We start from the raw sequence: 54,663 nt of genomic DNA on the forward strand, positions 1-54,663 counted from the left end.
AGGTGCTGAAGACGCGCGGCTGGGGGCTGGCGGTGGCGGGCAACACCACGCGCTATCGCAAGCGCGTGAAGATGTTCCACCGGCTGGAGATGCGGACGCGGATCATCGGCTGGGATGCGCGGTTTTTGTATATCGAGCAGTCGATGTGGCGCGGCGGCGAATGCACGTCGCACATTCTGATCCGGTCCGCCGTCACCGGGGCGGGCGAGCGCGGAAAGGCTGGCATCGTGCCGCCTGCCGAAATGGCGCAGGCCTTTGGTCTGCCGGTTGAAAGCCCGGCGCTGCCCGATTGGGTGACCGCCTGGATCGCGGCTGATGCCGCGCGGCCCTGGCCCCCGATGCAATAGGGCCGTCTTGCGCCCGTCATCCTTTTGGGGCTTGATCGCCCGAACGGCCAGCATGGGCCAAAAGGGGACAGGGATGACGGCAGCACAAAAGCGGATCTGGGGCTGGTATTTCTTTGATTGGGCCAGTCAGCCCTATAACACCCTGCTGCTGACCTTCATTTTCGGGCCCTATGTGGTCTCTGTCATCGGCGATGGCAGTGCCGCGCAGGCGATCTGGGGCTATGGCATCGGCACGGCGGGGCTGATCATTGCGGTTCTGTCTCCACTGCTGGGCGCTGTGGCCGACAAGTCGGGCGGGCGGATGGTGTTCATCTGGCTGTTTTCAGCGCTGTACGTCCTCGGGGCGTGGATGCTGTGGTATTCGGCACCCAGTGATTTCAACGTCTGGTTCGTGATGCTGTTTTTCTGCATCGGCCTGATCGGGATGGAATTTGCTACCACCTTCACCAATGCGATGTTGCCCGATCTGTGCCCGCGTGCCGATCTGGGCCGGATCTCGGGCAATGGCTGGGCCTTTGGCTATCTGGGCGGGATTGTCGCGCTGATCATCATGCTCTTGCTGCTGGCAGAGGGCACATCGGGACGAACGTTGCTGGGCATTGCGCCGATCTTCGGGCTGAACCCGGAGGCACGGGAGGGCACGCGGTCGGTCGGTCCGCTGGTGGCGATCTGGTATGCGCTGTTCATGATCCCGTTCTTCCTGTGGGTGAAAGAGCCGCGCAAGACAGATGCCCTGCCCATTGGGCAGGCTTTGCGGGCGGCGTGGCCCGAGTTGAAACTGACCCTCGCGCGTTTGCCGCAGCAGCGCAGCCTGTTTGCCTATCTGGCGTCGTCGATGTTCTACCGCGACGCGCTGAACGGTATGTATGTGTTTGGCGGCATCTATGCTGCCGGGGTGTTGGGCTGGTCGGTGACCAATGTTGGGATTTTCGGCATCATCGCGGCGCTGACCGGGGCGGTTTTCGCCTGGCTGGGTGGCAAGATGGACAGCCAGGTGGGGCCAAAGCCGGTGATCATCCTGAATGTGGTTGTTCTGACGCTGGTGGCGATTGCGGTGGTGTTTGTCAGCCGTGACTCCGTCTTCGGCGTGCCGGTCGGGCCGGACAGCATCTTGCCGGATGTGGGGTTCTACATCCTTGGCGCGCTGATCGGTGCGGGTGGTGGATCGTTGCAATCGTCCAGCCGTACGATGATGGTGCGGCAGGCGGAACCAGAGCGGATGACCGAAGCCTTCGGTCTTTATGCTCTGGCCGGGAAGGCCACGTCCTTCATCGCGCCCTTGTCGATCGGGGTGGTGACTGACCTGACCGGCAGCCAACAACTTGGCGTGACCCCGTTGATCGTGCTGTTCCTGATCGGGTTGTTCCTGTTACTCTGGGTGAAACCGGATGGAGAGCCCGCATGATCAGACCACTGTTGCTGGCCGCAGCCCTGTGTCTTCCCGGTGTGGTGCAGGCGCAGCAGCTGGCGAACCAGTTGTTCGGCGCGCATGCCGTGCCCAGCCAGCAAAACCCGATGCCGGTGGGGTCTTACGCCAAGGGCTGTGCCGCCGGGCTGGTGGCACTGCCGGAAAGCGGGCCAAGCTGGCAGGCGATGCGCCTGTCGCGCGGGCGAAACTTCGGCCACCCCGAAATGATCAGCTTTCTGGTCGATCTGAGCCGCACGGCGCAGCAGATTGGCTGGGCCGGGCTGTACATCGGCGATATCAGCCAGCCCCGCGGCGGCCCGATGACCAGCGGCCACGCCAGCCACCAGATCGGGCTGGATGCAGACATCTGGCAATTGCCGCCGGACCGGCTGACTCTGACGCGGAATGAGCGTGAAAACATCTCTTCTATTCCGGTACGCTCGGCTGATCAGAAGTCGGTGACGCGGAACTGGACCCCTCGGCACCATGCGGTGATGAGAGCCGCGGCGTCCGACCCGAGGGTGGACCGGATTTTCGTGGCGGCTGCAGTCAAGATCGAGATGTGCAAGACCGCAAGGCGCGCCGATACGCCGTGGTTGCAGAAGATCCGGCCGGTGGCCGGGCATGACACCCATTTTCATGTGCGCCTGAAATGCCCCCGCGGGGCACGGCTGTGTGAAACCCAGACGCCGACGGTGAAAGAGCTGTCAAAGGGCGGCAACGGCTGCGATGAGACACTGACATGGTGGGTCACCGATTACCTGAACCCGCCAAAGGCCACGACGAAGAAACCTGTTGATCCCGATGTACCCCGTAAGCGCCACCCGCGCCAGTTCACGATGAAAGATTTGCCCAAGCAATGTCAGGACGTTCTCGCCTCGCGCTAATTGCGGCGGCAGCTTTTCTTGCCTTGGTGTTGCAGGGCAGTGCCAATCCGACAGCGCCGCCGGGATTTCTTGGTGCCTTTCGTTGGACGGTTGCGGACCCGCATTTTGGTGGGTTTTCGGCGATCGAACTTTCGGTGGATGGAACCTGGTTTACCGCGCTGAACGACAAGGGCGCCTTTGTGCAGGGCCGGTTGTACCGGACAGCAGAGGGCATGATTGACGCCGTTGAGGCTGGGCCGGTGACGAAGCTGAAGTCGGTGCGAGGCGGCCCGCTGTCTGCAGAGGACAGCGACAGCGAAGGCATGGCGGTTGCGGCGGACGGGACCACCTATGTCTCGTTCGAGGGGGTGGCGCGGGTGGTGCGATACCGCACCTTGGACAGCGCAGCCGAGCCGCTGCCAAGGCCAAGGGCCTTTCGTGACTTTGCCCACAATGCGGCGCTGGAGGCGTTGGCGATTGACACGGAGGGCGTGCTTTACACCTTTCCCGAAGACGTAGGGGGGGCTAAGCGGATCCGGCTGCTGACCGGCCAGCGTGGTGACACAACGGGCCCGGACTTCCCCGTCTGGCGCTATGCAGAAGGCGTTTGGAGCCAACCGTTTGATCTGCCGCGTGACGGTGTGTTCTTGCCTGTTGCGGCGGATTTCGGGCCGGATGGGCGGCTGTATGTGCTGGAGCGGTCGTTTCACGGGCTGGCCGGATTTGCCAGCCGGGTGCGCTCGTTCCAGGTGGGGCCCGAGGCGCTGAGCGACCAACGGATGCATCTGCAATCTGCAACCGGCTTCCATGACAATCTGGAAGGGCTGTCGGTCTGGCGCGATGCCAGCGATGCAATCCGGCTGACCATGATTTCGGATGATAACTTTCTGCCGCTGCAACGGACAGAGATCGTGGAGTATCGTCTGGTGGATTGACCGCCAGATGGATTGACAGGGGGGGCGCGGTGCACTAGGGCAGCGCGTCCCCAACCCATCGGGGGGCAAGTTTCCGCGACCTTGCATAAAAAACGGATCACATGATGCAAAAACTTCTGCCTGGCATTGTTGCCATGGCCGCGACTGTCGTGGCCTCTAATATTCTTGTGCAGTTTCTGTTCGGCCAATGGCTGACCTGGGGTGCCTTTACCTATCCGCTGGCCTTTCTGGTGACGGACCTGACCAACCGGCTGTATGGCGCGCAGGCTGCGCGGCGGGTGGTGTTCATCGGCTTTGCTGTTGGCGTGGCCTGTTCGCTGATCGGCACACAGATCATGGGTGAGTTTGGGCCGCTGGTGACCTGGAGGATTGCCATCGGGTCCGGCGTGGCGTTCCTGACTGCGCAATTGCTGGATGTTGCGGTGTTTGATCGCTTTCGCGGCGGGGTCTGGTGGCGCGCGCCATTGATCTCGACCCTGATCGGATCATCGGTCGATACGGCGCTGTTCTTCTCGATTGCGTTTTCAACAACGCTGGCCGGGCTGGAACCGGGCAATGATGTGAGCTGGGCAAATGAAGTATTGCCCTTGCTGGGTCTGGGGCCGGCTGTACCGCTGTGGGTGTCGCTGGCGGTGGCGGACTGGGGCGTCAAGCTTTTGCTCGCTTTGGTGGCACTTTTGCCATTCCGCATCATTGTCAGAAAATTGACCGCACCGATTGCGTAAAAGCATTTGACAGCCACAAAATCTGTGGCACCCTCTGCTTATCGGCAACCAATTGAAAGGAGGTGATCCAGTGTCTAGAGTGATATTGGAGAGACGTGTCGGGACAGTCATGGGGGGTGTTTTCTAGGGGCAACCCCTTAGTCAACGAACCTTTGATTGGGACAGGTTACCTAACTGGCCCATCTCCTTGAACTCGGAAAGGGTCGCCGTACACCGGCGATCCTTTCTCGTTTCTGGTGCCGCGCGTGACCGGCGGTGGCCAAATTGAGCGCGCAAGGCGCGCAGGCTTTTTATCTCGTTGGCGCCTGCGCGCCGCCTCGGAAGTTGCGCACCGCGCGGGAGTATTTTCAGACAGAAAATGATCGGGCTTTCGCTGCGGCGGGCCTTTGCTATGGTAGGCGCATGTTGCGGATTACAGATACACTGTCGCTGGCCGATTGGGAGCTGAGCGAAAATTTCACCCGGTCTCAAGGCCCGGGGGGGCAGAACGTCAACAAGGTTGAGACGGCGGTTGAGTTGCGGTTCGAGGCCGAACGGTCGCCGCATCTGTCCGGGCCGGTCAAGGCGCGGCTGAAAAAGCTGGCCGGGCGGCGCTGGACGCTGGACGGGGCGATCCTGATCCGGGCTGAGGAGACGCGGAGCCAGACCCGCAACCGCGAGCTGGCGCGCGAGCGGCTGGTGGAGATGATAAAGGCGGCACTGGTGGCCCCCAAGCGGCGGGTAGCGACCAGACCGACCTATGGCAGCACCCTGCGCCGGTTGAAAGCCAAGGCGGTGCGCGGCGATGTGAAGGCCGGGCGTGGCCGGGTGGAGGGCGAGGATGGCTGAGATGATGGACGCCCAGACTCTTGAAGCGCGCCGGGCGCGGCTGATGGGGCCGAATGTGCCAACATTCTATCGCAGCCCGGTGCATATCGTGCGCGGGCAGGGTGTGTGGCTGTGGGATGCGCAGGGCAAACGCTATCTGGATTGCTACAACAACGTGGCGCATGTCGGCCACTGTCATCCGCGCGTGGTGGCGGCGATTGCTCAGCAGGCGGCGATGCTGAACACCCATACCCGCTATCACCACGATCTGGTGCTGGATTATATCGAGCGATTGACCGCAACGCTGGGGCATGGGGTGTCGCAGGCAATCATGGTCTGCACCGGGTCGGAGGCGAATGATCTGGCATTGCGGATGGCGCAGGCGGTGACGGGCAAGACCGGGATCATTGCGACCGATGCCACCTATCATGGCAATACAGCGGCGGTGAGCCAGCTTTCCACCCGCCGCCCGCCGATTGGCGGGCGGGCCCCGAATGTGCGGCTGGTGCCGTCGCCCGAGACATTGGCTCCGCTTGGAGGGAGCGCCGCGGCACAGCCTGCGGCCTTTGCGGCGCATGTGGCGCGCGCGATAGAAGATCTGGAGGCGGCGGGGTTCGGGTTTTCCGGGCTGATGCTGTGCCCGGTGTTTGCCAATGAAGGGTTGCCTGCGGTGGGGCCGGGATTTCTGGACCCTACGGTTGAACTGGTGCGCAAGGCCGGAGGGCTGATCTTGTGTGACGAGGTGCAGCCGGGGTTTGGCCGGGTGGGCAGCCATTTCTGGGGGCATGATTGGCTGGGCTTTGCGCCCGATGCGGTCACGGTCGGCAAGCCGATGGCAAACGGGCATCCTGTGGCGGCCTGTCTGGCGCGGCCCGGGGTGATGGCGGCGTTCCGCGAGGCGTTTGGCTATTTCAACACCTTTGGCGGCAATCCGGTGTCGGCGGCGGCCTGTCTGGCCACTCTGGATGTAATCGAGGACGAGGGGTTGCAGGCGCGGGGGGCTGCCACCTCGGCCTACCTGCTTGAGCGGCTGGGGGCGCTGCGCCATGGGCGGATCGAGAATGTGCGCGGGGTGGGGATGTTCTTTGGCCTTGAGTTCGGCGGTGAGGGGGCCGGGGAATTCGCCGCGGATCTGGTGGAGGATATGGTGGCGCGCGGGTTCCTGTTGAACCGGATCGGGCGGAATGGGGCCACGCTCAAGATTCGCCCGCCGCTGGTGTTTGGCCGGGCGGAGGCGGATCTGCTGGTCGATGCGCTACAGGCCGCACTGGACGTGGCATGACGGAAGCTTTGATCGCGGCAGCGCTGTGGGGCGGGAGGGTCGTGCGCCCGCTGCGCCTGCGCGAAAACGAGGTGTACGAGATTGAAACCCCGCAGGGCCGAGCTGCCTTGCGCCTGCATCGGCGTGGCTATCAATGGCCTGGTACGATCCGGTCGGAGTTGTGGTGGTGCGCGGAACTTGCACGGGCGGGCCTGCCGGTGCCGGTGCCCCTGCAAATGCCGGATGGTGGCGTTGTGGCAACCCTGCCCGGCGGGCGCGCGGCATCGGTACTGTGCTGGCTGGAGGGCGAGACGTTCGGAGAGGCAGGGGTGCCCCTTGCCGGCCCGGTGTCGGTGCAGATCAACCGTCACGCCACCCTTGGCCACCTGCTGGCCCAAATTCACCGGGTTACCGCGACCCTGACCCTGCCGGACTGGTGCACCCGCCCGCGATGGGATGCGGCGGGTTTGGTTGGCGAAGAGCCGAACTGGGGTCGGTTCTGGGAACATCCTCAGCTGACACCACCCGATGCGTCCGTTCTGGTTGCAGCGCGCGACTGGGTTGCGGACAGGCTTGCGGAGCAAGGGGTGCGCGAAGGGCTGGTTCATGCCGACGTTCTGCGCGAAAATATTCTGGTGCAAGGCGAGACCTTGTCGCTGATCGATTTTGACGATTGCGGCTTCGGGGCGCCGCTTTACGATCTGGGCACGGTGTTGTCCCAGGACCTTTATGAACCATGCTACGCCGATCTGCGTGCGGCGCTTTGCGAGGGCTACGGCACAAGAAATCTGGCCATGGTTGACGCGATGACCCTTGCGCGGGTGCTGGCCTCGGTCGGCTGGGCCGCACCGCGCCTGCCGCCCGGTCATCCGGTGCATGCCAGCCATATTGCGCGGGCGGTGATGTTTGCGCGCCGCTGCCTGGGGTAGGCTCCCGGCTGGCGCTACACCACCACGTCCATCGGGGCCTGTTCGCCCACGTGGAACACCCGTTTGTAGCGCGCGATCTGGTCGGCGGGACCCATGGCCTTGTTCGGGTTGTCCGACAGTTTGACCGTGGGGCGGCCGTTGGCGGCAACCGCCTTGCAGACCACGCTGAATGGGGCCAGCCCATCATCGGGGGCCAGACCGCGAAAATCATTGGTCAGCATCGTGCCCCAGCCGAACGACACTTTGACCCGACCCACGAATTGCGCATGCAGTTCGGCGATCTTGGCGACATCAAGCCCGTCGGAAAAGATCACCAGCTTGTCCTGTGGATCTTCGCCCCGGTCTTTCCACCAGCGGATCGCGGTTTCCGCGCCGCGCGCCGGATCGCCCGAGTCAATACGGATGCCGGTCCATTTCGCCAGCCATTCGGGCGCGCGGGCGAGAAAACCTTCGGTGCCATATGTGTCGGGCAGCATGATGCGCAGGTTGCCGTCATGCTCTTCATGCCAATCGGCCAGCACCTGATAGGGGGCTTGCGCCAGTTCAGCATCGGAATTGGCCAGCGCCGAATAGACCATCGGCAACTCGTGCGCATTGGTGCCGATCGCTTCGACCTCGCGCCGCATGGCGATCAGGCAATTGGAGGTGCCGATGAACTTGCCCTCCATCCCCTCGATCAACGCCTGCACTGCCCAGTCCTGCCACAGAAAGGAATGGCGGCGGCGGGTGCCGAAGTCGGCCAGCTTCAACCCGTCAATCCGGCGCAGCGTTTCGATTTTCTCCCACAGCTTGGTCATGGCGCGTGCATAAAGCACCTGCAACTCGAACCGCCCCATGGTGCGCAGCACCGCGCGCGAGCGCAGTTCCATCAGCACGGCGAGCGCGGGGATTTCCCACATCATCACCTCGGGCCATTTGCCCTCGAACGTCAGCTCGTACTGGCCGTCGTGTTTTTCCAGATGATAGGGTGGCAGTTGCAACCCTTCGAACCATTCCATGAAATCGGGGCGGAACATCTGGCGCTTGCCGTAAAAGGTGTTGCCGCGCAAAAAGGTGCTTTCCCCGCGCGACAGGCGCAGGGTGCGGATATGGTCCAACTGTTCGCGCAACTCGCCTTCGTCGATCAGATCGGCCAGGCGGATGCTCTTGGTGCGGTTGATCAGGCTGAAGGTGACAGTGGTTTCGGGCTTGTTGCGGAACACCGACTGGCACATCAGCAGCTTGTAGAAATCGGTATCCAGCAGCGACCGGACAATGGGGTCGATCTTCCACTTGTGATTGTGGACGCGGGTGGCGATTTCGACCATTTTGCAGCTCCTGCACGGCAGTTTGAGCCGTTAAATCAACTGCACGGCGCACTGTCCAGTTCTGTCGGCGCTTTTAACCTTCCAGTGCGATCCCCTCGACGGCCAGTCTGGCCAGCATCGCGGCAAGGCTGCCGTCCAGATCAATGGCCCGGCACAGGTCCAGTCGCACCGTAACCTCATACCCCAGACGGGCGGCGTCGAGCGCGGAATAGGCCACGCAGAAATCGGTGGCCAAACCGGTAAGGATCAGCCGCGACACGCCTCTGTTGCGCAGGTAGCCATCAAGGCCGGTCTTCGTGCTGCGGTCGTTTTCAAAGAACGCCGAATAGCTGTCGATGCCAGTGCGGTAGCCTTTGCGCAGGATCAGATCGGCGCGCTCCACCTGCAAGGCGGGGTGGAAGGCAGCCCCCATGCTGCCCTGCACGCAATGGGTCGGCCAAAGCACCTGCGGGCCATAGGGCATTGCGGTCAGGCTGAATGGGGCGGCACCGGGGTGGTTGGCGGCGAACGAGCTGTGGTCCTGCGGGTGCCAGTCCTGGGTCAGCACCACGGCAGAAAACTCGGCCATCAGGGCGTTGATGCCGGGCAGGATCACGTCGCCCTCTGCCACTGCAAGCGCGCCGCCGGGGCAGAAATCGTTCTGAACGTCGATCACGATCAGCGCGTCGCTGGATGGGTGCATCTTGGCCTCCGCTTGTGGGTTGCCTTAGTGGTAGGGATCGGTGCCATCGTGTCAATTGCCGATGCGGTTCCGGGGTGCACTGGCTTGATCCGGCGCGGTGCTTGGCCTATTGCGCGGGCATGATGATCATCGCAGCCCTGTATCACTTCACCCGCTTTTCCGACACGGCGGCTTTGCGCGCGCCATTGGCCGCGCTCTGCGCAGCGCAGGGCGTAAAAGGGTCGCTTCTGCTGGCGCAGGAAGGGATCAACGGAACGATTGCAGGCCCGCGCGATGGGATTGATGCCGTGCTGACCCATATCCGCGCTCTGCCGGGTTGCGCCGATCTGGAGTGGAAGGAAAGTACTGCCGATGCGATGCCCTTCGGCCGGATGAAGGTGCGGCTGAAGCGCGAGATCGTGACAATGGGTGTTCCCGATGTGGACCCCAAGGCTCGGGTTGGTCACTATGTCGAGGCGGCGGAGTGGAATGACCTGATCCGCCAGCCTGACGTAGCGGTGATTGACACCCGCAACGATTACGAGGTTGCCATCGGCACATTTGCCGGCGCGGTTGATCCCAATACCCGCAGCTTCCGCGAGTTCCCGCAATGGTGGGCCGAAAACCGCGACCGCTTTCACAACAAGCGCATCGCCATGTTCTGCACCGGCGGCATCCGCTGCGAAAAATCGACCAACTATCTGATCTCGCAGGGGATAGAGGATGTGTTCCACCTGAAGGGTGGCATCCTGAAGTACCTTGAAGAGGTGCCGCAGCAAGACAGCCTGTGGCAGGGCGAATGCTATGTGTTCGATGGCCGAGTGTCGGTCGGGCACGGCCTGATCCCGGGGCAGAACGAAAGCTGCGGGGCCTGCCGCCGCCCGGTCACGCCCGAGGGGCGCGCCGATGCCGTTTATGAAAAAGGCGTGTGTTGCTCTGCCTGTGTAGACGAATACACGCCCGAAGACCGCGCCCGTTTCCGCGAACGCCAACGCCAGATGGATCTTGCCGCCGCACGGGGTGAATTGCATTTGGGCGGCTGATCTGCGACGCCCGCCACACGTCACCCCCCGCCGATCAATACGCCCGCCGCGAACACCAGCGCGCCGCCCAGAACCACCTGCATCGCCGCGCGCAGGAAAGGCGTATCCATGAACCGGTTCTGAATCCAGGCGATCGCCCAAAGTTCGACAAAGACCACGACAATGGCAACGCTTGTTGCGGTCCAGAAATCGGGGATCAGATAGGGCAGGGCATGGCCCATGCCGCCAAGCGTGGTCATTACGCCTGACGCCACACCACGTTTCCAAGGGCTGCCGCGCCCCGACAGCACGCCGTCGTCATGCGCGGCTTCGGTGAACCCCATCGAGATGCCGGCCCCGACGCTGGCGGCGCTGCCGACCAGAAAGGTGGTCCAGGTGTCCTGTGTGGCAAAGGCGGTGGCAAAAATCGGGGCAAGGGTCGACACAGAGCCATCCATCAGCCCCGCCAGCCCCGGCTGTACCCATGTCAGGATGAACTGGCGTTTGGCGGCGCGGTTTTCCTGATCTTCGGACTCGGGGTCGACGTGTTCGGCGATCAGCGTTCCGGCCCTTGTTTTGTGCCCTGCCTCGGCAGCGGCAAGATCGCCCAGCAGTTTGCGGGTTCCGGCATCAGCACTGGCTTGTGCGGCGCGCAGATAAAACGCCTCGGCCTGTTTCTCCATCGCCTCGGCCTCGGCGCGGATGGTGTCGAGCGACAGGTTTTCCACCAGCCAGACCGGACGCCTTGCGTAAAATCCCGCGACATGTTCGCGGCGCAGCAGGGGGATCACCTCGCCAAAGCGCCGTCGGTGCAGGTCGATCAGGCGGCGGCGGTGGTCATCTTCTTCGGCTGCCATGCCATCGAACACCATGGCGGTTGCATCATATGTGCCGCGCAGACGTTCGGCATAGCTGCGGTAGATGCGGGCATCGTCCTCTTCCGAGGAAATGGCCAGTGCCAGCACCTCTTGCTCGGACAGATCGGAAAACCGGCGGCGAAAGGTCAGGGCAGAGAGCATGATTGTCACTTTCTGGAATGATTCTAAAGTAACTTGCGCCTGATCAAATGCAAGATCTTAAAATGAACTGATCGGTTCATTTATATATTGAATTGCCGTACCAAATGGTTCATTTAATCTGAACCCATCAGTTCACTTATGGAGAATCCCATGCGTTCCGTTCTTCTCGCCCTGGCCGTGTCGCTGACAGCCGCGCCAGCTTTTGCCATTGGCGTGGTCATTGATCTTCCGAACCTGACCTGGCCGCAGGATGACCAAGCCACCAGTTCAACCAAAGGCTGCGAGACGGCCACCCAAACGGGGCCGGCCTGCAAGTGACATGACCGGATGGGCACCTTGCCGACACGCGTCTTCGTGACCTATGTTCGGGCAAACGGGGTGAGTATGACTGAGGCTGCAGAACAGAGCGTGCGTCGTGGGCGCAAGTTTGATCAGGTGCTGGAAGGCGCCCGCACGATCTTTGTGCGCGACGGGTTTGACGGTGCGTCAGTCGATGACATTGCGCGCGAGGCCGGGGTCAGCAAGGCCACGCTCTACGCCTATTTCCCCGACAAGCAGTTGCTTTTCAAGGAAATCTGCGCGCAGGAATGTCAGCGGCAGGCCGATGATGTCGAAGCAAGGATTGATCCGTCGATGTCAGTCGAGACCATGCTGACATTGGCCGGAGAGCGGATCGCCGGTTTCATGATGTCGGACTTCGGGCAGAACGCCTTTCGCCTGATCAGCGGCGAAGGTGCGCGTTTTCCAGAGATGGCCCGCGACTTTTACCGGAACGGGCCGGGGCTGATCCATGACCGGCTGGTGCATCACCTGCATCATCTGGTGCAGAACGGGGCGCTGCAGATCGACGATCTGGATCTTGCGGCCGAGCAGTTCATTCAACTGTGCAAGGCATCGCTGGCAGAAAAGCTGCTGTTTCGCATGGATCATCAGATAAATGATGACCGCGTGCGCCGGTCCGTGCGCGGCGCGGTCGAGATGTTCATGGCGCGTTATGGTGCGGCGCCAAAGGGTTAGCCGTTTTCCCGCAGGATGGCCCCCGCCAGATAAAGCGAGCCGCAGATCAGCACGCGGGCGGTGGGGTTGATGGCAATGATGGCCGACAGGGCATCGGCGACCGAAGCTGCGGCGCTCGCGGGCAGACCCGCCGACAGCGCCGCGTCTCGCGTGGTCTGGGCCGGTAACGTGTTCTTTTCATTCGGAATCGACACGGCAAAAAGATGCGTGGCATGCGGGGCCAGCGGGCGCATGTAGCCGGTGACATCCTTGGTGTTGAGCATGCCGCAAATCAGATAGGTGAGGCGCGTGGGCATGCGCGCGAGGGTCGCTGCAATTGCCTGCCCCCCCGCCGGGTTGTGGCCGCCGTCGAGCCAAAGCTCGACATCGGGGGCCATGTCCACCAGCGGTCCACGGCGCAGGCGCTGCATGCGGGCGGGCCAGACGGCACGGGTCACGGCAGCCTCGCAGGCGGCCTCGTCCCGGCCAAGGACGCGCAAGGCGGCGATGGCCGCGCCTGCGTTCTGAATCTGATGCGGGCCGGGCAGGTTGGGCAGGGGCAGATCCAGCAGGCCGGTTTCATCCTGAAAAATCAAGCGGTTCCGGTCCTCGGATACATGCCAATGCTGGCCATAGGCAAGCACTGGCGCGCCAATACGGGCGGCTTTCGCTTCAATTACCGCCAGCCCGTCCGGGTCTTGTGGGCCGACGATCACCGGCACGCCGCGCTTGATGATCCCGGCCTTTTCGCCTGCGATCTCTGGCAGCGTGTCGCCAAGGTATTGCTGATGGTCGATGCTGACCGGCGTGATGAGGGTCAGGCGGGGTGCGTCGATCACATTCGTCGCATCCAGCCGCCCGCCAAGGCCCACCTCCAGCAAGGTGAAATCGGCAGGGGTGCGGGCGAAGGCCTGAAGGGCGGCGGCGGTGGTGATTTCGAAAAAGGTGATGGATTCCGGGCCGTTGGCCTGAACGCATTCGTCCAGAAGGGCTGCCAATGCCGCTTCGCTGATCAATTCCCCCGCCAGCCGGATGCGTTCGTGAAAGCGGGCCAGATGGGGCGAGGTATAGGCGTGCACAGACGCGCCCGATGCCTCCAGCCCCGCGCGGATCATGGCTTGGGTGCTGCCTTTGCCGTTGGTTCCGGCGATGTGGATCACCGGGGGCAGATTACGTTCGGGGTTGCCAAGGGCAGCCAGCAGGCGGTGCATGCGGCCCAGTGTCAAATCGATGACCTTGGGGTGCAGGGTCATCATCCGGTCGAGAATCACGTCGGAACCGGGTGCCAAGATCAACCCGCTTTGGGGGCTGGCGGGGTGGCCACAACGGCGAGCTCGGGGGGCGGGGCGGGTAAATCGCCTTTGATTGCAGGGGGTTGGTTGGTCAGCATTCGCAGGATGGTGATCAACTCTTCCCGCAACTGCTTGCGGTGGGTCACCCGGTCCAGCATGCCGTGGTCCAGCAGGTATTCGGCGCGCTGGAAGCCTTCGGGCAGCTTTTCGCGGATGGTTTGTTCAATCACGCGCGGCCCTGCAAAGCAGATCAGCGCGTTGGGTTCCGAGATCTGCACGTCGCCCAGCATGGCGTATGAGGCCGTGACTCCGCCCGTTGTGGGGTGTGTCAGCACCACGACGTAAGGCAGCCGTGCCTCTTTAAGCATTTGAACTGCAACGGTTGTTCGCGGCATCTGCATCAGTGACAAGATGCCTTCCTGCATGCGGGCACCGCCTGCGGCGGAGAACAGGATGAGGGGGCGTTTGAGCTTAACCGCGCGTTCGGCGGCGGCCAGAATGGCGTTGCCGACGTACATGCCCATGGACCCGGCCATGAAGCTGAAATCCTGCGCGACGGCCACCACCGGCGTGCGGCCCATTTCGCCTTCGGCGACCAGCATCGCCTCTTTCTCGCCTGTCGCCTTTTGCGCGGCTTTCAGGCGGTCTGGGTATTTCTTCTGATCCTTGAAGTGCAGGGGGTCGACCACCACTTCCGGCACCTTCACTTCGGTGAAAATACCCGTGTCAAACAAGGACTTGAACCGATCCCGCGGGCTGATTGCCATGTGGTGATCACAGTTGGAACAGACGTTCAGGTTCTCGGCCAGTTCGCGGTGGAACAGCATGGTTCCGCATTCAGAACACTTCGTCCACAGGTTTTCCGGCACTTCCCGGCGTGAGAAGAGCGAGTTGATTTTCGGGCGGACGTAGTTCGAAATCCAGTTCATGCGGGCGGGCCTTTCGGGTGCCGGTCTTTGGTTTCAGATAGAGGCACGGGGCGGGATTTGCAATCGGCAGCGGCGTAAGGATCGTGTCTGGCGGGCGTATGGTTTGCGTATGGCTTACGTCATGACGTGTGTGCGCAGGGTCGGATCAGCTTTACGGCAGGGTGAACGCGCTTTGGGGCAGGCGCAGGATCAGGTTGGGGTCGGGGCAGATGGACTGCCAGACATCCCACAGGCTGCTGTGGCCGACGCCGTAGAAGTTGCCAGCCGTCTGATCGAGCATGTCGGTCATGATCTGGAAATGCACATGCGGGGCCCAGCCGCCGTTCTCATGCCAGTCGCCAAGGTCGGCGATGTGCTGGCCTGCGGCGACCTGTGCGCCGGGTTGGAGCAGAGTGGGCAGGGTGGCGGCCAGGTGGCCGTAGAGGGTGTAGAACGCGACTGTCCCGGCGCGGTGTTCCACAATCAGCGTGTGGCCGTAATCCAGCGGGTCGGCGTTGTAGGTTAGGTGCAGGACACGGCCCGGCAGGGGGGCGTAGAGCGGGGTTCCGGCGGGGGCGAAGACATCAATTCCGAGGTGCCTTGTGCGGCGTTCCGGGCTGATGGCGTCGGCGAACTGGGCAGTGCGGTAGACCGAGCGGTCTTCGCCATAGGTGCCGATGCCATACGGCACGTCTTTGGCCGCGAACCACGCATCAAAAGCGCGGTCGGAAAAGGCGGGCATGTCTGGGTGTTCGCCGTTGGTGAGCAGCGCGAGGGTGCGGCTGGTGGCGACATCGGGGTTGAACAGAGGGTGGGGGTGCAGGTCTTTGAGATGGGCAATGATCTGCGGGGCGGTCGGGATTGCGGGCTGGCCAAGGCCGGCCCGCAGGATGGCGCTGAGCAGCCCTTGATCGGCGGCGCGCAGGCGGGCGGCGACCGGGGCGGGGCTGGCTTGGATCAGCGCGTGCAGGTCTTGCGGGGCGGCACCGCTGGCGCGCAGGGCGGCGTAGAGGTCGGGCTGGTCGGGGAGCGGGTGCATGGCGGCCCTAAAGATAGCGGGTGAACAGGTAGACCGCGCCGAACAGCACGGGCTGGTGGATCAGGTAGATCGCAAGGCTGTGCTTGCCGGGCCAGAGAGCGGCCTTGCCCATTGGGCCGGGCTGCCAGCGGCGCACCTTGTCCCAGGCGCCTGCGCGGGTCATCAGTTTGGCGGTGGCGATGCCGATAAGGACCGGGCAGAGCCATGGCAGCAGGGGTTCATAATCCATCATCGGGGGGATTTGGGTGGATAGGCCCAGCCAGATCCAGTGCGGGGCGTTGAACACCTCGGACCGGAGCAGATGCGGGGCGGCGAAGGCCGCGGCCGCGACGGCGATGGTCAGAAGGGCTGGCATGCGCAGGAACGCCAGCCCGATCAGGCTGCCCGCCGCGATGGCATGCAGTATGCCCCAGCGGATGAAGGAAAAGCCCATGGCGAAATAGGTGGCGATGGTGACCAGTGCTGCCGCGCCCGCGACCATGGCGAAGCGTTTCCAGAAGGCGGGCCAGCGGATGCGGTCGCCGTGGGCGAGCCAGAGCGAGACCCCGGCGAGGAACAGGAAGCTGGAGGCAATGGCGCGGGCGATGAGGGGCCAGGGGCCTTGAAATACATAGCCGGGGGGCAGATGGCCAAAGAGCATCAGATCAAACGTGAAATGATACCCCGCCATCGCCAGCAGGGCGAGGGTGCGGGCAAGGTCGATGGCATGGATGCGGTGTGCGGTCATGGGGTGGCACAGTAGCCAAACGGGCGGCGGAGGGAAGGGCCGGTGTTGGGTGTTCAGGGGTAGGGCGGGGTTCACCCCGCCTTTGGCGCAAGGTGTGGCGGGGTGAACCCCGCCCTACCCATGATTCCCTGTTTTCGCGGCTTGCCCCCGATGGGTTCGCCCATTATCCCGTTGTCAGCCAGTTAAAACGGGAGGATGCCCATGTCCACGAACACGCGTTTCGACAAGTCGAAGCTACCCAGCCGTCATGTGACCGAAGGCCCGGCGCGCGCGCCGCACCGGTCGTATTTCTATGCCATGGGGATCACCGAAGAAGAGATCCACCAGCCCTGGGTTGGGGTTGCCACCTGCTGGAACGAGGCGGCGCCGTGCAATATCTCGCTCAACCGTCAGGCGCAGATCGTGAAGCATGGGGTGAAAAAGGGTGGCGGGACGCCGCGCGAGTTCACCACCATCACCGTGACCGATGGCATCGCGATGGGGCATGAGGGGATGCGGTCCAGCCTCGCCAGCCGCGATGCGATTGCCGATACGGTGGAACTGACGATGCGCGGGCATTGCTATGACGCGCTGGTGGGGTTGGCCGGGTGCGACAAGTCCTTGCCGGGGATGATGATGGCGATGGTGCGGCTGAACGTGCCGAGCGTGTTCATCTATGGCGGGTCGATCCTGCCAGGCCGATACAAGGGCCAGGACATCACCGTACAAGACATGTTCGAGGCGGTGGGCAAGAATCAGGCGGGCACCCTGTCGAATGCCGAGCTGGAGATCATGGAGCGGGTGGCTTGCCCGTCCAGTGGCGCCTGTGGCGCGCAGTATACCGCCAATACCATGGCCTGCGTGTCAGAGGCGATCGGGCTGGCGTTGCTCAATTCATCCGGTGCGCCGGCACCTTACGAATCGCGCGACCAGTACGGCGAGGCGTCTGGCGTGGCCGTGATGAACCTGATCGAAAAGAACATCCGGGCGCGGGACATTGTCACGCGCAAGTCGTTGGAAAATGCGGCGCGGGTTGTGGCCTGCACCGGGGGCAGCACCAATGGCGCGCTGCACCTGCCGGCGATTGCGCATGAGGCGGGGATTGATTTCGACCTGTTCGATGTTTGCGACATCATGCGCGACACGCCTTATTTCGTCGATCTGCGGCCGGGTGGGAAATATGTAGCCAAGGATCTTTACGAGGTTGGCGGCGTGCCGATCGTGATGAAAGAGCTGATGAAGCTGGGCCTGATGCATGAAGACTGCATCACCGTCAGCGGCAAGTCCATTGGCGAGTCGCTGGACGAGATTGTGGGCGAGGCCGATGGCCGCGTGATCTATCCGGTGTCGACCCCGATCACCCAGACCGGCGGCGTGGTGGGCCTGAAGGGCAACCTTGCGCCCGATGGTGCCATCGTGAAGGTGGCGGGCATGTCAGAGGCCGAGCAGGTGTTCACCGGCCCGGCGCGGGTGTTTGAATGCGAGGAAGACGCCTTCGAGGCAGTGAAGAACCGCGAATACGCCGAAGGCGAGGTCATTGTGATCCGCAACGAAGGCCCCGCAGGTGGGCCGGGGATGCGCGAGATGCTGTCGACCACCGCCGCCCTGTCGGGGCAGGGCATGGGCAAGAAGGTGGCACTGATCACCGATGGCCGGTTCTCTGGTGCGACACGCGGGTTCTGTGTGGGCCACGTCGGGCCGGAAGCGGCGCATTGCGGGCCGATTGCGTTGTTGCGCAACGGGGATGTGATCACGCTGAACGCGCTGACCGGTGAGTTGTCGGTGGCCTTGACCGATGCCGAACTGGCCGCGCGCAAGGCGGACTGGAAAGGCCCGCGCGAGACGCAATATGCCACCGGGGCGCTGTACAAATACGCGAAACTGGTCGGCGGCGCGCGCTGGGGTGCGGTCACGCATCCGGGGGCGAAGGCTGAAAAGCATGTCTACATGGATCAGTAGGCTGGTTCTGGGGCTGGCCTTGTGCCAGCCCCTGACCCTGTGGGCCGAGACGGCGCTGCCGAAGGCGGTGACTCTGCGGGCAGAGGAGATTACAGTGCAGGGTCCGGCGGGCTATTGCCCGGACCCGGCGACGCTGCGGCAGACGGGTGGCGCGGTGGCGGTGTTGCTGGGGCGCTGCACCGATCAGGCAGAGTCACCGCCTGCGGTGATTTCTGTTACCTTTGGCCGGGCGGGGAGTGCGGCGGTGATGGCCTCGGGCGGGGCCGAGATGGCGGCGTTCTTTGCGTCAGAGGCCGGACGCAAATCGCTGAGCCGGCGGGGGCGGGCGGCGGATGTGGCGGTGACCTCGGCCCGCAGTCTGGGCGATCTGTTTCTGTTCCGGGTGGCCGACCGGGGGATCGGCACCTATTGGCGCGGCATGACCGCGCTGAACGGGCGCACGGTGAGCATCAAGGTGTCCGGCCCCGATCTGGATGAGGTGGAAAGCCGCAAGCTGGTGGAAAGCACGAGCCGCGCGCTGCGCCGCGCCAATCGCTGAGGCCCCGGGCTGATTGCCGGGGGGAGCGCAGCCCCGGCGCATCGGGTTGCGAGTCCTCGCCTGCAAAGTGTTTGGAGTCTTGGTGTTTTCCGGCAATAAGGGAATCGTTGCTGCGCCGTGGACAATCGGCGGGCTTTTTCGGGTGGGGTTGCGCGAAAGCACATGGCAGGCAGGTTTGATGCGTTTCTTGACCGGGTGTTGCAGCGCCGGGTGCAGCGCCGCTGGGGGGCTGTGGCCGACCGGGCGTCCAGCCTTGACCTTGAAACCCTGAGTGCGGTGCGCGGGCGGGCGCGGGCGATCCGCCGTCAGCTGGACCGGGTTATCCATGAGGCGGAGCACCGGCTGGCGCTGCCGGTGATCGGGTCGAACGCCATGCGCCGCCCGCTGGGCACGGACTGGTCCTGGCGGCCGATGCTGTGGCGGGGGCCGATTCCGGTGCCGGGGTTTTCAAGCGTGCCGGGGCGGGCGCTGGTCTGTGAGGGCGCGACGGTGTTTCACGATTGCCGCCAATCGGAACTGACTGTGCGGCAGATCCGCAATGCGCGGCCTGCCGATCTGGCCCCGTTCGGGTTTCGCATGGACGTGTTCCGCTTTGACGGGTCTTTCCTGAGCCTGGTGCTGGATCTGCCGCCGGAAGCCGCCGTTGGGCTGAAGCTGCGCCATCTGATCCGGCTGGACGTGATCGTCGAGATGGAAAAGCCGCTGGAGATTTTCGCGCGGCTGAACATCAAGCACGGGCCGAACGTCGAACAGATCGTGCGCGAGCTGCCGCTGGGCGATGAAGAGGTGATGGTCGAGTTTGACCTTGCCTATACCAAGGTCAACGAAAAGCGGGTGGAGCGGCTGTGGGTGGACCTGATCTTTGAAGGGCCGGAGATGAACCAGATCATCCTGCGCGACGTGACCTTTGGTCGTCGGCCCCGTGCTGAACTTTAGGTGCGCTGAATTGTGAGGCAGGGATGTTGGAAAAACGGCTGACCAAGACACGTATCCGGGCCGGGATCTGGGAAGGCGTGCTGAGTGGGGTGGCAAGCCAGCCGACGCTGGAGGTGCTGCTGCTGGAGCAGCCGATCTCCGGTGTGGTGGTCGAGCCTGTGACCGGACGGGCCGGCGACTGGGCGGTGCGGGTGCCGGTGCCGGCAGAGGTGCTGAGCGAGGGCGTGCAGACCTTTCTGATCCGCGAGGCGGGGAGTGACCAGACGCTGGCGCATTTCACCATCATCACCGGGGTGGCGATGGAGGATGACCTGCGCGCCGAGGTGGATTTGCTGCGGCAGGAGCTGGATATGCTCAAGCGCGCGTTCCGGCGGCATTGTCTGGAGACGATGTGATCCCGGGGTCTTCCGGCCAGATGTGATCTTGCGGAGCGGGCGTGCCGCCCGCACGCGATGTGTCGGGCCGCGGCTTGCGCCGCGCGCCCTCCGGGCGGGGGGGCTTTGCCCCCCGTCGCGCGAAGGGCGCGACTCCCCCCAGGATATTTTTGAACAGGAGATGGGGCAGGGAGAGGGGTGAGCTTCTACCGGTATGTTTCGGGGGGGCCGGATCTTTGGCGGGATATTTGCAGGGGGCGGGTTGCGGGGGCGGGGGGTTTCTGAAAGCCTGCGGGGACCTGTGTCGAAAGTGAGCCTATGCTGCCGATCCTTTTGAAGACACTGCCGTTCTTTGCACTGATCGGGCTGGGCTATCTGGCCGGACGCACGCGGTTCTTCGGGGCCGAGGCGACGGCGGCGCTGACGAAATTCGTGTTCTATTTTGCGCTGTCGGCGATGCTGTTCGGCTTTGCGGCCAATCTGTCGCTGGGGCAGATTTTCGAGTGGAGTTTTGTCTTTGCCTATCTGTCGGCGTCGGTCCTGGTGTACCTGCTGGCCACCGGCGTGGCGCTGTGGCGCGGCGTGTCGGTGGAGGAGGCGGCGGTCGAGGCGCAATGCGCGGTAATCGGCAATGTGGGCTTTCTGGGGGTGCCGATGCTGGTGCTGTTGCTGGGGGCGGCGGCGGCGGGGCCGGTTCTGCTGGTGCTGGCGGTGGATCTGATCGTGTTTTCAAGCGTGATCACGCTGGTGATCACGGCGCGGCGTGAAGGCCGGATGAGCCTTGGGATTTTCCGGGTGCTGGGGCTGGGGCTCTTGAAGAACCCGATGATCGTGTCGATCGTGCTGGGGCTTGCCTGGGGGGCGACGGGCTGGGCGGTGCCGGGGCCGGTGAATGAGTTCATGACCACGCTGGGGGCGGCGGCGACGCCGGGGGCGTTGTTTGCCATTGGGGCGTCTTTGGCAGGGCGCGCGGCAGAGCGGGTGCAGGTGGCGGTGTGGCTGGCGTTTGCCAAGTTGGTGCTGCATCCGGCGGCGGTGGCGGTGGCGGCGCTGGTGATTTTCCCGGTGGAGCGCTATGCGGCGGGGGTGATGATTGCGGCAGCCGCCCTGCCGGTGGCGGGGAATGTGTATATATTGGCGGCGCATTTTGGCGTGGCACCGCAGCGGGTGTCGACGGCGATTTTGCTGTCGACGGCGGCATCGGTGCTGACGGTGACGGCGGTGATTGCCTTGGTGAATGGAGGAACGGGATGAAGACGGTATCGGAAAACAGGGCGTTTGGTGGGGTTCAGGGGGTGTATTCGCATGCATCCGCCGCCACGGGGACCGAGATGACCTTTGGCCTGTTCCTGCCCGAAGGGGCCGAGGACGGGCCGGTGCCGCTGGTGTGGTTTCTGTCGGGTCTGACCTGCACGCACGAGAATGCGATGGTGAAATCGAACGCGCAGCGCTGGGCGGCGGAGGCGGGCGTGGGGGTGGTGTTTCCCGACACCTCGCCGCGCGGGGCGGGGGTGGCGGATGATGCGGCCTTTGATCTGGGGCAGGGGGCGGGGTTCTATGTGAACGCGACGCAAAAGCCTTGGGCCCCGCAGTTCCGGATGTGGGATTATGTGACCGAGGATCTGCCAAGGTTGCTGTTCAGCGCGTTTCCGCTGGCCGAGGAGGCGCAGGCGATTACGGGGCATTCGATGGGCGGGCATGGCGCGCTGACCATTGCGATGAGCTTTCCGGGGCGGTTCAAGTCGGTGTCGGCCTTTGCACCGATCTGCCATCCGACCGCTGGCGACTGGGGGCGCAAGCAGTTTGCGGCTTACCTCGGGAAGGACGAAAGCACATGGGCCGCGCATGACGCCACGCTGTTGATGCGCAAGCGCGGGTTTGACGGGCCTATTCTGGTGGATCAGGGGACGTCGGACCAGTTTGTCGATCTGTTGAAGCCCGAGGCGCTGGCCGAGGCGATGGCAGCGCGGCGGCAGGGCGGGGCGGTGCGGATGCAGAAGGGTTATGACCACAGCTATTTCTTCGTGTCCACCTTCATGGAGGAGCATATCGGCTTTCATGCGAAAGCGCTGTATGGCTGAGCGATGACACGGGTGTTCATTGATGCCGATGCCTGCCCGGTGAAGGCCGAGGCCGAGCGGGTGGCGACGCGGCATGGGGTGCGGATGCTGGTGGTGTCGAATGGCGGCATCCGGCCATCGCCGAACCCGCTGGTGGAGAGCGTGTTCGTGGCCGCCGGCCCGGATGAGGCGGACAAGTGGATTGCCGACAGCTGTGGCCCCGGCGATGTGGTGGTGACCGGGGATATTCCCTTGGCCGCGAAATGCGTGGCGGCGGGGGCGCGGGTGGTCAAGCACAATGGCGAAGAGCTGAACACCGCCAATATCGGCATGGTGCTGGCGACGCGCGATCTGATGCAGGATCTGCGCAGCGCCGATCCGTTCCGGCAGGGTGGCGGGCGGCCGTTTTCCAAGGCGGACCGGTCACGGTTTCTGGATTCGCTGGACCGGTTGGTGCGGGCGGCGCAGCGGATGGGTGGCGCGTGAACGGGGTATTTCGGCAAGGCAGGGGTGCAAAGTGACACGACCGGAAGCGGTGGTTTTCGATATCGGCAATGTGCTGATGCATTGGAACCCGGAGGGGTTTTACGATGCCCGTCTGGGTGAGGCCGGGCGGCGGCGCTTGTTTGCCGAGACCGGGATCGAGGCGATGAACGTGGCCATCGATGCGGGCGCGCCGTTCCGGGCGACGGTGGAGGCGCATGCGGCGGCGCATCCCGAGTGGGCGGAGGATATCCTGTGCTGGTATCACAACTGGATCGACATGGCGTCGCCACGGATCGAGGGGTCGATTGCCCTGTTGCGGGCGTTGCGGGCCAAGGGGGTACCGGTCTTGGCGCTGACCAATTTCGGCGATGACAGTTTCACCTTTGCGCAAAGCCAGTATGATTTCCTGAACGAGTTCGACCGGGCTTTTGTTTCGGCCCGGATGGGGGTGATCAAGCCGGAGGCGGAGATTTACCGGCAGCTGGAAGAGGCGACGGGACTCGCGCCGGACCGGCTGATCTTTACCGATGACAAGGCGGAAAACATCGAGGCGGCGGCGGCGCGGGGCTGGCGGGTGCATCTGTTCACCGGCTGGCAGGGATGGGCCGGGCGGCTGGTGGACGAGGGATTGCTGACGAAAACGGAGGCGGGGTTGTGACAGTGCGGATCATCGGGCCGGAGGTCGAGGCGCGGCTGACGTGGGGCGGGCTGATGGCCGCGCTGGAGGCGGGGCACAGGCGCCCGAGGGCGGAAATCCGCGATATGGTGCTGTATCGTGGCGGGGATACGCTGCTGAACCGTGCCGCGTGGATTGATGGGCTGGGGCAGCTGGTGAAGGTGGCCACGGTGTTTCCGGGCAATGGCGCGCAGGGGTTGCCGAGCGTGAACGGGGCGGTGACGCTGTATGATGACCGCACCGGCGTGCTGACTGCGCTGGTCGATTTCCATCTGGTGACGAAGTGGAAGACGGCGGGCGATTCGCTGCTGTCGGCCCGGCGGCTGGCGCGCAAGGACTCGCGCCGAATTCTGCTGGTGGGGGCGGGGACGGTGGCGCGGTCGATGGTCAGCGCCTATGGCAGTGCCTTCCCGCAGGCGGAGTTTACGGTGTGGAGCCGGAACCGTTCCACGGCGCAAGCCATGGGGTTGCCGGTGGCCGAGGATCTGGAAGCGGCGGTGCGGCAGGCGGATATCATCTGCACGGCCACCATGGCAAAGGAACCGCTGATCAAGGGGGCATGGCTGCAACCGGGGCAGCATCTGGACCTGATCGGGGCCTATACCCCGGCCATGCGCGAGGTGGATGATGACGCGATGGTGCGGGCGCGGCTGTTTGTGGACAGCCGGGCCACCACGATTGGCCATATCGGTGAATTGATAGAGCCGATCCGCAGCGGGGCCTTGTCCGAATCGGATGTGATCGCCGATTTCTACGATGATCCGGCGGGATATGTGCGCCGGTCCGACGACGAGATCACGATTGCCAAGAACGGCGGCGGGGCGCATCTGGACCTGATGACGGCGGATTACATCGCAAGGATGGCGGCAAGCGCCCTGTGATACGGGGCGCTGCAGGAACTGACGGATGATCACAGCGTTACCTTTGCAGCCCTGATCCTCAGGACGTCATGACGCTGGAGAAATTTATGTCTGTGAAACTGCATGTCGAAACGGCCGGCCCTGCCGAGGGTCGTCCCGTCATTCTGATCCATGGCTGGCCACTTTCGGGCAAGGCGTGGGAGCATCAGGTTCCGGCATTGGTCGACGAAGGCTTTCGCGTCATCACCTATGACCGGCGCGGCTTTGGGCAATCCGACAAGCCCGAGGGTGGGTATGACTATGATACCCTTGCACAGGACCTGTCTGACCTGATCGAGGCGCATGATCTGAAGGATGTGACGCTGGTCGGGTTTTCGATGGGGGGCGGCGAGGTGGCCCGCTATATCCGCAACCACGGCGAAGACCGGTTGCGCAGCGTGGTCTTTGCCTCGTCCGTGACACCGTTCATGCTGCGGTCGGGTGACAACCTGCAGGGGCCGTTGACCGAAGAGGCCGCGCAAGAGATGGAAAGCGCCTTGCGCAAGGATCGCGCGGCGTTCTTCGACCAGTTCAGCCGCGATTTCTTTTCTGCGGATGGTGAGTTGAAGGTGTCGGAGGAGGAACGGCAGGAGGCCATTGCCCTGTGCGAGCAATCAGACCCCTCGGCGGCCCTGCAGTGCATGGCGGCGTTTGGCACCACCGATTTCCGTGATGATCTGGAAAAGGTTACGGTGCCGACACTGGTGCTGCACGGCGATGCCGATGGAATCGTGCCGTTTGTCGGATCTGGGGCCCGCACCGGCACGCATATCAAGCACAGCACGACCGCGCTGATCGAGGGTGCCCCGCATGGCGTGAATGCAAGCCACGCCAACGCGTTCAACGCCTCGCTGATCCGTTTTCTGAACGACTGATCCCGGCGACTGATCGCTGTGTTACAGCCCCTCGCCCTGTCGTGACAGCATGGCAGCGCGGGGGGGATTTCAGGACGGCTTTCGCACGACTATATGGATAGCATGAACCGCAGAACCGCCATATTGGCCCCGCTCGCCCTTTTCGCGCTTGGCGCACCGGCCTTCGCTGCGCCGATTTCGCTGGCTGATCTTTCCGCCTATCTGAACGGGCTGACCACGGTGCAGGCCGATTTCACGCAAGTGAACGGTGATGGCACCATTGCGACTGGCAAACTTTTCATCCGGCGGCCTGGGCGCATCCGGTTCGAATATGCGCCGCCCGACCGGTCGCTGGTGATGGCGGGGGGCAGTCAGGTGGCGATCTTTGACGCCAAATCCAACCAGCCGCCCGAGCAATACCCGCTGCGCCGGACGCCGCTGAACCTTATACTGGCGGCGGATGTCAATCTGGGCCGGGCCAGCATGGTTGTCGGTCACCGCGAGGTGGAGAACACCACGCGGGTGATCGCGCAAGATCCGGAAAACCCGGCCTATGGCACCATCGAGCTGGTGTTCACTGCCGGCCCGGTGGAGCTGCGCCAGTGGATCATCACCGATGACGTGGGCAACAAGACCACGGTGATTCTGGGCGAGATGATCAAGGGCGGGTCGATGCCGGCGTCCTATTTCGACATCACGGCGGAAACGCGCAAACGCGGCCTGTAAAGGCCGCGTCCGGGGCGCAGGCCCGTTTTTGCGATGTCAGGCGCGGCCGCAGCTGGCCAGCTGTCTGGCATACATGTTTGACCGATTCTGGACGCGGGCGGCCACATCGACCAGCCAGGGCTTGGCCAGATAGCTTTGCCGGGCAAAACCGGTGCGCCCTTCGTGATAGGCCAGATACTGATGCTGCGCATCGGTCTTTGGCACACCCAGCCGCCGCTGGGTCTGGTCCATGTACCAGCCCATGAAATCGGTGGCGTCGGTGATCCGGTCGCGCCGGGCAGAGCGGCGGTTCTGTTCCTGCTGATATTCTTCCCAGGTGCCGTCCAGTGCCTGTGAATACCCATAGGCCGAAGATTGCCGCCCCATCGGGATGACCCCCAGCGCAAACTGGTGCGGGGTCTGGGCGTTGCCGATGAATTTCGATTCCTGATGGATGGTGGCCATCTGCACATGAATGGGAACACCCCATTTGCGTTCGGTCGCCTGCATCGCACGGAAGTACTGCGGACGCTCACGCACGATGGCGCAGGCGTTTTCCAAATCACGGGGCGCCGAGAACTTGCCACTGCCGCCGCCGCATGCGGCCAGCAACAACAAAAGCATCGACGCGCGGAGAAGTCTGCTCATTTGCCACTCGCACGTTTATTTTTATTATCTTGATGATAGGGCAAATATGCTGCGGGGGAAATGGGGCACAGCGGCCGTTCAGATCAGAAATCCGAGAGTGAGCGGTAAAGTGATGATGGCCAGCAGGGTCGAGGCGATGACAAGGCCCGCCACCGCATCGGCATCGGCCCCGTATTTTTCGGCCAGCATGTAGGAGGTGACCGCGACCGGCGTGCTGATCTGCACCACCAGAACCGCAAAGGCCACCTGGTCCAGCGCGAAGAAGCGGCCCACCGCCACCGCGACCGCCACGGTCAGCACAGCCCGCATCAGCGACAGCCAGACCGCCCGGCCCAGCCGGCCCGGCGTCAGCCGCGCCACGGCGACGCCCAGGGTGATCAGCATCATCGGAATGGCGATCTGGCCCAGCAGGGTCAGCGAATTGGTCAGCCAGACCGGGGTGTGCCAACCCTGCCACAGGAACAGCGCCCCCAGCATGGTGGCCCCCATCGCCGGTTCCCGGACGATGCGCCAAGGCGAGCCACCGCCCGACACCAGCCAGATGCCGAAGGTAAAGCTCCACACCATCATCACCGCAAAGATCACCACCGCATAGCCAAGTCCGGCCTCGCCAAAGGCGAACATCGCAAGGGGCAGGCCGACATTGCCGGTGTTGCCGAAAATCAGCGGGGCCAGATAGGTGCGCCGGTCCAGCCCCAGCCCCTTGACCACGCCCCACAGGATCAGGGTCAGCGCGCCGTAAGCCACGATGGCGGCCAAGGTGACAGCGGTCAGCGCCGCCGGCTCCAGCTCGGTTTTCATCAGCGCGGTGAAGATCAGCGCTGGCACCGACAGGGTCATCGACAGGCGGGTGATGAACTCCATCCGGTATTCATGACCGGTCTTTACCCAGAGATACCCGATGGCACCAAGCAGGCCGACCGGTGCCACGATTTCCAGCACTGTGAGGATAAGGACCACAGTTTGTTTCCTTAAATCAACGCCTGTCAGGTGGACAAGGCACTTGCATCGGGATTAATAACCAACAAGAGGGAACGCAATCCGATGCTGAGACTGACACCCAAATACCACCTCGGTCAGGTGCTTCGGCACCGCAAGCATCCGTTCCGGGGTGTGGTCTTTGATGTTGACGCGATGTTTTCCAATACCGACGAATGGTATGACAACATTCCCGAAGAAAGCCGCCCCCGCAAAGACCAGCCGTTTTACCACCTGCTGGCCGAAAATGACCAAAGCTTTTACGTCGCCTATGTGTCGGAACAGAATCTGGTTCCCGATGAAACCGGCGAGCCTGTGGGCCACCCAGATCTAGGCGATCTGTTCGGTGATTTCGAAGACGGGCGCTATCCGTTGCAATTTCAGCTGAACTGACGGGCCGGCATTGACCAGTCCGTAATCTTTGCGCGCTAGGCTTTTGCCGAACGCCGGAGAGCTGGAATGAAACTTGACTGTGAGATGACCCCGGACCTGCTGATCGTGCGGGTGCGCCAGCCGCGCATCGATGCTGCGGGTGCGATTGATTTCAAGGACAGGATGCGCGATCTGACCGCGGCCGCCCGCGGCCGGGTGGTGCTGGATCTGTCCTGTGTCACCTTTATCGACAGTTCGGGGCTGGGCGCGGTGGTGGCGGTGCGCAAATCGCTTGGCCCCGACCGGCCGTTGGAACTCGCAGCCCTGACCCCATCGGTCGACAAGGTGTTCCGCCTGACCCGGATGGATTCGGTTTTCACCATTCACCCTGATGTCCCGGGTCTTGCGGGCAACATTCGTGATGTCGTGTGATGCCGGGGCACGCCTGACCCGCTTTGTCATCGCGGCCGACCCGATGTCGGTCCGGCACGCATTGCAGGCGGTGTTTGCCCGGTTGACGGCCTGGCGGATGAGCGCGGATGCCCGCGACAGCGCCCAGATTGTGCTGGCCGAAGCCCTGAACAACATTGTCATACATGCCTATGCACAGGCTCCGGGAGAGATTGAGGTCACGCTTGACCTGTCGGCCACAGAACTGACCTGCCGGATCGTGGACGCCGGTCTGCCACTGCCCGGCTGCTCGGTTCTTCCCGCATGGGTCGCCCCGTCGCCCGGTGGCTGCGACTTGCCAGAGGGAGGCTATGGCTGGCACCTGATTCGCACCCTGTCGCAAGACCTGAGCTATCGGCGTGAGGGCGGGCGGAATTTTCTGACCTTCAAGATTTCGTCGTAGCATTGCCCGAAGTGACCCGCGCTTTGTTTCAGGACCACAGGAATTGACGCAATGCTGCCTGAATTTTCCCCAGAAATGGACGCGAAGTTTGCCGATACTTTTTGGGTAGCCGCATAACGGCTTCTCTCGGCGCTGCGGATAATGCCCCCAACCAGTTCGCGGCGCCGAGATTCTTATGCTGTTTGCACTCTGCCGCGCTGCTGATTAGCGTGGCCCCCGACAACAAGGGGGCACCATGCGCGATTTTCACCTTCCGGGCCGGTCGGCCGTCTATGCCGAAAACGGGGTTTGCGCCACGTCGCACCCGCTTGCCGCGCAGGCAGCGATAGAGGTGCTGAAGGCGGGCGGCAATGCGGTGGATGCGGCGATTGCGGGCGCGGTGCTGCTGGGGTTCTGCGAACCGCAAATGACGGGGTTGGGTGGCGATTGCTTTGTGCTGCTGAAACCGGCGGGGCAAGAGCGGGTGCTTGCGCTGAACGGGTCGGGGCGGGCACCGGCGGGTCTGTCGGCGGATGAGATGCGCGACCGGGAGCTGACGGCGGTGCCGCTGCGCGGGATTGAATCGGTGACGATGCCCGGCGCGGTGGATGCGTTCTGCACCCTGTCTGCCGATTGGGGCAGCCTGCCGCTGGCGCAGGTGCTGGCCCCCGCGATCCATTATGCCGAAACGGGCGTGCCGGTGGCCCCGCGCGTGGCCTTTGACTGGGCCGATGACGCGCCCGCGCTGCAGGGCCGGGCGCGCGATCTGTTCCTGATGGGGGGTGACGCCCCGCGCGCGGGTCAGGTGTTCCGCGCGCCGGGTCAGGCCGAGGTGCTGCGGCGGATCGCGGCTGAGGGCCGTGCCGGGTTCTATGAGGGCGAGGTGGCGGAGGACATGATCGCCAGCCTGCGGGCCTTGGGGGGGACGCATACGCTGGACGATCTGGCCGCGACGCAGTGCACCTGGGGCGACCCGGTGCAGGGCAGCTACAAAGGGATTGATCTGCTGGAGCATCCGCCGAACGGGCAGGGCGCGACGGCGATTTTGCTGCTGAACATCCTGTCGCAGTTCGACCTGGCGGCGATGGACCCGTTTGGCGCGGCGCGCGTGCATCTGGAGGCAGAGGCCGCCAAGCTGGCCTATGATGCGCGCAACCGGTTCATCGCCGACAGGACGGCGCGGCTGGATCATATGCTGAGCATGGACACGGCGGCAAAGCTGGCGGCGTTGATTGACCCGCGCAAGGTGATTGCCGCCGCGGCCCCGCTGACTGAGGCGATCCACCGCGACACAATCTATATCACCGTGGTGGACCGCGACCGGATGGCGGTGTCGCTGATCTATTCGGTGTTCTGGGGCTTTGGGGCGGGGCTTGCGTCGGACAGGTTCGGCCTGTGCTTCCAGAACCGGGGGGCGGGGTTCACCCTGTCCGAAGGGCACCCGAACGAGGCGGCGGGCGGCAAGCGGCCGATGCATACGATCATCCCGGGCATGGTGATGGAGGATGGCCGGGTGACGATGCCTTTCGGCGTGATGGGCGGCGGCTATCAGCCGGCGGGGCATGCGCGGCTGATTTCCAACATGCGCGATTTCGGGATGGATGTGCAGGCCGCGATCGACGCGCCGCGCAGCTTTGCCGCCAATGGCGCGTTGGAGGTGGAGCGGGGCTATGGAGATGGCGTGCGGGCAGAGCTGGCGGCGCTGGGGCATCAGGTGACCACGCCCGACACCCCGCTTGGCGGCGCGCAGGCCATTGTGATAGGCGCGGATGGCGTGCTGACGGCTGGGTCCGATCCGCGCAAGGATGGCATTGCGCTGGGGTATTGAAATGAGTGTGGACTACGATGGGTTGCGCAGCGCGGTTTTGTCGCTGACGCAAGGCGAGACCGATGCGGTGGCGCTGATGGCGACGGTGGCCTGCGAGGTGCACCACGGGCACCCCTTCAGTGACTGGACCGGGTTCTACCGGGTGGTTGCCCCCGAGCTGCTCAAGATCGGGCCGTATCAGGGTGGGCATGGCTGTCTTGTGATCCCGTTTTCGCGCGGGGTCTGCGGGGCGGCGGCGCGGACGGGGCAGGTGCTTAACGTGCCCGATGTGGATGCCTTTCCGGACCATATCGCCTGTGCGTCAAGCACGCGGTCGGAACTGGTGCTGCCGGTGTGGACTGGGGCGGGCGTGCTGCTGGGGGTGTTCGATCTGGACAGCAACACCCCTGCGGCCTTTACCGCGCAGGACGAGGCGTTCTTTACCGCCCTGTTGGCGGATGTGTTCCGCGACGCGGTCTGAAAGGGAATAATGATGGCTGAGATTACGCTTCTTGACGGCGGCATGGGGCAGGAGCTGATTGCGCGGGCCGGCGATGACCGATCACCGCTGTGGGCCACGCGGGCGATGATCGACCACCCCGGGCTGGTGCGTGAGGTGCACGCCGAGTATTTTGCGGCGGGCGCATCGGTGGCGACCACCAACACCTATAACATCCTGCATGACCGGCTGGAGCGCGAAGGGCTTGACGCGTTCTACCACGCGCTGCATCTGAGCGCGCTGTTTCAGGCGCATCAGGCGCGGGCCGAGCATGGGCGGGGCATCATTGCCGGGTCGATGGGGCCGCTGGGTGAAAGCTATCGCCCCGACCTGACACCGCCGGTTGCGGTGTCGGCGGCGCTGTATGCGGAAAAGGCGCGGCTGATGGCGGCGCATGTCGATGTGATCCTGTGCGAAACGATGTCGTCGATTGATCTGGCGCGCGGGGCTTTGCAGGGGGCACAGGCGGCGGGGGTGCCGGTCTGGCTGTCGGTGTCGGTGGATGACCGGGATGGCAGCAAGCTGCGGTCGGGCGAGCCGGTGGCGGCGCTGGCCGAGGTGATTGCCGCACATCCCACAGCGGCGGTGCTGGCGAACTGTTCGATGCCCGAGGCGATGCTGGCGGCATTGCGTGAGCTTTCCAAACTGGGGCTGCCGTTCGGGGCCTATGCCAACGGCTTTTCCGAGATTTCCAGCCTGCCGCTGCCCGACAGCAATGATGCCCCCGCGTATACCCACCGCCACGACCTGACGCCGGAGAAATATGCCGATTTCGTGCTGCAATGGGTCGATCTGGGTGCCACGATTGTTGGCGGCTGCTGCGAGGTGGGACCGGCGCATATACGCCATCTGGCGGAACGGTTGCGGGCGGCGGGCCACAGCATCGTATGACAAGGCGCATTGCCCCCGACCATGCCCCCAGTCTGATCCCCGATTTCGGCTATGACCCGCCGGATGTGCCGCTGTCGATCCTGCATGAGGATGCGCATATTCTGGTGGTGGACAAACCCGCCGGGCTGCTGAGCGTGCCGGGCAAGCTGGAGGGGCGGCAGGATTGCCTGATCAGCCGGTTGCAGGCGGCCTATTGGGATGCGCTGGTGGTGCATCGGCTGGATTGCGACACGTCGGGCGTGATGATCTTTGCCCGCACCAAACAGGCGCAGGGCTTTCTGGGGCAGGAGTTCGAGAAGCGCCGGGCGAAGAAGACCTATGTGGCGCGGGTCTGGGGCGTGATGGAAGGTGACCGGGGCCATGTCGATCTGCCCTTGGGCAGCGACTGGCCGCGCCGCCCGCGCCAGATGGTGGACCATGAAAACGGTCGCCCGGCGCGCACCGATTGGGAGGTGACCGGGCGCAACGAAACCGAGACGCGGGTGCGCCTGCACCCCTTAACCGGGCGCAGCCATCAACTGCGGGTGCATATGCTGGCGCTGGGCCATGTGATCATCGGCGACCAGATTTATGCCACGGGCGCGGCGCGCGACGCCCCGCGCCTGATGCTGCATTCCGAGACGCTGTGTCTGCACCATCCGGCCACAAACGAACGCGTGACCTTCAGCGCCCCGCTGCCATTCTGATCAAATCCGCTTTCCTCTGGCGCTGTTAATAGTCTAAGCAATTGGCATGAGATGGACGTTGCCAAATATCCTGACGGTGATGCGCCTGATTGCAGCGCCCGGCGTCGCGGTCATGTTTTTGTATTTCCACCGCCCCTGGGCCGACTGGTTCGCGCTGGCGCTGTTCGTGGTGGCTGCCATCACCGACTGGTTCGATGGCTATATCGCCCGGCGCTGGCAGCAGGAGTCGAAATTCGGCGCCATGCTGGACCCGATTGCCGACAAGGCGATGGTGGTGATCGCGCTGGTGATCATCACGGGGTATTCGGGGATGAACCCGTGGCTGATCCTGCCGGTCACGCTGATCCTGTTTCGCGAAGTGTTTGTGTCGGGGCTGCGGGAGTTTCTGGCAGACAAGGCCGGACTTCTGAAGGTGACCAAACTGGCCAAGTGGAAAACGACAGCGCAGATGGTGGCGATTGCGGTGCTGTTTCTGGGCACCGGGCTGGAGCATCTGGAAGGCATCGCGCGGCGCGGCATGACCACCGAGCAATATGCCGGGCTGGTTACGCAAGGGCTGGCCGATCCGCTGCGGTCTTGCGGGGCGCGGGGCTGTTCATCGGTGGCCACGCTGGTCGGGCTGGGGCTGATCTGGGCGGCGGCGGTGCTGACACTGATCACGGGCTGGGATTATTTCCGCAAATCGCTGCCGTTTCTGAAGGATGAATAACCGTGAAGGTCGAGGTTGTGTATTTCGCCTGGGTGCGCGAACGGATCGGGTTGCCGCGTGAACGGGTGACGACCGAGGCCGAGACCGTGGCCGGTCTGATTGCCGAACTGGTGGCGCGCGAAGACCGCTATGCAATGGCCTTTGCCGATCTGACCAGCCTGCGGGTGGCGCTGGATCAGGAGCTGGCTGATTTTGACGCGCCACTGGCCGGGGTGCGTGAGGTGGCGTTCTTTCCGCCGATGACCGGGGGCTGACATGCGGCTTATCGTGCAGGCAGAGCCGTTTGATCTGGGGGCCGAGTCGGTGGGGTTTGCCGCTGGCGCTGCCGGGGCCGGGGCGGTGGTGACCTTTACCGGCATTGTGCGCGACAATGGCGGTGCCTTGGCGGCGATGGAGATCGAACATTACCCCGGCATGACCGAGCGCGCGATTGCCGCGATCATGGATCAGGCGGCAGCCCGCTGGACGTTGGTCGATGCCTTGGTCATCCACCGTTACGGGCGGCTGGCGGGGGGCGAGATGATCATGATGGTCGCCACAGCATCGGCGCACCGGGCCGATGCCTTTGCGGCGGCGGAGTTTCTGATGGATTACCTGAAATCGCGCGCGCCGTTCTGGAAAAAGGAACTTGGGGCGGAGGGCGAGTCCTGGGTGGCGGCCAAGGATGAGGATGAGGCGGCTTTGCGCCGCTGGCAGCGCGTGTGAAAACCCCCGGCAGGAGGATTTGGCAAAGGGGCAAAGGCTGGTGGCTTTCTTGCGCCGCAGTGGCGTGGTAGGGCTTGGCTCATGGAACAATTGCCCAGCAAAGAGCAGATCCTGCACTGGATCACCGAAAACCCCGGCCTTCAGGCCAAGCGCGATATTGCGCGCGCCTTTGGCATCAAGGGGGCGGCGCGGATTGAATTGAAGCGCATTCTGGCCGAGTTGGAGGATGAGGGGCAGGTGGCCAAGAAGGGCCGCAGCTACCGCGACCCCGAAAGCCTGCCGCCGGTGTCGATCCTGATCATCACCGGGCCGGATGCGCAGGGCGATGTGTTTGCCCGGCCGATGGAATGGGGCGGCGAGGGCGAGGCCCCGCGCGTGCTGTTCATCGCCAAGAAGGGCGATCCGGCGCTGGCGGCGGGGGACCGGATTCTGGCACGGCTGTCGCCGGTCGATGTGGGCGAATACCAGTATGAGGCGCGGCTGATCCGCCATATCGGCACCAACCCGCTGCGGGTGCTGGGCGTGTTCCGCTCAGGCGCCGAAGGTGGGCGGATTGTGCCCATCGACAAGGGGCAGGACAAGGAATGGCGCGTCGGGCGCGACATGACGCTGGGCGCATCGGACGGTGAGCTGGTCGAGGGCGAGGCCATCGGGCGGCGCAACATGGGCCTGCCGCAGGCGCGGATCACCGCCGTTCTGGGCGACCCGTCGGGGCCGCGTGCGGTCAGCCTGATTGCCATCCATCAGCACGGCATCCCCGACCAGTTCCCCGATGCGGTGATTGCCGAGGCCGACCGGGCAGAGCCTGCGGGGATGGACGGGCGCGAGGATCTTCGGGATCTTGCGCTTTTGACGATCGACCCCGCCGATGCGCGCGACCGCGATGACGCGGTTTTTGCCGAGCATGACAAGGAACCGGGCAATCCGGGGGGCTTTGTCGTCTGGGTGGCAATTGCCGATGTGGCCTATTACGTGCGCCCCGGATCGGCGCTGGACCGCGAGGCGCGCAAGCGCGGCAATTCCACCTATTTCCCCGACCGGGTGGTGCCGATGCTGCCCGATATTCTGTCGGGCGATCTGTGCAGCCTGCATCAGCACGTGGACCGCGCCTGTCTGGCGGTGCGGATGCGGCTGGATGCGCAAGGGGCCAAGGTCAGCCACCGCTTTGTGCGCGGGATCATGCGGTCGGTCGCCAGCCTGAGCTATGAACAGGCGCAGGCGGCGATTGATGGCGCCCCGGATGCGGTGACCGAACCGCTGCTGGAGGGGGTGTTGAAGCCGCTGTATGCCGCCTATGCTGCGACCAAACATGCCCGCGCGCTGCGCCAGCCGCTGGACCTGGACCTGCCGGAGCGCAAGATCGAGCTGTCTGACAGCGGTGAGGTCAAGGCGGTGTCGTTCAAGGAACGCTTTGACGCGCACCGGCTGATCGAGGAATTCATGATCCTTGCCAATGTGGCGGCGGCGGAAGAGCTGGTGCGGTTGAAACAGCCGCTGCTGTTCCGGGTGCATGAGGAACCCACGCCCGAAAAGCTGGACAGTCTGCGCGAGGTGGCGGAGGCGTCGGGCTTTGTGCTGGCCAAGGGGCAGGTGTTGCAGACCCGGCACCTGAACACGCTGCTGGCGGCGGCGCAGGGGACCGAGTTTGACGAATTGCTGAACATTTCCACCCTGCGCAGCATGACGCAGGCCTATTATTTCCCGCAGAACTTTGGCCATTTCGGGCTGGCCTTGAAGAATTACGCGCATTTCACCAGCCCCATCCGGCGTTATTCCGACCTGATCGTGCACCGGGCGCTGATTGCCGGGCATCGCTGGGGCAAGGATGGCTTGTCGGTGGCGGATGTGGAAACGCTGGAGGAAACTGCCAAGCTGATTTCCGACAGCGAGCGGCGCAGCATGGCGGCGGAGCGTGATACGACCGACCGCTACCTTGCCGCCTATCTGGCCGACCGGGTGGGGGCAGAGTTCACCGGGCGGATTTCCGGCGTGCAGCGCTTTGGCCTGTTCGTGAAGCTGGACGAGACCGGGGCCGACGGGCTGATCCCCATTCGCAGCATCGGGCGCGAGTTCTTCCATTATGATCAGGACAGCCAGACGCTGACCGGGGCCGATAGCGGCATGACCATCGGCATTGGCCAGCGGGTAACGGTGCGGCTGGCCGAGGCGACGCCGGTGACGGGCGGCATCACACTGGACCTTTTGAACATCGAGGGCGGGACGATGCCGAAGTCGTCGCCGCGCCGGGGGCGGTTCAATCCGCGCAAGCCGGGGCAGGCGGCGGCCAAGGACAGCAAGCTGAAACGCAAGGTACTGCGCAAGCGGCGCTAACGGCGGCGAAGGGGTGTTGCGCGGTGAGGGGGCGCAACCCCCTCGCCCTTCTGCGGGGAAGCGCGTAGGGTCGGTGCTGCGCTGACCAGAGAGACCTTTTGCATGCAGATACCGCCGCTTGCCCTGACCCGTGATATCGTGCTGATCGGCGGCGGGCATGCGCATGCGCTGGTGCTGCGGATGTGGGGGATGGACCCGCTGGCGGGGGCGCGGGTGACGGTTGTGAACCCCGGGCCGGTCGCCCCCTACACCGGCATGTTGCCGGGGGCGATTGCGGGACATTACACGCGCGACGCGATGATGATCGACCTTGTGCGGCTGGCCCGCTTTGCCGGGGCGCGGGTGATCCTTGACCGCGCCTGCGGCATCGACCGCGCGGCGGGGCAGGTGGTGCTGACCTCGGGGCGGCGGCTGCGCTATGATGTGGCATCCATCGACATCGGCATCGCGTCGGATCTGCCCGATGTGCCGGGCTATGCCGAACATGGCGTCGCGGCCAAGCCGTTGGGGGCCTATGCCGCGCGGTGGGAGGCGTTTGTGGCGGCAGCGGGGTCTGACCCGCAGCTGACCATCATCGGTGCGGGTGTCGGCGGGGTCGAACTGGCGCTGGCCTCGGCGCACCGGTTGCGGGGTCTGGGGAAGGTGCCCCGCATCACGCTGCTGGACCGGGGGGCAGAGGCGCTTACGGGCGTGTCTGCCGGCACACGGGCCACGCTGCTGGCGGCGTTGCGCGACCATGGGGTGGCGCTGATCACCGGGGTCAGTGTGGCGCAGGTGTTGGCGGATGCGGTGGTGCTGACCGATGGACGGCGGCTGGCATCGGACTTCACGCTGTCGGTGGCAGGCGCACGTCCGCAGGACTGGCTGACGCAGACCGGGCTGGCGCTGACCGATGGGTTTGTCGATGTGGGGCCGACGCTGCAAAGCTCGGACCCGGCGATTTTTGCAGTGGGGGATTGTGCGCACCTGACCCATGCGCCCCGGCCCAAGGCAGGGGTGTTTGCGGTGCGGGAGGCGCCGTTCCTGCTGCACAACCTGCGCGCGGCGGTATCCGGTGGCGCGATGCGCCGATACCGCCCGCAGCGCGATTATCTGAAGCTGGTGTCGGTGGGCGGCAAGACCGCCGTGGCCGACAAGTTCGGCCTGCGGGCAGGCGGGGGGTGGCTGTGGGGGGTGAAAGACCGGATCGACGCGAAGTTCATGGCGAAGTTTGCCGCGTATCCGGCGATGGCCCGGCCTGCGCTGCCGAAGGCGCATGCCTTTGGGATGCGTGAGGCGATGGGCGACAAGCCGATGTGTGGCGGCTGCGGGGCCAAGGTGGGGGCGGGGGCGTTACGGGTGGCGCTGGGCAATGTGCCCGCGCCGGCGCGGATGGATGTTCTGTCGGGGCCGGGGGATGATGCGGCCCTGCTGCGCGTGGGTGGGCAGGATCAGGTGATCACCACCGACCATCTGCGCGCCTTTAGCCACGACCCGGCGCTGATGGGTCGGCTGGCGGCGGTGCACGCGCTGGGTGATGTCTGGGCGATGGGGGCGGACCCGCAGGCGGCGCTGGCGCAGATCACCCTGCCGCGCTTGTCCGATGGGTTGCAGGCCGACATGCTGGCCGAGGTGATGCAGGCAGCGAGCGCCGTGTTCCGCTCGGCGGGGGCGGATGTGGTGGGCGGGCATTCGTCGGTGGGCGATGAGCTGACCGTGGGCTTCACCGTGACCGGGCTGCTGGCGGGGGCCGCGCGTACCAAGGGCGGGGCGCGGGAGGGCGATGCGATTGTGCTGACCAAGCCGCTGGGCAGCGGCGTTGTTCTGGCGGCTGAGATGGCGCTGGTGCAGGCGGATCTGGACCTGACTGGCGGGCTGATGCTGGGCGAGATCTGGGCGGGCGGCATCACCAGCATGGCCCGCCCCCTGGGTCCGGCGGCGGCGATTCTGCGCGGGCGCGCGCACGCGATGACCGATGTGACCGGCTTTGGTCTGGCGGGGCATTTGTGGGAGATGCTGGAGCCGGAGGGTCTGGGGGCCACGCTGTCGCTGGCCGATGTGCCGCTGCTGCCGGGGGCCGAAGGGCTGGCGGCGCAGGGTGTGGCGTCAACCCTTGCGCCCGCCAACCGCGCGGCGGTGGGCGGGCAGGTGGAGGGCGGTTCCGGCCCAAGGCTGGACCTGCTGTTTGACCCGCAGACCTGTGGCGGGTTGCTGGTGTGCCTGCCCGCCGACGCTGTCGATGAGGTGCTGGCCGCGATGGGCCGCGCCGGGGAATTGGCGGTGGTTATCGGGCAGGTGACGGCAGGGCCGGGGCGGATTGTTCTGCGCTGACGGCGCGTGGGGCGGATGCGCTTCTGGCGGGAGTATTTCAGAAAGGTGCAAACCGGCAGGGGTCAGCGCGGGCGGATGGCGTCGGCAATGCGGCGGGCCAGATCGGGCAGGGTGTCGGGGTCGAGGGTTTGGGTCTGGATCTCTGTGGTGCCTTGCATGCTGCGGGCGCGGTGTTTGGCATAGCGCGGGTCGTAGTGGTGCTGCATCAGGCTGGTGGCGAGGGCGGCGAACTGGCCGTCGTCGGCCAACGCGCGCCACTCGGCGATGCGTTCCGCCGGATGCGAGGGCTTCAGCCGGTCGATGACCGCGCCAAGGCGCTGGGCGTCGGCGGCAATATCGGCATAGGCCTGCGTCAGATAGCGGGCACGGGCGGCAAGCGGGGCGGCGATGGCAATGCGCGGCGCCTGCACCATGGCGCGCCACAGGTTGGGTGGCAGGCTGAGGCTGCCGATCTTCGAGCTTTCCGCCTCGACCACCACCGGACGGGTGGGGTCTAGCCGGGCCAGGGCCATGGCCAGCTGCCCTTCAAACCTGCGTTGCGACGGCTGCGCGCCCATGGCCCCGAAGACTGATCCGCGATGGCAGGCCAGCCCTTCAAGGTCGATCACCTGCACCCCCATGTCCGCCAGATGCGCCAGCACGCTGGTCTTGGCGGTGCCGGTGTTGCCATCAAGCACGATCACCGGGCCGGGGATCGGGGCTTGCAGCGCGTCGACCACCAGCCGGCGCCAGGTCTTGTAGCCGCCGCTGACAATCTGCACCCGCCAGCCGATCTGCGACAGGATGGTGGCGAAAGACCCCGAGCGCTGGCCGCCGCGCCAGCAATAGACCAGCGGTTGCCAGCCACCGGGCCGGTTGGCCAGCGGCCCCATCAGGTGCGCGGCAGCATTTTTCGCCACCAGCGCTGCGCCAAGTTTGCGCGCATCAAAGGGCGAGACCTGTTTGTAGATGGTGCCCACCCGCGCCCGCTCGGCATCATCCAGCACCGGCAGCGAGATCGCGCCGGGCAGATGGTCGTCGGCAAATTCTGCGGGCGCGCGCACGTCGATGATGTCATCAAAGCGCAAGGCCAGCACATCGGCCAGTGAAGTCAGGTCTACGGCCATTCTGCCCCCTTTATCGGCGACAGCTTTAGCGGGTGGTGGGCTGGGTGCAAGGGCGCTCCGGTCAGCCCGCCATGGCCGCCACCTTTGCATGGCAGGGGCAGGTTACCAGATGGTCATTGACCATGCCGGTCGCCTGCATGAAGGCGTAGACGATGGTCGGGCCGCAAAAGGTGAAGCCTTCGGCCTTCAGCGCCTTTGACATGGCTTGCGAAACAGGGGTCTGGGCGGGCACCTGTGACAGGGTTTGCCATTGGTTTTGCGGGATCTTTCCGTCCTGAAATGCCCAGATGAAGTTGGAAAACCCGTCCCGCTGGTCTATCCGCAGAAAGGCCCGGGCCGAGAGAATCGTGCCGGCAATCTTGCCGCGATGCCGCACGATGCCGGGGTTGGCCAGCAGGCGGGTGATGTCATCCTCGCCCCAATGCGCAATGATGTCCGGCCGAAACCCTTCGAACGCCGTGCGGAAACTGTCGCGCTTTTTCAGGATCGTGATCCAGCTCAGACCCGCCTGAAAGCCGTCAAGGATCAGCTTTTCCCACAAAGCCCGGCTGTCGCGTTCGGGCACGCCCCATTCATGATCATGATAGTCCACATAAATCTGCTCTGTCCCGCACCAGCCGCAACGTGTTTGTGCATCGCCGTTCATCTTTGGTCACCCGATGTCCCGTCATTCGGACAATTGGAACAAAATGTGAAACTTTACGCAAGATTTACCCACGTGGTGCCATCGTCGGCAAGGTTTTGATACAGGGGCGCTGCCTGATGCGACACAACGAAATCCCGCTTCCGGATGTGCCGCTGGCCGCAAGCAGCCCTTTGGCCGTTGCGGTTTCGGAACGGGACCGTCAGACCATTGCCATGGTGCGCGATGCGATGGGCAAGGGCCGGTTGCGGCTGGCCTATCAACCGGTGGTCCTGTCCGCCGACACCAGCCGGATCGGGTTTTACGAAGGGTTGATGCGCGTGCTTGACCCGGCAGGCCGCGTTATTCCCGCCCGCGATTTCATGCCTGCGGTCGAGGCGCATCAGATTGCGCGCGATATTGACTGCGCCGCGCTGACCATGGGGCTGGCGACATTGGTGCAGCAACCGCAGATCCGTCTGGCGGTCAACATGTCGGCCCGGTCCATCGGCTATCCGAAATGGACCGCCATTCTGCGCAGCATCCTGCGCGCGCATCCCGGTGTGGGGGAACGACTGATTCTGGAAATCACCGAAAGCTCTGCCATTCTGATGCCGGAAATCGTGGTCGCCTTCATGGAAAGTCTGCATGCCGAAGGCATTGCCTTTGCGATGGATGATTTTGGCGAAGGCTTTACCGCCATTCGTTATTTCAAGGAATTCTCTTTTGATATCGTCAAGATCAGCGGTCATTTCATTCGGAACATCCATGCGGATGCCGACAATCAGGTGGTGACGGCGGCCCTTCTGGCGATTGCGCGGCAGTTCGACATGATGTGCGTGGCCGAATCTGTCGAACTTCTTGCCGATGCCGAGTATCTGCAGGCGCTGGGGGTGGATTGTATGCAGGGCTACCTGTTTGGCATGCCAACAGTGCTGCCGGACTGGGCCGCCAAAGACCGCCACCTTGCCTGACGCTTGCCCTTGATGACGTAAGGTCACACCGGCACCGCAAGAATCTTGCGCTTTGGTGCACAGCGGCTTAGGTCAAAAGAGAAGGCAGGGGAAAGGCCCTCTGTCGCCTTGGCCTAGGGAGAGAGATCGTATGACCAATGTCGTAATCGTTGCCGCGGGGCGGACCGCAGTGGGCAGCTTCAATGGCGCTTTTGCCAATGTGCCTGCGCATGATCTGGGGGCCGCCGTGATTTCAGGCGTGGTAGAGCGTGCCGGGATCGACAAGGCCGAGGTTGAGGAAACCATTCTGGGTCAGGTGCTGACCGCAGGTCAGGGCCAGAACCCCGCGCGGCAGGCCCATATCAAGGCCGGTCTGGCGAAAGAGGCCAGCGCATGGTCGCTGAACCAGGTCTGCGGCTCGGGCCTGCGGGCGGTGGCGCTGGGGGCGCAGCATGTGCAGCTGGGCGATGCGCGCATCGTTGTGGCCGGGGGGCAGGAAAACATGTCGCTGTCGCCCCATGTCGCGCATCTGCGCGCCGGGCAGAAGATGGGCGATCTGAATTTCATCGATTCGATGATCCGCGATGGCTTGTGGGATGCCTTCAACGGCTATCACATGGGCCAGACGGCGGAAAACGTCGCCAACCAGTGGCAGATTTCGCGCGACATGCAGGACCAGTTCGCGCTGGAAAGCCAGAACAAGGCCGAAGCCGCGCAAAAGGCCGGCAAGTTCGCCGATGAGATCATCGCCTATACGGTAAAGGCCCGCAAAGGCGATACGGTGGTGGATCAGGACGAATACATCCGCCACGGTGCCACGCTGGACAGCATGGCAAAGCTGCGCCCGGCCTTCGCCAAGGATGGTTCGGTGACGGCGGGCAACGCCTCGGGCCTGAATGACGGGGCCGCCGCCGTGCTGATCATGTCGGAAGAAGAGGCGGCCAAGCGCGGGCTGACCGTGATCGCCCGGATCGCATCCTATGCCACCGCCGGGCTTGACCCGTCGATCATGGGTGTCGGCCCGATCCATGCGTCGCGCAAGGCGCTGCAAAAGGCGGGCTGGTCGGTCGGCGACCTTGATCTGGTCGAGGCGAACGAGGCGTTTGCCGCACAGGCCTGTGCCGTGAACAAGGACATGGGCTGGGACCCGTCGATCGTGAACGTCAACGGCGGTGCCATTGCCATCGGCCACCCGATCGGGGCGAGCGGTTGCCGCATCCTGAACACGCTGCTGCATGAAATGGCGCGGCGCGATGCGAAAAAGGGTCTGGCGACCCTGTGCATCGGCGGGGGCATGGGCGTTGCCATGTGTCTGGAGCGCTAAGACAATTCGTCGCTGCAACTGCACAATGGGCGCGCAATAATCTTGCGCGCCCATTGGCTTAGCGATACGTATATTTCAAGAGATGCCAGAATAGGGAGGATACCATGGCTCGTGTTGCATTGGTTACGGGGGGCTCGCGCGGGATTGGCGCGGCGATTTCCGTGGCGCTGAAAGCCGCTGGCTACACTGTTGCCGCGAATTACGCCGGCAATGAAGAGGCGGCGAACGCCTTTACCGAAAAGACCGGGATTCCGACCTATAAATGGTCCGTTGCTGATTATGACGCCTGCGCCGCCGGCATCAAACAGGTCGAGGCGGATCTGGGTCCGGTCGATGTGCTGGTCAACAATGCAGGCATCACCCGTGATGCGATGTTCCACAAGATGACCCCCGCCCAGTGGAAAGAGGTGATCGACACCAATCTGAGCGGGCTGTTCAACATGACCCATCCGCTGTGGTCGGGCATGCGTGACCGCAAGTTTGGCCGGGTGATCAGCATTTCCTCGATCAACGGACAGAAGGGGCAGGCCGGTCAGGCCAACTATTCCGCCGCAAAATCGGGCGATCTGGGCTTTACCAAGGCGCTGGCACAAGAAGGCGCGCGCGCCGGCATCACGGTCAACGCCATCTGCCCCGGCTATATCGGCACCGAGATGGTCCGCGCGATCGACGAAAAGGTGCTGAACGAGCGGATCATTCCGCAAATCCCGGTGGGCCGTCTGGGCGAACCCGAAGAAATCGCGCGCTGCGTGGTGTTTCTGGCCGCCGACGACGCGGGCTTTATCACGGGTGCCACCATCACCGCGAACGGCGGTCAGTATTTCGTCTGATCCGTCCGGGCAAAATGAAAGGGCCGTCCCTTGTGGGGCGGCCCTGTTCTTTCAGACTTTCGCCATGCTGCCTGCTGGCTTGCGGCGGAAGAAGCTGATGACGCTGCGCATCATGTCTGCCATGGCTTGCGCACGCAATGCGCGGGCTTCGCGCATGATGGCATCGTGATCCTGTCTTACGTATTCTTCCAACATCGGACATTCCTTTTATGGACATGTCCTCCCTGCCTTTGAAAATGCCTGTCCGATCAGTGTATTGCAAGCCCAGAGTCCATGCAGTTTGCGCAATGCCGCTGCCCGCAAGGCGCAATGCCGGGCTTGACCTTGCGGTGCGGCTGGCGTCTGGTCTGCGCCGGTTGGCGGGTGCAAAGGGGCAGAGTCGTGACACAGGGCAGGGCCACGGCCATCGGGTTTTCGGCGGTTCTGATGTGGGCGCTGCTGGCGCTTTTCACCATCGGATCGGCACCGGTGCCACCGTTTCTGCTCAACGCGCTGTGCTTTGGAATCGGCGGCGGGTTGGGCCTGATCTGGACGGCCCGGCGCGGGTTCGGGGTGCTGGGCCAAGTGTCGTGGAAGGTGTATGCCTTTGGCACGGTTGGCCTTTTTGGCTATCACTTCCTGTATTTCACCGCCTTTCGCATCGCGCCCACGGCGGAAACCGGCTTGATCGCCTATCTGTGGCCCTTGTTCATCGTGTTGTTCTCGGGGCTGCTGCCGGGCGAGCGGTTGCGCCCGCAGCATATCATCGGTGCGCTGGTGGCCTTTGCCGGGGCGGCGCTGATCGTGCTGCGCGGCGGGGTTGATCTGACAGGGGCTTCGGCCCCCGGTCTGCTGCTGGGCTTTGGCTGTGCGATCACCTGGGCGGGGTATTCGGTGCTGTCGCGGCGTCTGGGCAAGGTGCCGACGGAAAGCGTGACCGTGTTTTGCATGGCCACGGCCGCACTTTCGCTGGTGGCGCATCTGGCGCTGGAGGAGACGGTCTGGCCTGCCTCCACCCTCGGCTGGCTGTCGGTTCTGGCGCTTGGTCTTGGCCCGGTGGGGGCGGCGTTCTTTACCTGGGACATCGGCATGAAAAAAGGCGACATTCAGATGCTGGGTGTCGCGTCCTATGCGGCACCCTTGCTGTCCACGCTGGCGCTGATTGCCGCGGGCATAACGCCTGCCACCCCCGTTATCGGGGTGGCAGCGCTGTTGATTGCCGGGGGCGCTGCGCTGGCGGCGCGTGCAAGCGCCGCTGCGCCAAAGCCCTGAGGGCAGTTATGCCTGCGTGGTCCTATGCCTGCGCAAGGCGGGTGATTTCTTCCTTCAGCTTCATCTTCTGCTTTTTCAGGTCAGAGATTTTCAGGGCATCCGTTGCCGGACTGCGCTGTTCGCGTTCCACGATGTCTGAGAGGTGCTCATGCTTGCGGCGCAGTTCCTGCAGGTGCGAAGCAACGGTCATCTTAACCCTCCTTTGGTCGGTTCAAGTATGACAATTGCATCACAAGAGCCGAGTCGTGTCGCCCTAAATCGACCGCTGCACAGCAGCATTTGCAAAGCATTCAGCGAAATCGCGCCAAAAGATCACTTCCTGTGCGCAGAACGGCGCTCGCCTCTGGCGTGTAATTCTCGCGGTCGCCGTCATGGGCTTGCCCTGCGTGAATCACCAGTGGGGCCAGCAGCCGGAACGGGCCACGCCCGCCCTTGCGCGCCTGCACGATGATGCGCAGCGCGGTGCGCCCCGCGCGGGGCGCCAGCGGCAACACGGCGATGGACCCGAGTTTCGCCATGCCCGCCAGCACGGCGGGCAGACCATCGGTGCCGCAGATCAGCGTCAGCCAGCCGCCGGGGGCCAGCCTGCGGGCCCCGGCCAGCACCCAATCGCCCAGCGGCAGATCGACCTGCATCGCGCGGGCGCGCTCCGGCACCGGCGACCTTGTGCCGGCGGGCGGATAATAGGGTGGGTTCATGATGACATGGTCAAAATCCACCCGCAGCGGGCCGGGCATCTGCGCCAGATCGCCATCATGCACCTGCATGTCAATGCCGTTGCGCGTCGCATTGCGCCGGGCAAGCGCCGCATAGCCGGGCTGCACCTCCAGCCCCCACAATAGCGCGCCGGGCACCCGCGCGCCAAGGCACAGGCTTGCCGCCCCGACCCCGCAGCCGATGTCCAGCACCCTTTCGCCGGTTTGTGCCGGGCAGGCGGCGGCCAGAAAGACCGGATCGGTTGCCGCGCGATATCCCCTGACCGGTTGCAGCAGGGTCAACCTGCCGCACAGGAACTTGTCGTCGGTCAGGTCGGCATCGTCAAACATCGCGGGTCTGTTTCCTAAAACCCAAAGTCGATCTCGTTGTCGCGCAGCACGGTGCGCGCGATGAACAGATCTGAATCGCGCACCATCAACCGCCGCGGCAATATGCCAAGGCTGCCATCGAGGATGCTCATGTGGACGTCCATTTCAAAGGTCGCTATACCCTCGCCCTGAAGCAGGGCCTGTGCATAGGCGATCACCGTGACATCCGTTGTGCGCAAAAGTTCTTTCATAAGCCCAGATTTATGGCCTTTTCTGTGAAAAGGCGAGAGTGGAGCAGGCAGGGGATGAGTTTGGATCAGATTGCAGCACAGCAGACACCGCAAAAGCCGCAAGAACGGCTGTCTGCATGGTTGGCAGGCGATATGGATGCCGTCAATCTGCTGATCCGTGACCGCATGGCCAGCGAACATGCCCCCCGGATTCCCCAAGTCACCGCCCATCTGATCGAGGCGGGCGGCAAGCGGTTGCGCCCGATGCTGACGCTGGCCGCGGCGCGGCTGTGTGGCTATGACGGGCCGTATCATGTGCATCTGGCGGCGACGGTGGAATTCATCCACACCGCGACCCTGCTGCATGATGATGTGGTGGATGAAAGCAGCCAGCGGCGCGGCCGGCCTACCGCCAACCTGCTGTGGGACAACAAATCCAGCGTGCTGGTCGGCGACTATCTGTTCGCCCGCAGCTTTCAGCTGATGACCGAAACCGGCAACATGCGGGTGCTGGCGATCCTGTCCAACGCCTCGGCGGTGATTGCGGAAGGCGAGGTGCTGCAACTGACCGCCGCGCAGGATCTGCGCACCGATGAAGGCATTTACCTCAAGGTTGTGCGCGGCAAGACGGCGGCGCTGTTTTCTGCGGCGACCGAGGTCGGCGGTGTGATCGCCGGCGCCACGCCTGCACAGGTGCAGGCGCTGTATGATTATGGCGATGCCTTGGGGATTGCGTTTCAGATCGTCGATGACCTGCTGGATTACGGCGGCACCGATGCGGCCATCGGCAAGAACACCGGCGATGATTTCCGCGAACGCAAGCTGACCCTGCCGGTGATCAAGGCGGTGGCTGTGGCCACGGCGGAAGAGCGCGCGTTCTGGGAACGGGTGATCGAAAAGGGCGACCAGCGCGAGGGCGATCTGGATCAGGCCCGCGCGATCATGGCCCGCCACGGCACGATGGAGGCGGCACGCCAGGATGCGCTGGCATGGGCCGCCAAGGCGCGTGCGGCGCTGGATGATCTGCCCGCACACGACCTGCGCGACATGCTGGCCGAACTGGCCGATTACGTGGTGGAACGGATCAGCTGAGCATCCGCGCCGGGGCGACCCACCATCGGGGCTGCGCCGACTGGATGGCCCTTGCGGCGGCGCGTGCCGAATCTTGCGCTGCGAACAGGCCAAAGCAGGTGGCCCCTGACCCTGACATCCGCGACAGCAGGCACCCCGGCTGGGCTGACAGCGCCGATCTGACGGCACCGATCACCGGGGCAATGGCGGTCGCGGCATCCTCCATATCGTTGCGCATGGTTTGCAGGCACGCCACAAACCCTTCAAGGGTCGGAAACGGGGAAATCTGCGGCGGCATCGCGGGGTTATCCTTGGATGCCAGCCTGCGAAACACCTCTGGCGTGGCCACTGCCACCCCCGGATTGACCAGCACCAGCCAGGCCTGCGGCAGATCGGGCACCGGGGTCAGACGTTCCCCGACCCCCTGCATCCGCACGGCGCGGCCCAGCAGGCAGACCGGCACATCGGCCCCAAGCCGCAGCACGGCGCTGTCTTCGGGCAAGGGCAGATCCATCAGCCGCGCCAGCGCCCGCAGGGTGGCGGCGGCATCCGCCGACCCGCCGCCGATACCCGATGACACCGGCAGAGCCTTCTCCAGCGTGATCGCCGCGTGGCCCTGCATCAGCCGCGCCGCGCGCAGCACCAGATTGTCGTCCGTTACCGGCAACGCTGCCGCCTGTGGCCCGGTGATCGTGAGCGCCAGCGCCTTTGCCGCGCGCACCGTCACACGGTCACCCACATCGGCAAACACCACCAGCGAGTCGAGCAGGTGATAGCCATCAGCGCGTTGCCCGGTGACATGCAGGGTCAGGTTGATCTTGGCGGGCGCGAATTCGGTAACCGTGCAGTCAGGAAACGTAGGGGGCAGATCAGTTGCCATTCGCCACCGCTTGCAGGGATGGCGCACCCTCTTCGACCAGCACGGCATCGAGGCCCACTTCCAGCTTGCGCCGGATGCGGGTTGCATCCTTTTCCACCGGCTCGAACGACAGCGCGCGCCGCCACTGGAACCGCGCTTCCAGCTGCCGCCCAACCGCCCAATACACATCACCCAGATGGTCGGTTACCACCGGATCGACCGGTTCCAGCAGGCTGGCGCGTTCCATCGGGGCAAGGGCCTCGTCATAGCGGCCAAGGCGGAAATAGGCCCAGGCAAGGCTGTCGATGATATAGCCTGCATCCGGGCGGGCGGCGACCGCGCGCTCGATCATGCCAAGGGCTTCCTCTAGGTTCTCGCCCCGGTCGACAAAGCTGTAACCAAGGTAATTCAGCACCTGCGGCTGATCCGGGTTCAGCTCCAGCGCCTTGCGAAAATCCGCTTCGGCCTTCTCCCATTGACCGGATCGTTCATGGGCCACAGCGCGGGAATAAAAGAGGCCCCAGTGGCGGTCTTGCGGCTCTGACACAAGGGCCACGGCGGCATCATAGGCGGTGGCCGAGTCTTCGAACCGGTCCACCCGGCGCAGCGCATCGCCATAAGCCATCTGCACCATCACAAGACCGGGGTGGCTTTCTGCCAGCGCCTGCAGCACGGCCACCGCTTCATCCGGCTGGTCGCGCGCGAACAAGGTGGCCGACCGCCCGATCTCTGCCGCATGAAAGCTGGGGTGATCCGGGGCAAGCAGCGCATAGGTTTCACCGGCCAGTTCGGACTGTCGCAGCAATTCCAGCAGACCCGCCGACAACAGCACAGCCTCGGTATGGGTAGGGTTCAGGTCAAGGGCTGCACGCGCATACAGCAGGGTATAGCCATTTTCAGCCTCACCGTTCAGCGCGATGGCCACGGAAAAGAACACCTCTGCAATGCCCTCCCTGGCGCTGCGCACCACATCAAAGGCCAAGGGCGTGCCCGCTTCCAGCGCGCTGCGCAGGGCAAGCAGTCCCGGCTCAGGTTCAACACCGAAGCTGCGGTCCAGCAGGGCCAGCGCCTCGTCGAACTTCTCCAACTGGCTCAGGATCTGGACATGGGCGATGATGCCCCGGCGGTTGACCACCAGCGGCCCTTCGGCCCGACCCGACAGAATGTTGTCGGCGCTTTCAAAATCACCCACCGCGGCCAGCGCCAGCGCCTTGTGATACAGCCCAAAGGCTTTCAGCCCGTTGGTCGCGGCGATGGTGTCAAAGGCCGCCACCGTTTCCGACATCCGGCCCTTGCCGAACTCGGCCCAGGCGCGGGTCAGATCATCCAGCAGATTGCCGATCTTGCGCGTCTCGGGCAGGGCGAGGATCGCATCGTAATCCTCGGCCTGCACGTCGCGGACCAGAAGGGCGATGTTGGCCCCGATGCTGCGGCCGCCCAGTTCGGTCAGCCGTGCTGCGGCACCGGCCGATGCCGCCAGATCGCCCACCCCGATATAGGACAGGATCGCCCCTTCCAGCAGCCCCGGATTGTTCGGGTCGCTTTCCAGCGCGCGGGCAAACCAGCGCGCGCCTTCGCGAAAATCGCTCTGCACCGCCGCCGAGCGCGCCGCGAGATAGGCCCCGGCATCGCCGGGTTCCATGGCCTGCGTGGTGGGGGGCGTCTGCGCGATCAGCGCGCCCGGCTGCACGGAAATCAGGGCCGCCAGCAAAAGGGCAGTCAGACGGGGCGGCAAGGCATGGGTCATTGGGGCACTTTTCATAGGTTCACCGCCGCAAAGCTAGCGGTCGGCCTCGCCGCTGGCAATGGCAGGGGGCGGGTTCAGGCAATGATCGCGCAAATGTCAGAGCACACGCAGCACGGCGATGCCGGCAGCGGCCAGAACAGGCAGCCCGATCAGGATCAGCGGCACGTTCAGCCATTGCCGCGACGGGGCGACGGTCAGCACCGGATAGATCACCGGCCAGCGCCCGCTTTGCGCCGCTTGTGCCAGCGTGCTGACCGCAACCGGCAGACGCACCCCGAACAGATGCGGCGGCGCAAACGGCCAGCCTGGGCGCAGGATGCTTGCCGCGTCGCGGTGGTGGAACCGGGGCTCATAGCCGGTCAGGTCCACCCCGAACGCTGCCGCGAAACTGTCCATGAACGCCGTGGCGGTGTCGCCATCCGCGTCGAGTGCGGCCAGCACATCGGCCTCTTGCGAAAGGGTCAACCGCCGCCCGCAGCGGGCCTCGATGAACGCCAGAATGTCTGTCCGCTCCGGCCCGTTCATGGCCTGCCTCACATGTTCGGATAGTTCGGCCCGCCCGCCCCCTGCGGCGTGGTCCAGACGATGTTCTGGCTGGGGTCCTTGATGTCGCAGGTCTTGCAATGCACGCAATTCTGGAAGTTGATCACAAAACGCGGCTCTTTGCCCTGTTCGGCCACCACCTCATAGACCCCCGCCGGGCAATAGCGCTGCGCCGGTTCGGCATATTTCGGCAGGTTGACGGCGATGGGAACTGACGGGTCGCGCAGCTTAAGATGAGACGGCTGCGCCTCATCGTGGTTGGTGAAGCTGTAGGCCACATTGGTCAGCCGGTCGAACGACAGCTTGCCATCGGGGCGCGGATAGTCGATCGGCGCGAAGTCTTTCGCCAGCCCCGTGGCGGCGGCATCGGATTTGCCGTGTTTCAGCGTGCCGAACAGCGAAAACCCAAGCGTGTTGGTCCACATGTCGAAGCCCCCACCCATCAGGCTGGCGATCAGACCGTATTTCGACCACAGGGGTTTGACGTTGCGCACCTTTTTCAGGTCTGCGCCGATGGCACCGCCGCGCACATCTGCCTCATAGGCGCTCAGCTCGTCGCCCGCGCGCCCCGCCTTGATGGCCGCATGCGCCGCCTCGGCCGCCGCCTTGCCCGACAGCATGGCGTTGTGGTTGCCCTTGATGCGCGGCACGTTGACCATGCCGACCGAACAGCCCAAGAGCGCCACGCCGGGGGCCACCATCTTTGGCATAGACTGATAACCGCCCTCGGAAATTGCCCGCGCGCCATACGCCACACGCTTGCCGCCCGCCAGCAGGTCGGCCACCATCGGGTGATGCTTGAAGCGCTGGAATTCCATATAGGGGTACAGGTGCGGGTTTTCATAGTTCAGATGAACCACAAAGCCGACATAAACCTGACTGTTTTCAAGATGATAGATGAACGATCCGCCGCCCGCATTCTTGCCCAGCGGCCAGCCCATGGTGTGGGTCACGGTGCCGATCCGGTGCTTGGCGGGGTCAATCTCCCAGATCTCTTTCATGCCAAGGCCGAATTTCTGCGGGCAATGGCCTTTGGACAACTCGTATTTGTCCATCACCTGCTTGGCCAGCGACCCGCGCACGCCTTCGGACAGGAACACGTATTTGCCGTGCAGCTCCATTCCCGGCTCGTAAGATGGCCCCGGCTCCCCCGTCGCCGGGTCGCGCCCGAATTCGCCCGCCACCACACCGGCCACGCGATCCCCGTCAAACACCAGCTCCGAACAGGACATGCCGGGAAAAATCTCGACCCCCAGCCCTTCGGCCACGCCTGCCATCCAGCGGCAGACATTGGCCATCGACACGATGTAATTGCCGTGGTTGTTCATCAGGGGCGGCATCGGAAAGTTCGGGATGCGGATCTGCCCGGCAGGCCCGAGCATGTAGAAATTGTCTTCCTTTACCAGCGTCTTGATCGGCGCGCCCATGCTGCGCCAGTCCGGCAGCAGCGCGTCCAGCCCCGACGGGTCCAGCACCGCGCCCGACAGGATATGCGCGCCCACCTCTGACCCTTTTTCCAGCACCACCACCGACAGATCGGCATCCAGCTGCTTCAACCGGATCGCCGCAGACAGGCCCGCCGGACCTGCGCCCACGATCACCACGTCATAATCCATCTTCTCTCGTGCGATCTGGCTCATCCTAAGGTCTCCGCTCGCCGGGCAGGCCGGTGTCTGATCTGTTGATTTTGCTGGCTTCGTCATTGCCCGATGGCAGACCCATGGTCAACCGTAACGCAACATCACGGTTCCGCATTGCAGCATCGCCGCAACTTTATGTCTCCCCGGCAGGCGGCCTTCTGTTCCGGGGGCGACATGCTTCCGCCTCTGTGCGCCATGCCCCCTTGCAATTCATGCCGCCATCCGCTTGGGTATTGGTCAATGCGTGACGGGCCATGGCCCCCCACAGGGGCCGTGGCCTCCCTTTTCGTGGAAGATGACGATGGAAAAGATTCCGATGACCCGCGGTGGGTATGATGCTCTGGATGAAGAGCTGAAAATCCTCAAATCGGTGGAACGCCCGGCAGTGATCCGCGCCATTTCTGAGGCCCGTGAACACGGCGATCTGTCGGAAAACGCCGAATACCACTCCGCCCGTGAAAAGCAGTCTTTCATCGAGGGCCGCATCAAGGAGCTGGAAGGCATCCTGTCGCTGGCCGAGGTGATCGACCCGACAAAACTGTCCGGCTCGATCAAGTTCGGGGCCACGGTGGTGCTGGTGGACGAAGACACCGACGAGGAACGCAAGTATCAGATCGTGGGCGAGACCGAGGCCGATATCGAACGCGGCCTGCTGAACATCCGCTCGCCGCTGGCCCGCGCGCTGATCGGCAAGGACGAAGGCGACAGCGTCGAGGTGAAAACCCCCGGCGGTGACCGCAGCTATGAAGTGCTCAGCATCCGCTATGTCTGACCCCCGCGCCTGACCCCAGCCTGTGCCCCCCGGAACGAGGCGACAATGCCCGACAATGCCGACAAACCCAGCGACCCCGTGGCCTTTGCGCGCAGCGAAGAGCCCGGCTTTGCGATGACCGAAATCGTGGCTGTGGTGCTGGCGCTGGTCTGGATCGCGGCCGTGGTCATCTATGTGCTGACCGCGCCCGAAGATGCCGGGACATCGGGTCTGCTGATGACAGTGCTGGTGGTGCTCCTGCCGCTGGCCCTGCTCTGGGCTGCGGTCACCACGCTGCGGTCGGTCCGGGTGCTGCGGGCAGAGGCCGCACGGCTGCAAGCCTCGGTCGATGCCATGCGCAACGCCTATATCAGCAGCCAGCAGACCGGGGCCGCCGCCCTGCGCCCGTCGGTCGAGAAAAAGCTGGAAGACATTGCCCGGCAGACCGAAACCGCGCTGGCCACCTTTTCTTCGCGCCGCGATGCGGGGCTGACGCAAGCCTCGGCTGACCGCAAGGCCGCGCTGATCCCGCCGCGTGCCGCCTCGCCCGCCGAGGAGCAGCCGGGCCTTGCGCTTGGCACGCCGGCTGATGCAATGCGGCCGCCCCTGTCGGTGGCCGATTTCATCCGCGCCCTGCAGTTTCCCGAAAACCCCGATGACCGCGAAGGCTTTCGCGCGCTGCGTCTGGCGCTGGAAGACCGGGACGTGGCCAAGCTGATCCGCGCCGCGCAGGATGTGCTGACGCTGATGAGCCAGGAGGGCATCTATATGGATGACCTGCGCCCCGACCGCGCCCGGCCAGAGCTGTGGCGGCGCTTTGCGGCGGGCGAACGCGGGCGCGGCATTGCGGCCATCGGCGGCGTGCGCGACCGCTCATCACTTGCACTGACAGCGGGGCGGATGCGCGAAGACCCGGTGTTCCGCGATGCGGGCCACCATTTCCTGCGCACCTTTGACCGGATGTTCCAGCAGTTCGAAAAGAACGCGACAGACGCCGAGATTTCCGATCTTGCCGAAACCCGCACCGCCCGCGCCTTCATGCTCTTTGGCCGGGTGATGGGCGTGTTTGACTAAGGCTGAACCGGGGGGCGGGGGGCTGCGGCCCGCCGCAAGCGGTCATTGATCGCGCGGCCAAGGCCGGTTTCCGGCACCGGCGCAAACGCAATCCGCCCGCCCGGCCCGGCCAGCATGTCGGCCTCCCGCAGGGTCTGGAACAGCGCCGCCGCCGCCTCCACCAGATCGCCCACAGGCGACAGCGACAGCGCAGCCCCCGCACAGCCGGGGCCAAAGCCCACCCAGACCTCATCCGGCATCGGCACCGTTACCCCCAGCCGGACCCCGGCCTCGGGCGCATAATGGCTGGCCAACTGGCCCGGCGCATTGGGCTTGTGTGCATCACCGCCGATAGCGATCGGCCCCAGCATCGCCTCCAGCGCTTCCACCGGAATGCCGCCGGGCCGCAGCAGGGTGGGCGCGCCGTCCAGCCCCAGAATGGTTGATTCGATGCCCACCGCACAGGCCCCGCTATCCAGCACCGCGTCGATCCGCCCAGCCAGACCCTGCCGCACATGATCGGCCCGCGTCGGTGACACCCGGCCCGACGGGTTGGCCGAAGGCGCGGCCAGCGGCCCGCCAAAGGCCAGCAACAGCGCCTGCGCCACCGGATGTGCCGGGCAGCGGATGGCCACCGTGGGCAGCCCCGCCGTCACCAGCGGCGACAGCCCCGCATCTGGCCGCAGCGGCAGCACCAGGGTCAGCGCCCCGGGCCAGAACGCCGCCGCCACCGCCCGCGCCCGATCATCAAACACCGCCAGCGTTTCCGCCATCTTCAGCCCGGTCACATGCGCGATCAGCGGGTTGAACGTGGGCCGCGCCTTGGCCGCAAAGATCCGCGCCACCGCCACGCTGTTGCTTGCATCGCCCGCCAGCCCGTACACCGTTTCGGTCGGCATCGCCACCAGACCGCCCGCCCGCAAAAGCGTGGCCGCCTGCGCCAGCCCTTCGTCCGAGGGCATCAGGTCTTGCGTTTCAAATGTCATGTGACGCAGCGTAGGGCTTGAGAGGTTGGCCACCGTAGCTAACCTATGTGCAACGCCCATACCCTTGCCCGTCGCCTTTGCCAAGGCAGGCTGCCAATACCCGAGGTTCCGATGCCCTACCGCGCCCCCCTGTCCGACCTGCGTTTCCTGATGCATCATGTGGTCGGTTTCGCTCAGGTCGCGGCCACC

The 54,663-nt window shown here is 64.4% G+C and carries 62 protein-coding genes (2 of these 62 running past the window's edge); 42 read left to right on the forward strand and 20 right to left on the reverse strand.

The annotated features are described in order from the left end of the window. The 8 genes from EEB11_RS03450 to EEB11_RS03485 all read left to right on the forward strand — a co-directional run. On the forward strand, positions 1-347 hold the 3' portion of the coding sequence (locus EEB11_RS03450) for an acyl-CoA thioesterase (protein ID WP_135429023.1). It extends 199 nt beyond the left edge of the window; 347 of the gene's 546 nt are visible here — the last part of the coding sequence; its start codon lies off the left edge, out of view; its stop codon occupies positions 345-347. A gap of 73 nt (positions 348-420) precedes the next feature. Continuing rightward, a complete protein-coding gene (locus EEB11_RS03455) occupies positions 421-1,752 on the forward strand; it encodes an MFS transporter (RefSeq protein ID WP_135429024.1) in 1,332 nt (443 codons plus the stop codon). Beyond that, the gene (gene mepA / locus EEB11_RS03460) at positions 1,749-2,642 is read left to right on the forward strand and encodes a penicillin-insensitive murein endopeptidase (RefSeq protein ID WP_135429025.1); all 894 of its coding nucleotides are present in this window, start codon (positions 1,749-1,751) and stop codon (positions 2,640-2,642) included. Before EEB11_RS03455 ends, mepA begins: the two co-directional genes overlap by 4 nt. Next, positions 2,615-3,556 (forward strand): esterase-like activity of phytase family protein, encoded by a 942-nt coding sequence (locus tag EEB11_RS03465; protein WP_135429026.1) that lies wholly within the window; start codon positions 2,615-2,617, stop codon positions 3,554-3,556. The genes mepA and EEB11_RS03465 overlap by 28 nt, the downstream gene beginning before the upstream one ends. 101 nt (positions 3,557-3,657) lie before the next feature. After that, positions 3,658-4,281 (forward strand): queuosine precursor transporter, encoded by a 624-nt coding sequence (locus EEB11_RS03470; protein ID WP_135429027.1) that lies wholly within the window; start codon positions 3,658-3,660, stop codon positions 4,279-4,281. Positions 4,282-4,683: 402 nt separating this feature from the next. Then, the gene (arfB, locus tag EEB11_RS03475; RefSeq protein ID WP_135429028.1) at positions 4,684-5,109 is read left to right on the forward strand and encodes an alternative ribosome rescue aminoacyl-tRNA hydrolase ArfB; all 426 of its coding nucleotides are present in this window, start codon (positions 4,684-4,686) and stop codon (positions 5,107-5,109) included. Then, positions 5,102-6,370: an aspartate aminotransferase family protein gene (locus EEB11_RS03480; RefSeq protein ID WP_245298757.1), complete on the forward strand. Its 1,269-nt coding sequence runs from the start codon at positions 5,102-5,104 to the stop codon at positions 6,368-6,370. Before arfB ends, EEB11_RS03480 begins: the two co-directional genes overlap by 8 nt. Continuing rightward, positions 6,367-7,278, forward strand: coding sequence for a phosphotransferase enzyme family protein (locus EEB11_RS03485; RefSeq protein ID WP_135429029.1), 912 nt, complete (start codon positions 6,367-6,369; stop codon positions 7,276-7,278). The genes EEB11_RS03480 and EEB11_RS03485 overlap by 4 nt, the downstream gene beginning before the upstream one ends. Positions 7,279-7,292: 14 nt before the next feature. Here the strand turns inward: EEB11_RS03485 and pncB are convergent, their stop codons facing one another. Then, a complete protein-coding gene (gene pncB, locus EEB11_RS03490; RefSeq protein ID WP_135429030.1) occupies positions 7,293-8,585 on the reverse strand; it encodes a nicotinate phosphoribosyltransferase in 1,293 nt (430 codons plus the stop codon). A gap of 73 nt (positions 8,586-8,658) precedes the next feature. After that, positions 8,659-9,267, reverse strand: a complete 609-nt coding sequence (gene pncA, locus EEB11_RS03495) for a bifunctional nicotinamidase/pyrazinamidase (protein ID WP_135429031.1) — start codon at positions 9,265-9,267, stop codon at positions 8,659-8,661. 119 nt (positions 9,268-9,386) lie between these two features. Here pncA and trhO point away from each other — a divergent pair, with 119 nt between their 5' ends. Next, on the forward strand, positions 9,387-10,289 hold the full coding sequence (gene trhO / locus EEB11_RS03500; protein WP_135429032.1) for an oxygen-dependent tRNA uridine(34) hydroxylase TrhO: 903 nt from the start codon (positions 9,387-9,389) through the stop codon (positions 10,287-10,289). 20 nt (positions 10,290-10,309) lie between these two features. Here trhO and mbfA read toward each other — a convergent pair whose 3' ends face one another. Further along, positions 10,310-11,287, reverse strand: a complete 978-nt coding sequence (gene mbfA, locus EEB11_RS03505; protein ID WP_135429033.1) for an iron exporter MbfA — start codon at positions 11,285-11,287, stop codon at positions 10,310-10,312. A 150-nt stretch (positions 11,288-11,437) separates the two neighbouring features. On the opposite strand from mbfA, the gene EEB11_RS19480 reads away from it, so the two are divergent. Further along, complete coding sequence (locus EEB11_RS19480; RefSeq protein ID WP_167852647.1) at positions 11,438-11,605, forward strand: hypothetical protein; 168 nt, start codon at positions 11,438-11,440, stop codon at positions 11,603-11,605. Between the two features lie 66 nt (positions 11,606-11,671). Continuing rightward, positions 11,672-12,304, forward strand: coding sequence for a TetR/AcrR family transcriptional regulator (locus EEB11_RS03510; protein ID WP_135429034.1), 633 nt, complete (start codon positions 11,672-11,674; stop codon positions 12,302-12,304). Here EEB11_RS03510 and EEB11_RS03515 read toward each other — a convergent pair. From EEB11_RS03515 to EEB11_RS03530, 4 genes are all read right to left on the reverse strand, one after another. After that, a complete protein-coding gene (locus tag EEB11_RS03515) occupies positions 12,301-13,575 on the reverse strand; it encodes a bifunctional folylpolyglutamate synthase/dihydrofolate synthase (RefSeq protein ID WP_135429295.1) in 1,275 nt (424 codons plus the stop codon). The two genes, EEB11_RS03510 and EEB11_RS03515, sit on opposite strands and share 4 nt — an antisense overlap. Further along, the gene (gene accD, locus EEB11_RS03520) at positions 13,575-14,504 is read right to left on the reverse strand and encodes an acetyl-CoA carboxylase, carboxyltransferase subunit beta (protein ID WP_135429035.1); all 930 of its coding nucleotides are present in this window, start codon (positions 14,502-14,504) and stop codon (positions 13,575-13,577) included. The genes EEB11_RS03515 and accD overlap by 1 nt, the downstream gene beginning before the upstream one ends. A 151-nt stretch (positions 14,505-14,655) precedes the next feature. Beyond that, complete coding sequence (locus EEB11_RS03525) at positions 14,656-15,522, reverse strand: peptidoglycan DD-metalloendopeptidase family protein (protein WP_135429036.1); 867 nt, start codon at positions 15,520-15,522, stop codon at positions 14,656-14,658. Positions 15,523-15,529: 7 nt separating this feature from the next. After that, on the reverse strand, positions 15,530-16,249 hold the full coding sequence (locus EEB11_RS03530) for an acetyltransferase domain-containing protein (RefSeq protein ID WP_135429037.1): 720 nt from the start codon (positions 16,247-16,249) through the stop codon (positions 15,530-15,532). 201 nt (positions 16,250-16,450) lie between these two features. Between EEB11_RS03530 and ilvD the strand changes: the two genes are divergently transcribed. The 11 genes from ilvD to EEB11_RS03585 all read left to right on the forward strand — a co-directional run bounded on the left by ilvD (position 16,451) and on the right by EEB11_RS03585 (position 25,736). Further along, the gene (gene ilvD / locus EEB11_RS03535) at positions 16,451-18,187 is read left to right on the forward strand and encodes a dihydroxy-acid dehydratase (protein ID WP_435531095.1); all 1,737 of its coding nucleotides are present in this window, start codon (positions 16,451-16,453) and stop codon (positions 18,185-18,187) included. Further along, positions 18,168-18,725, forward strand: a complete 558-nt coding sequence (locus EEB11_RS03540) for a cation transport ATPase (RefSeq protein ID WP_135429039.1) — start codon at positions 18,168-18,170, stop codon at positions 18,723-18,725. The genes ilvD and EEB11_RS03540 overlap by 20 nt, the downstream gene beginning before the upstream one ends. A 162-nt stretch (positions 18,726-18,887) precedes the next feature. Then, on the forward strand, positions 18,888-19,661 hold the full coding sequence (locus tag EEB11_RS03545; RefSeq protein ID WP_135429040.1) for a DUF6478 family protein: 774 nt from the start codon (positions 18,888-18,890) through the stop codon (positions 19,659-19,661). A 23-nt stretch (positions 19,662-19,684) separates the two neighbouring features. Beyond that, positions 19,685-20,056: a hypothetical protein gene (locus EEB11_RS03550; protein WP_135429041.1), complete on the forward strand. Its 372-nt coding sequence runs from the start codon at positions 19,685-19,687 to the stop codon at positions 20,054-20,056. Between the two features lie 297 nt (positions 20,057-20,353). After that, positions 20,354-21,289: an AEC family transporter gene (locus EEB11_RS03555; RefSeq protein ID WP_135429042.1), complete on the forward strand. Its 936-nt coding sequence runs from the start codon at positions 20,354-20,356 to the stop codon at positions 21,287-21,289. Further along, positions 21,286-22,116 (forward strand): S-formylglutathione hydrolase, encoded by an 831-nt coding sequence (gene fghA / locus EEB11_RS03560; protein ID WP_135429043.1) that lies wholly within the window; start codon positions 21,286-21,288, stop codon positions 22,114-22,116. Before EEB11_RS03555 ends, fghA begins: the two co-directional genes overlap by 4 nt. 3 nt (positions 22,117-22,119) lie before the next feature. After that, positions 22,120-22,581 (forward strand): YaiI/YqxD family protein, encoded by a 462-nt coding sequence (locus tag EEB11_RS03565; protein ID WP_135429044.1) that lies wholly within the window; start codon positions 22,120-22,122, stop codon positions 22,579-22,581. A 31-nt stretch (positions 22,582-22,612) separates the two neighbouring features. Continuing rightward, complete coding sequence (locus EEB11_RS03570) at positions 22,613-23,239, forward strand: HAD family hydrolase (RefSeq protein WP_354002082.1); 627 nt, start codon at positions 22,613-22,615, stop codon at positions 23,237-23,239. After that, positions 23,236-24,138, forward strand: a complete 903-nt coding sequence (locus EEB11_RS03575; RefSeq protein ID WP_135429045.1) for an ornithine cyclodeaminase family protein — start codon at positions 23,236-23,238, stop codon at positions 24,136-24,138. Before EEB11_RS03570 ends, EEB11_RS03575 begins: the two co-directional genes overlap by 4 nt. Positions 24,139-24,224: 86 nt before the next feature. Beyond that, entirely contained in the window at positions 24,225-25,031 is an 807-nt protein-coding gene (locus EEB11_RS03580; RefSeq protein ID WP_210114841.1) for an alpha/beta fold hydrolase, read from the forward strand. Between the two features lie 102 nt (positions 25,032-25,133). Next, positions 25,134-25,736, forward strand: coding sequence for a LolA family protein (locus tag EEB11_RS03585; protein WP_135429047.1), 603 nt, complete (start codon positions 25,134-25,136; stop codon positions 25,734-25,736). Positions 25,737-25,772: 36 nt separating this feature from the next. Here EEB11_RS03585 and EEB11_RS03590 read toward each other — a convergent pair whose 3' ends face one another. Beyond that, the gene (locus tag EEB11_RS03590) at positions 25,773-26,363 is read right to left on the reverse strand and encodes a transglycosylase SLT domain-containing protein (RefSeq protein WP_135429048.1); all 591 of its coding nucleotides are present in this window, start codon (positions 26,361-26,363) and stop codon (positions 25,773-25,775) included. Positions 26,364-26,441: 78 nt separating this feature from the next. Next, positions 26,442-27,323, reverse strand: a complete 882-nt coding sequence (locus EEB11_RS03595) for an AEC family transporter (RefSeq protein ID WP_135429049.1) — start codon at positions 27,321-27,323, stop codon at positions 26,442-26,444. Positions 27,324-27,407: 84 nt separating this feature from the next. On the opposite strand from EEB11_RS03595, the gene hspQ reads away from it, so the two are divergent. From hspQ to selD, 12 genes are all read left to right on the forward strand, one after another. Continuing rightward, the gene (hspQ, locus tag EEB11_RS03600) at positions 27,408-27,734 is read left to right on the forward strand and encodes a heat shock protein HspQ (RefSeq protein WP_135429050.1); all 327 of its coding nucleotides are present in this window, start codon (positions 27,408-27,410) and stop codon (positions 27,732-27,734) included. Between the two features lie 66 nt (positions 27,735-27,800). Beyond that, positions 27,801-28,145 carry an STAS domain-containing protein gene (locus tag EEB11_RS03605; protein WP_135429051.1) on the forward strand — a complete coding sequence of 115 codons (345 nt, stop codon included), beginning with the start codon at positions 27,801-27,803 and terminating at the stop codon, positions 28,143-28,145. Further along, a complete protein-coding gene (locus tag EEB11_RS03610) occupies positions 28,135-28,566 on the forward strand; it encodes an ATP-binding protein (RefSeq protein WP_167852648.1) in 432 nt (143 codons plus the stop codon). The genes EEB11_RS03605 and EEB11_RS03610 overlap by 11 nt, the downstream gene beginning before the upstream one ends. A gap of 235 nt (positions 28,567-28,801) precedes the next feature. Next, positions 28,802-30,373, forward strand: coding sequence for a gamma-glutamyltransferase family protein (locus tag EEB11_RS03615; RefSeq protein ID WP_135429053.1), 1,572 nt, complete (start codon positions 28,802-28,804; stop codon positions 30,371-30,373). Position 30,374: 1 nt separating this feature from the next. Beyond that, positions 30,375-30,833, forward strand: a complete 459-nt coding sequence (locus EEB11_RS03620) for a GAF domain-containing protein (RefSeq protein WP_135429054.1) — start codon at positions 30,375-30,377, stop codon at positions 30,831-30,833. 12 nt (positions 30,834-30,845) lie between these two features. Continuing rightward, positions 30,846-31,742 carry a homocysteine S-methyltransferase family protein gene (locus tag EEB11_RS03625; RefSeq protein ID WP_135429055.1) on the forward strand — a complete coding sequence of 299 codons (897 nt, stop codon included), beginning with the start codon at positions 30,846-30,848 and terminating at the stop codon, positions 31,740-31,742. Then, on the forward strand, positions 31,739-32,428 hold the full coding sequence (locus EEB11_RS03630; protein WP_135429056.1) for a pseudouridine synthase: 690 nt from the start codon (positions 31,739-31,741) through the stop codon (positions 32,426-32,428). Before EEB11_RS03625 ends, EEB11_RS03630 begins: the two co-directional genes overlap by 4 nt. 46 nt (positions 32,429-32,474) lie before the next feature. Beyond that, complete coding sequence (gene pgsA, locus EEB11_RS03635) at positions 32,475-33,137, forward strand: CDP-diacylglycerol--glycerol-3-phosphate 3-phosphatidyltransferase (RefSeq protein ID WP_135429057.1); 663 nt, start codon at positions 32,475-32,477, stop codon at positions 33,135-33,137. 2 nt (positions 33,138-33,139) lie between these two features. Continuing rightward, entirely contained in the window at positions 33,140-33,391 is a 252-nt protein-coding gene (gene moaD / locus EEB11_RS03640) for a molybdopterin converting factor subunit 1 (RefSeq protein WP_135429058.1), read from the forward strand. 1 nt (position 33,392) lies between these two features. Continuing rightward, positions 33,393-33,842: a molybdenum cofactor biosynthesis protein MoaE gene (locus EEB11_RS03645; RefSeq protein ID WP_135429059.1), complete on the forward strand. Its 450-nt coding sequence runs from the start codon at positions 33,393-33,395 to the stop codon at positions 33,840-33,842. 81 nt (positions 33,843-33,923) lie between these two features. After that, entirely contained in the window at positions 33,924-36,173 is a 2,250-nt protein-coding gene (rnr, locus tag EEB11_RS03650; protein ID WP_135429060.1) for a ribonuclease R, read from the forward strand. 102 nt (positions 36,174-36,275) lie between these two features. Beyond that, the gene (gene selD, locus EEB11_RS03655) at positions 36,276-38,483 is read left to right on the forward strand and encodes a selenide, water dikinase SelD (RefSeq protein ID WP_135429061.1); all 2,208 of its coding nucleotides are present in this window, start codon (positions 36,276-36,278) and stop codon (positions 38,481-38,483) included. Positions 38,484-38,545: 62 nt separating this feature from the next. Here selD and mnmH read toward each other — a convergent pair whose 3' ends face one another. Next, complete coding sequence (gene mnmH, locus EEB11_RS03660; RefSeq protein WP_135429062.1) at positions 38,546-39,589, reverse strand: tRNA 2-selenouridine(34) synthase MnmH; 1,044 nt, start codon at positions 39,587-39,589, stop codon at positions 38,546-38,548. 61 nt (positions 39,590-39,650) lie between these two features. Continuing rightward, positions 39,651-40,235 carry a DNA-3-methyladenine glycosylase I gene (locus EEB11_RS03665; protein WP_135429063.1) on the reverse strand — a complete coding sequence of 195 codons (585 nt, stop codon included), beginning with the start codon at positions 40,233-40,235 and terminating at the stop codon, positions 39,651-39,653. Between the two features lie 116 nt (positions 40,236-40,351). On the opposite strand from EEB11_RS03665, the gene EEB11_RS03670 reads away from it, so the two are divergent. From EEB11_RS03670 to phbB, 3 genes are all read left to right on the forward strand, one after another. Next, entirely contained in the window at positions 40,352-41,185 is an 834-nt protein-coding gene (locus EEB11_RS03670) for an EAL domain-containing protein (protein ID WP_135429064.1), read from the forward strand. A gap of 130 nt (positions 41,186-41,315) precedes the next feature. Continuing rightward, positions 41,316-42,488 carry an acetyl-CoA C-acetyltransferase gene (locus tag EEB11_RS03675; RefSeq protein ID WP_135429065.1) on the forward strand — a complete coding sequence of 391 codons (1,173 nt, stop codon included), beginning with the start codon at positions 41,316-41,318 and terminating at the stop codon, positions 42,486-42,488. Between the two features lie 104 nt (positions 42,489-42,592). Continuing rightward, complete coding sequence (gene phbB, locus EEB11_RS03680; protein WP_135429066.1) at positions 42,593-43,318, forward strand: acetoacetyl-CoA reductase; 726 nt, start codon at positions 42,593-42,595, stop codon at positions 43,316-43,318. 51 nt (positions 43,319-43,369) lie between these two features. On the opposite strand, the gene EEB11_RS19485 is transcribed toward phbB, so the two are convergent. After that, positions 43,370-43,513: an RSP_7527 family protein gene (locus EEB11_RS19485; RefSeq protein WP_167852649.1), complete on the reverse strand. Its 144-nt coding sequence runs from the start codon at positions 43,511-43,513 to the stop codon at positions 43,370-43,372. Between the two features lie 186 nt (positions 43,514-43,699). Here EEB11_RS19485 and yddG point away from each other — a divergent pair, with 186 nt between their 5' ends. Beyond that, entirely contained in the window at positions 43,700-44,569 is an 870-nt protein-coding gene (yddG, locus tag EEB11_RS03685) for an aromatic amino acid exporter YddG (protein WP_135429067.1), read from the forward strand. A gap of 22 nt (positions 44,570-44,591) precedes the next feature. On the opposite strand, the gene EEB11_RS03690 is transcribed toward yddG, so the two are convergent. From EEB11_RS03690 to EEB11_RS03700, 3 genes are all read right to left on the reverse strand, one after another. Further along, a complete protein-coding gene (locus EEB11_RS03690; protein WP_135429068.1) occupies positions 44,592-44,759 on the reverse strand; it encodes a YdcH family protein in 168 nt (55 codons plus the stop codon). 100 nt (positions 44,760-44,859) lie between these two features. Beyond that, the gene (locus EEB11_RS03695) at positions 44,860-45,615 is read right to left on the reverse strand and encodes a tRNA1(Val) (adenine(37)-N6)-methyltransferase (RefSeq protein ID WP_135429069.1); all 756 of its coding nucleotides are present in this window, start codon (positions 45,613-45,615) and stop codon (positions 44,860-44,862) included. A 14-nt stretch (positions 45,616-45,629) separates the two neighbouring features. Continuing rightward, complete coding sequence (locus tag EEB11_RS03700; protein WP_135429070.1) at positions 45,630-45,845, reverse strand: putative signal transducing protein; 216 nt, start codon at positions 45,843-45,845, stop codon at positions 45,630-45,632. 54 nt (positions 45,846-45,899) lie between these two features. Between EEB11_RS03700 and EEB11_RS03705 the strand changes: the two genes are divergently transcribed. Beyond that, complete coding sequence (locus EEB11_RS03705; RefSeq protein WP_135429071.1) at positions 45,900-46,916, forward strand: polyprenyl synthetase family protein; 1,017 nt, start codon at positions 45,900-45,902, stop codon at positions 46,914-46,916. Here EEB11_RS03705 and EEB11_RS03710 read toward each other — a convergent pair. The 4 genes from EEB11_RS03710 to EEB11_RS03725 form a co-directional block, all read right to left on the reverse strand. Next, positions 46,909-47,775, reverse strand: coding sequence for a 4-(cytidine 5'-diphospho)-2-C-methyl-D-erythritol kinase (locus EEB11_RS03710; RefSeq protein WP_135429072.1), 867 nt, complete (start codon positions 47,773-47,775; stop codon positions 46,909-46,911). The genes EEB11_RS03705 and EEB11_RS03710 overlap by 8 nt on opposite strands. Then, a complete protein-coding gene (locus EEB11_RS03715; protein WP_135429073.1) occupies positions 47,765-49,501 on the reverse strand; it encodes a tetratricopeptide repeat protein in 1,737 nt (578 codons plus the stop codon). Before EEB11_RS03715 ends, EEB11_RS03710 begins: the two co-directional genes overlap by 11 nt. Before the next feature lie 96 nt (positions 49,502-49,597). After that, positions 49,598-50,026 carry a hypothetical protein gene (locus tag EEB11_RS03720; RefSeq protein ID WP_135429074.1) on the reverse strand — a complete coding sequence of 143 codons (429 nt, stop codon included), beginning with the start codon at positions 50,024-50,026 and terminating at the stop codon, positions 49,598-49,600. Positions 50,027-50,034: 8 nt separating this feature from the next. After that, positions 50,035-51,684: an electron transfer flavoprotein-ubiquinone oxidoreductase gene (locus tag EEB11_RS03725; protein WP_135429075.1), complete on the reverse strand. Its 1,650-nt coding sequence runs from the start codon at positions 51,682-51,684 to the stop codon at positions 50,035-50,037. Between the two features lie 301 nt (positions 51,685-51,985). On the opposite strand from EEB11_RS03725, the gene greA reads away from it, so the two are divergent. After that, a complete protein-coding gene (gene greA, locus EEB11_RS03730; protein ID WP_135429076.1) occupies positions 51,986-52,456 on the forward strand; it encodes a transcription elongation factor GreA in 471 nt (156 codons plus the stop codon). 45 nt (positions 52,457-52,501) lie between these two features. Next, entirely contained in the window at positions 52,502-53,509 is a 1,008-nt protein-coding gene (locus EEB11_RS03735; protein WP_135429077.1) for a hypothetical protein, read from the forward strand. Here the strand turns inward: EEB11_RS03735 and EEB11_RS03740 are convergent. Then, positions 53,506-54,474, reverse strand: coding sequence for an L-threonylcarbamoyladenylate synthase (locus EEB11_RS03740; protein ID WP_135429078.1), 969 nt, complete (start codon positions 54,472-54,474; stop codon positions 53,506-53,508). The genes EEB11_RS03735 and EEB11_RS03740 overlap by 4 nt on opposite strands. A 111-nt stretch (positions 54,475-54,585) precedes the next feature. Between EEB11_RS03740 and EEB11_RS03745 the strand changes: the two genes are divergently transcribed. Beyond that, positions 54,586-54,663 carry the 5' end (the start) of an acyl-CoA dehydrogenase gene (locus tag EEB11_RS03745; protein ID WP_135429079.1) on the forward strand. The gene runs 1,635 nt beyond the window's last position, so only the first 78 of its 1,713 coding nucleotides appear in the window; the start codon lies at positions 54,586-54,588; its stop codon lies beyond the right edge, outside the window.

The organism is Pseudotabrizicola sediminis, assembly GCF_004745575.1.
Classification (GTDB): domain Bacteria; phylum Pseudomonadota; class Alphaproteobacteria; order Rhodobacterales; family Rhodobacteraceae; genus Pseudotabrizicola; species Pseudotabrizicola sediminis.

Bases quoted from the DNA above. Each gene is read 5' to 3' on its own strand.
- EEB11_RS03690 (WP_135429068.1), bottom strand. From the start codon at position 44,759: ATGACCGTTGCTTCGCACCTGCAGGAACTGCGCCGCAAGCATGAGCAC.
- EEB11_RS03465 (WP_135429026.1), top strand. From the start codon at position 2,615: ATGTCAGGACGTTCTCGCCTCGCGCTAATTGCGGCGGCAGCTTTTCTT.
- EEB11_RS03735 (WP_135429077.1), top strand. From the start codon at position 52,502: ATGCCCGACAATGCCGACAAACCCAGCGACCCCGTGGCCTTTGCGCGC.
- hspQ (WP_135429050.1), top strand. From the start codon at position 27,408: ATGCTGAGACTGACACCCAAATACCACCTCGGTCAGGTGCTTCGGCAC.
- EEB11_RS03610 (WP_167852648.1), top strand. From the start codon at position 28,135: ATGTCGTGTGATGCCGGGGCACGCCTGACCCGCTTTGTCATCGCGGCC.
- EEB11_RS03590 (WP_135429048.1), bottom strand. From the start codon at position 26,363: ATGAGCAGACTTCTCCGCGCGTCGATGCTTTTGTTGTTGCTGGCCGCA.
- phbB (WP_135429066.1), top strand. From the start codon at position 42,593: ATGGCTCGTGTTGCATTGGTTACGGGGGGCTCGCGCGGGATTGGCGCG.
- EEB11_RS03530 (WP_135429037.1), bottom strand. From the start codon at position 16,249: ATGACCGCACACCGCATCCATGCCATCGACCTTGCCCGCACCCTCGCC.
- pncB (WP_135429030.1), bottom strand. From the start codon at position 8,585: ATGGTCGAAATCGCCACCCGCGTCCACAATCACAAGTGGAAGATCGAC.
- rnr (WP_135429060.1), top strand. From the start codon at position 33,924: ATGGAACAATTGCCCAGCAAAGAGCAGATCCTGCACTGGATCACCGAA.
- EEB11_RS03605 (WP_135429051.1), top strand. From the start codon at position 27,801: ATGAAACTTGACTGTGAGATGACCCCGGACCTGCTGATCGTGCGGGTG.
- EEB11_RS03510 (WP_135429034.1), top strand. From the start codon at position 11,672: ATGACTGAGGCTGCAGAACAGAGCGTGCGTCGTGGGCGCAAGTTTGAT.
- accD (WP_135429035.1), bottom strand. From the start codon at position 14,504: ATGAACTGGATTTCGAACTACGTCCGCCCGAAAATCAACTCGCTCTTC.
- EEB11_RS19480 (WP_167852647.1), top strand. From the start codon at position 11,438: ATGCGTTCCGTTCTTCTCGCCCTGGCCGTGTCGCTGACAGCCGCGCCA.
- EEB11_RS03705 (WP_135429071.1), top strand. From the start codon at position 45,900: ATGAGTTTGGATCAGATTGCAGCACAGCAGACACCGCAAAAGCCGCAA.
- pgsA (WP_135429057.1), top strand. From the start codon at position 32,475: ATGAGATGGACGTTGCCAAATATCCTGACGGTGATGCGCCTGATTGCA.
- pncA (WP_135429031.1), bottom strand. From the start codon at position 9,267: ATGCACCCATCCAGCGACGCGCTGATCGTGATCGACGTTCAGAACGAT.
- fghA (WP_135429043.1), top strand. From the start codon at position 21,286: ATGAAGACGGTATCGGAAAACAGGGCGTTTGGTGGGGTTCAGGGGGTG.
- EEB11_RS03470 (WP_135429027.1), top strand. From the start codon at position 3,658: ATGATGCAAAAACTTCTGCCTGGCATTGTTGCCATGGCCGCGACTGTC.
- EEB11_RS03695 (WP_135429069.1), bottom strand. From the start codon at position 45,615: ATGTTTGACGATGCCGACCTGACCGACGACAAGTTCCTGTGCGGCAGG.
- EEB11_RS03545 (WP_135429040.1), top strand. From the start codon at position 18,888: ATGGCAGGCAGGTTTGATGCGTTTCTTGACCGGGTGTTGCAGCGCCGG.
- EEB11_RS03675 (WP_135429065.1), top strand. From the start codon at position 41,316: ATGACCAATGTCGTAATCGTTGCCGCGGGGCGGACCGCAGTGGGCAGC.
- EEB11_RS03565 (WP_135429044.1), top strand. From the start codon at position 22,120: ATGACACGGGTGTTCATTGATGCCGATGCCTGCCCGGTGAAGGCCGAG.
- EEB11_RS03715 (WP_135429073.1), bottom strand. From the start codon at position 49,501: ATGACCCATGCCTTGCCGCCCCGTCTGACTGCCCTTTTGCTGGCGGCC.
- EEB11_RS03665 (WP_135429063.1), bottom strand. From the start codon at position 40,235: ATGAACGGCGATGCACAAACACGTTGCGGCTGGTGCGGGACAGAGCAG.
- EEB11_RS03740 (WP_135429078.1), bottom strand. From the start codon at position 54,474: ATGACATTTGAAACGCAAGACCTGATGCCCTCGGACGAAGGGCTGGCG.
- EEB11_RS03710 (WP_135429072.1), bottom strand. From the start codon at position 47,775: ATGGCAACTGATCTGCCCCCTACGTTTCCTGACTGCACGGTTACCGAA.
- EEB11_RS03620 (WP_135429054.1), top strand. From the start codon at position 30,375: ATGAGTGTGGACTACGATGGGTTGCGCAGCGCGGTTTTGTCGCTGACG.
- EEB11_RS03615 (WP_135429053.1), top strand. From the start codon at position 28,802: ATGCGCGATTTTCACCTTCCGGGCCGGTCGGCCGTCTATGCCGAAAAC.
- EEB11_RS03700 (WP_135429070.1), bottom strand. From the start codon at position 45,845: ATGAAAGAACTTTTGCGCACAACGGATGTCACGGTGATCGCCTATGCA.
- EEB11_RS03720 (WP_135429074.1), bottom strand. From the start codon at position 50,026: ATGAACGGGCCGGAGCGGACAGACATTCTGGCGTTCATCGAGGCCCGC.
- EEB11_RS19485 (WP_167852649.1), bottom strand. From the start codon at position 43,513: ATGTTGGAAGAATACGTAAGACAGGATCACGATGCCATCATGCGCGAA.
- arfB (WP_135429028.1), top strand. From the start codon at position 4,684: ATGTTGCGGATTACAGATACACTGTCGCTGGCCGATTGGGAGCTGAGC.
- EEB11_RS03455 (WP_135429024.1), top strand. From the start codon at position 421: ATGACGGCAGCACAAAAGCGGATCTGGGGCTGGTATTTCTTTGATTGG.
- ilvD (WP_435531095.1), top strand. From the start codon at position 16,451: ATGTCCACGAACACGCGTTTCGACAAGTCGAAGCTACCCAGCCGTCAT.
- EEB11_RS03555 (WP_135429042.1), top strand. From the start codon at position 20,354: ATGCTGCCGATCCTTTTGAAGACACTGCCGTTCTTTGCACTGATCGGG.
- EEB11_RS03525 (WP_135429036.1), bottom strand. From the start codon at position 15,522: ATGCACCCGCTCCCCGACCAGCCCGACCTCTACGCCGCCCTGCGCGCC.
- mnmH (WP_135429062.1), bottom strand. From the start codon at position 39,589: ATGGCCGTAGACCTGACTTCACTGGCCGATGTGCTGGCCTTGCGCTTT.
- EEB11_RS03540 (WP_135429039.1), top strand. From the start codon at position 18,168: ATGTCTACATGGATCAGTAGGCTGGTTCTGGGGCTGGCCTTGTGCCAG.
- EEB11_RS03580 (WP_210114841.1), top strand. From the start codon at position 24,225: ATGTCTGTGAAACTGCATGTCGAAACGGCCGGCCCTGCCGAGGGTCGT.
- EEB11_RS03485 (WP_135429029.1), top strand. From the start codon at position 6,367: ATGACGGAAGCTTTGATCGCGGCAGCGCTGTGGGGCGGGAGGGTCGTG.
- EEB11_RS03670 (WP_135429064.1), top strand. From the start codon at position 40,352: ATGCGACACAACGAAATCCCGCTTCCGGATGTGCCGCTGGCCGCAAGC.
- EEB11_RS03645 (WP_135429059.1), top strand. From the start codon at position 33,393: ATGCGGCTTATCGTGCAGGCAGAGCCGTTTGATCTGGGGGCCGAGTCG.
- EEB11_RS03585 (WP_135429047.1), top strand. From the start codon at position 25,134: ATGAACCGCAGAACCGCCATATTGGCCCCGCTCGCCCTTTTCGCGCTT.
- EEB11_RS03625 (WP_135429055.1), top strand. From the start codon at position 30,846: ATGGCTGAGATTACGCTTCTTGACGGCGGCATGGGGCAGGAGCTGATT.
- selD (WP_135429061.1), top strand. From the start codon at position 36,276: ATGCAGATACCGCCGCTTGCCCTGACCCGTGATATCGTGCTGATCGGC.
- mbfA (WP_135429033.1), bottom strand. From the start codon at position 11,287: ATGCTCTCTGCCCTGACCTTTCGCCGCCGGTTTTCCGATCTGTCCGAG.
- trhO (WP_135429032.1), top strand. From the start codon at position 9,387: ATGATGATCATCGCAGCCCTGTATCACTTCACCCGCTTTTCCGACACG.
- mepA (WP_135429025.1), top strand. From the start codon at position 1,749: ATGATCAGACCACTGTTGCTGGCCGCAGCCCTGTGTCTTCCCGGTGTG.
- EEB11_RS03550 (WP_135429041.1), top strand. From the start codon at position 19,685: ATGTTGGAAAAACGGCTGACCAAGACACGTATCCGGGCCGGGATCTGG.
- EEB11_RS03480 (WP_245298757.1), top strand. From the start codon at position 5,102: ATGGCTGAGATGATGGACGCCCAGACTCTTGAAGCGCGCCGGGCGCGG.
- EEB11_RS03725 (WP_135429075.1), bottom strand. From the start codon at position 51,684: ATGAGCCAGATCGCACGAGAGAAGATGGATTATGACGTGGTGATCGTG.
- EEB11_RS03630 (WP_135429056.1), top strand. From the start codon at position 31,739: ATGACAAGGCGCATTGCCCCCGACCATGCCCCCAGTCTGATCCCCGAT.
- greA (WP_135429076.1), top strand. From the start codon at position 51,986: ATGGAAAAGATTCCGATGACCCGCGGTGGGTATGATGCTCTGGATGAA.